This window comes from Rhodococcus sp. YL-1, assembly GCF_001942025.1.
Classification (GTDB): domain Bacteria; phylum Actinomycetota; class Actinomycetes; order Mycobacteriales; family Mycobacteriaceae; genus Rhodococcus_F; species Rhodococcus_F qingshengii.
This window is the reverse complement of the sequence record NZ_CP017299.1, coordinates 3183519-3241189: the sequence shown is the minus strand read 5'-3', so window position 1 is coordinate 3241189 and position 57671 is coordinate 3183519. Positions and strand designations below refer to the sequence as shown.

54 protein-coding genes and 1 riboswitch (2 of these 55 cut by a window edge) are annotated in these 57671 nt (G+C 63.7%); of the genes, 32 read left to right on the top strand and 22 right to left on the bottom strand.

Annotated features, from left to right (window positions below; genetic code table 11):
* From BH682_RS15050 to BH682_RS15020, 6 genes are all read right to left on the bottom strand, one after another.
* A protein-coding gene (locus BH682_RS15050; RefSeq protein WP_075833241.1) for a TIGR02680 family protein crosses the window boundary here: on the bottom strand, positions 1-1525 show its 5' portion. It extends 2651 nt beyond the left edge of the window; 1525 of the gene's 4176 nt are visible here — the first part of the coding sequence; it begins with the start codon at positions 1523-1525; its stop codon lies off the left edge, out of view.
* Positions 1522-2964, bottom strand: coding sequence for a TIGR02678 family protein (locus BH682_RS15045; RefSeq protein WP_054187391.1), 1443 nt, complete (start codon positions 2962-2964; stop codon positions 1522-1524). Before BH682_RS15045 ends, BH682_RS15050 begins: the two co-directional genes overlap by 4 nt.
* Entirely contained in the window at positions 2961-4466 is a 1506-nt protein-coding gene (locus tag BH682_RS15040) for a TIGR02677 family protein (RefSeq protein ID WP_007733760.1), read from the bottom strand. Before BH682_RS15040 ends, BH682_RS15045 begins: the two co-directional genes overlap by 4 nt.
* 33 nt (positions 4467-4499) lie before the next feature.
* A complete protein-coding gene (locus BH682_RS15035) occupies positions 4500-5585 on the bottom strand; it encodes a hypothetical protein (RefSeq protein ID WP_019748530.1) in 1086 nt (361 codons plus the stop codon).
* A 146-nt stretch (positions 5586-5731) separates the two neighbouring features.
* On the bottom strand, positions 5732-6892 hold the full coding sequence (locus tag BH682_RS15025; protein WP_050655280.1) for an MFS transporter: 1161 nt from the start codon (positions 6890-6892) through the stop codon (positions 5732-5734).
* On the bottom strand, positions 6889-7743 hold the full coding sequence (locus BH682_RS15020; RefSeq protein ID WP_223257810.1) for a PAC2 family protein: 855 nt from the start codon (positions 7741-7743) through the stop codon (positions 6889-6891). The genes BH682_RS15025 and BH682_RS15020 overlap by 4 nt, the downstream gene beginning before the upstream one ends.
* A gap of 168 nt (positions 7744-7911) precedes the next feature.
* Between BH682_RS15020 and metH the strand changes: the two genes are divergently transcribed.
* The 6 genes from metH to hisG all read left to right on the top strand — a co-directional run bounded on the left by metH (position 7912) and on the right by hisG (position 15235).
* Entirely contained in the window at positions 7912-11481 is a 3570-nt protein-coding gene (gene metH / locus BH682_RS15015; RefSeq protein WP_075833239.1) for a methionine synthase, read from the top strand.
* Positions 11474-12172 carry an HAD family hydrolase gene (locus BH682_RS15010; protein ID WP_007729900.1) on the top strand — a complete coding sequence of 233 codons (699 nt, stop codon included), beginning with the start codon at positions 11474-11476 and terminating at the stop codon, positions 12170-12172. Before metH ends, BH682_RS15010 begins: the two co-directional genes overlap by 8 nt.
* A gap of 12 nt (positions 12173-12184) precedes the next feature.
* Positions 12185-13045, top strand: coding sequence for an oxygen-dependent tRNA uridine(34) hydroxylase TrhO (trhO, locus tag BH682_RS15005; protein ID WP_042450983.1), 861 nt, complete (start codon positions 12185-12187; stop codon positions 13043-13045).
* 57 nt (positions 13046-13102) lie between these two features.
* Complete coding sequence (locus tag BH682_RS15000; protein WP_075835288.1) at positions 13103-13963, top strand: pseudouridine synthase; 861 nt, start codon at positions 13103-13105, stop codon at positions 13961-13963.
* Between the two features lie 59 nt (positions 13964-14022).
* On the top strand, positions 14023-14286 hold the full coding sequence (locus tag BH682_RS14995; RefSeq protein WP_003944933.1) for a phosphoribosyl-ATP diphosphatase: 264 nt from the start codon (positions 14023-14025) through the stop codon (positions 14284-14286).
* A 97-nt stretch (positions 14287-14383) separates the two neighbouring features.
* Complete coding sequence (gene hisG / locus BH682_RS14990; RefSeq protein WP_003944905.1) at positions 14384-15235, top strand: ATP phosphoribosyltransferase; 852 nt, start codon at positions 14384-14386, stop codon at positions 15233-15235.
* A 46-nt stretch (positions 15236-15281) separates the two neighbouring features.
* Here hisG and BH682_RS14985 read toward each other — a convergent pair whose 3' ends face one another.
* A complete protein-coding gene (locus BH682_RS14985; RefSeq protein ID WP_075833237.1) occupies positions 15282-16091 on the bottom strand; it encodes a thioesterase family protein in 810 nt (269 codons plus the stop codon).
* Between the two features lies 1 nt (position 16092).
* The gene (locus tag BH682_RS14980) at positions 16093-16983 is read right to left on the bottom strand and encodes a RecB family exonuclease (RefSeq protein ID WP_370852750.1); all 891 of its coding nucleotides are present in this window, start codon (positions 16981-16983) and stop codon (positions 16093-16095) included.
* A gap of 87 nt (positions 16984-17070) precedes the next feature.
* Here BH682_RS14980 and BH682_RS14975 point away from each other — a divergent pair, with 87 nt between their 5' ends.
* Positions 17071-18045: a tRNA (adenine-N1)-methyltransferase gene (locus BH682_RS14975; protein WP_223304531.1), complete on the top strand. Its 975-nt coding sequence runs from the start codon at positions 17071-17073 to the stop codon at positions 18043-18045.
* A gap of 64 nt (positions 18046-18109) precedes the next feature.
* Here BH682_RS14975 and BH682_RS14970 read toward each other — a convergent pair whose 3' ends face one another.
* Entirely contained in the window at positions 18110-18634 is a 525-nt protein-coding gene (locus BH682_RS14970; protein ID WP_075833235.1) for a hypothetical protein, read from the bottom strand.
* A gap of 195 nt (positions 18635-18829) precedes the next feature.
* On the opposite strand from BH682_RS14970, the gene arc reads away from it, so the two are divergent.
* Positions 18830-20605: a proteasome ATPase gene (gene arc / locus BH682_RS14965; RefSeq protein ID WP_003944870.1), complete on the top strand. Its 1776-nt coding sequence runs from the start codon at positions 18830-18832 to the stop codon at positions 20603-20605.
* Between the two features lie 118 nt (positions 20606-20723).
* Positions 20724-21401, top strand: coding sequence for a TIGR00266 family protein (locus BH682_RS14960; RefSeq protein WP_003944961.1), 678 nt, complete (start codon positions 20724-20726; stop codon positions 21399-21401).
* 35 nt (positions 21402-21436) lie between these two features.
* On the opposite strand, the gene BH682_RS14955 is transcribed toward BH682_RS14960, so the two are convergent.
* Positions 21437-21994 (bottom strand): NUDIX hydrolase, encoded by a 558-nt coding sequence (locus BH682_RS14955; RefSeq protein WP_075833234.1) that lies wholly within the window; start codon positions 21992-21994, stop codon positions 21437-21439.
* Between the two features lie 58 nt (positions 21995-22052).
* Here BH682_RS14955 and dop point away from each other — a divergent pair, with 58 nt between their 5' ends.
* The 4 genes from dop to prcA all read left to right on the top strand — a co-directional run bounded on the left by dop (position 22053) and on the right by prcA (position 25534).
* Positions 22053-23552: a depupylase/deamidase Dop gene (gene dop, locus BH682_RS14950; protein WP_003944852.1), complete on the top strand. Its 1500-nt coding sequence runs from the start codon at positions 22053-22055 to the stop codon at positions 23550-23552.
* 148 nt (positions 23553-23700) lie between these two features.
* On the top strand, positions 23701-23895 hold the full coding sequence (locus BH682_RS14945; protein WP_003944925.1) for a ubiquitin-like protein Pup: 195 nt from the start codon (positions 23701-23703) through the stop codon (positions 23893-23895).
* Positions 23892-24770 (top strand): proteasome subunit beta, encoded by an 879-nt coding sequence (gene prcB, locus BH682_RS14940; RefSeq protein ID WP_030536341.1) that lies wholly within the window; start codon positions 23892-23894, stop codon positions 24768-24770. Before BH682_RS14945 ends, prcB begins: the two co-directional genes overlap by 4 nt.
* Positions 24767-25534: a proteasome subunit alpha gene (prcA, locus tag BH682_RS14935; protein WP_075833232.1), complete on the top strand. Its 768-nt coding sequence runs from the start codon at positions 24767-24769 to the stop codon at positions 25532-25534. Before prcB ends, prcA begins: the two co-directional genes overlap by 4 nt.
* 37 nt (positions 25535-25571) lie before the next feature.
* Here the strand turns inward: prcA and BH682_RS14930 are convergent, their stop codons facing one another.
* A complete protein-coding gene (locus BH682_RS14930) occupies positions 25572-26990 on the bottom strand; it encodes a bifunctional phosphatase PAP2/diacylglycerol kinase family protein (RefSeq protein ID WP_190287614.1) in 1419 nt (472 codons plus the stop codon).
* Positions 26991-27134: 144 nt separating this feature from the next.
* On the opposite strand from BH682_RS14930, the gene pafA reads away from it, so the two are divergent.
* The 7 genes from pafA to BH682_RS14895 all read left to right on the top strand — a co-directional run bounded on the left by pafA (position 27135) and on the right by BH682_RS14895 (position 35683).
* Positions 27135-28493, top strand: coding sequence for a Pup--protein ligase (pafA, locus tag BH682_RS14925; protein WP_007729869.1), 1359 nt, complete (start codon positions 27135-27137; stop codon positions 28491-28493).
* Between the two features lie 110 nt (positions 28494-28603).
* Positions 28604-29614 carry a helix-turn-helix transcriptional regulator gene (locus tag BH682_RS14920; RefSeq protein WP_075833228.1) on the top strand — a complete coding sequence of 337 codons (1011 nt, stop codon included), beginning with the start codon at positions 28604-28606 and terminating at the stop codon, positions 29612-29614.
* Positions 29614-30591 (top strand): helix-turn-helix transcriptional regulator, encoded by a 978-nt coding sequence (locus BH682_RS14915; RefSeq protein ID WP_030536343.1) that lies wholly within the window; start codon positions 29614-29616, stop codon positions 30589-30591. Before BH682_RS14920 ends, BH682_RS14915 begins: the two co-directional genes overlap by 1 nt.
* 134 nt (positions 30592-30725) lie before the next feature.
* The gene (gene tatA / locus BH682_RS14910; RefSeq protein WP_003944836.1) at positions 30726-31001 is read left to right on the top strand and encodes a Sec-independent protein translocase subunit TatA; all 276 of its coding nucleotides are present in this window, start codon (positions 30726-30728) and stop codon (positions 30999-31001) included.
* A gap of 73 nt (positions 31002-31074) precedes the next feature.
* Positions 31075-32103, top strand: coding sequence for a twin-arginine translocase subunit TatC (tatC, locus tag BH682_RS14905; RefSeq protein WP_003945030.1), 1029 nt, complete (start codon positions 31075-31077; stop codon positions 32101-32103).
* Positions 32104-32151: 48 nt separating this feature from the next.
* The gene (locus BH682_RS14900) at positions 32152-34863 is read left to right on the top strand and encodes a DEAD/DEAH box helicase (protein WP_003944907.1); all 2712 of its coding nucleotides are present in this window, start codon (positions 32152-32154) and stop codon (positions 34861-34863) included.
* Between the two features lie 52 nt (positions 34864-34915).
* A complete protein-coding gene (locus tag BH682_RS14895; RefSeq protein WP_075833226.1) occupies positions 34916-35683 on the top strand; it encodes a DUF4333 domain-containing protein in 768 nt (255 codons plus the stop codon).
* 4 nt (positions 35684-35687) lie between these two features.
* On the opposite strand, the gene BH682_RS14890 is transcribed toward BH682_RS14895, so the two are convergent.
* On the bottom strand, positions 35688-36653 hold the full coding sequence (locus BH682_RS14890; protein ID WP_075835286.1) for a 5'-3' exonuclease: 966 nt from the start codon (positions 36651-36653) through the stop codon (positions 35688-35690).
* A gap of 37 nt (positions 36654-36690) precedes the next feature.
* Between BH682_RS14890 and BH682_RS14885 the strand changes: the two genes are divergently transcribed.
* A complete protein-coding gene (locus tag BH682_RS14885; protein WP_047270523.1) occupies positions 36691-37827 on the top strand; it encodes a M24 family metallopeptidase in 1137 nt (378 codons plus the stop codon).
* Here BH682_RS14885 and BH682_RS14880 read toward each other — a convergent pair whose 3' ends face one another.
* Complete coding sequence (locus tag BH682_RS14880) at positions 37828-38253, bottom strand: PPOX class F420-dependent oxidoreductase (protein WP_007729859.1); 426 nt, start codon at positions 38251-38253, stop codon at positions 37828-37830. It lies immediately after the preceding gene.
* A 30-nt stretch (positions 38254-38283) separates the two neighbouring features.
* Between BH682_RS14880 and BH682_RS14875 the strand changes: the two genes are divergently transcribed.
* The 9 genes from BH682_RS14875 to BH682_RS14835 all read left to right on the top strand — a co-directional run bounded on the left by BH682_RS14875 (position 38284) and on the right by BH682_RS14835 (position 45577).
* Positions 38284-39045 carry an SDR family NAD(P)-dependent oxidoreductase gene (locus BH682_RS14875; protein WP_075833224.1) on the top strand — a complete coding sequence of 254 codons (762 nt, stop codon included), beginning with the start codon at positions 38284-38286 and terminating at the stop codon, positions 39043-39045.
* Positions 39042-40325, top strand: a complete 1284-nt coding sequence (gene cbiE, locus BH682_RS14870) for a precorrin-6y C5,15-methyltransferase (decarboxylating) subunit CbiE (RefSeq protein ID WP_075833222.1) — start codon at positions 39042-39044, stop codon at positions 40323-40325. The genes BH682_RS14875 and cbiE overlap by 4 nt, the downstream gene beginning before the upstream one ends.
* Positions 40322-41071 (top strand): precorrin-4 C(11)-methyltransferase, encoded by a 750-nt coding sequence (gene cobM, locus BH682_RS14865; protein WP_003944967.1) that lies wholly within the window; start codon positions 40322-40324, stop codon positions 41069-41071. Before cbiE ends, cobM begins: the two co-directional genes overlap by 4 nt.
* The gene (locus BH682_RS14860) at positions 41068-41841 is read left to right on the top strand and encodes a cobalt-precorrin-6A reductase (protein WP_037126390.1); all 774 of its coding nucleotides are present in this window, start codon (positions 41068-41070) and stop codon (positions 41839-41841) included. The genes cobM and BH682_RS14860 overlap by 4 nt, the downstream gene beginning before the upstream one ends.
* Before the next feature lie 166 nt (positions 41842-42007).
* Complete coding sequence (locus tag BH682_RS14855; protein ID WP_225320034.1) at positions 42008-42907, top strand: HAMP domain-containing protein; 900 nt, start codon at positions 42008-42010, stop codon at positions 42905-42907.
* A 159-nt stretch (positions 42908-43066) separates the two neighbouring features.
* A complete protein-coding gene (locus BH682_RS14850; protein ID WP_075833220.1) occupies positions 43067-43708 on the top strand; it encodes a ScbR family autoregulator-binding transcription factor in 642 nt (213 codons plus the stop codon).
* A gap of 10 nt (positions 43709-43718) precedes the next feature.
* Positions 43719-44078 carry a VOC family protein gene (locus tag BH682_RS14845; protein WP_075833218.1) on the top strand — a complete coding sequence of 120 codons (360 nt, stop codon included), beginning with the start codon at positions 43719-43721 and terminating at the stop codon, positions 44076-44078.
* Positions 44078-44593: a DUF1990 family protein gene (locus BH682_RS14840; RefSeq protein WP_083954671.1), complete on the top strand. Its 516-nt coding sequence runs from the start codon at positions 44078-44080 to the stop codon at positions 44591-44593. The genes BH682_RS14845 and BH682_RS14840 overlap by 1 nt, the downstream gene beginning before the upstream one ends.
* A gap of 201 nt (positions 44594-44794) precedes the next feature.
* Positions 44795-45577, top strand: coding sequence for an alpha/beta hydrolase (locus BH682_RS14835; protein WP_075833214.1), 783 nt, complete (start codon positions 44795-44797; stop codon positions 45575-45577).
* Positions 45578-45990: 413 nt separating this feature from the next.
* Here the strand turns inward: BH682_RS14835 and BH682_RS14830 are convergent, their stop codons facing one another.
* The 7 genes from BH682_RS14830 to cobG all read right to left on the bottom strand — a co-directional run bounded on the left by BH682_RS14830 (position 45991) and on the right by cobG (position 50954).
* On the bottom strand, positions 45991-46581 hold the full coding sequence (locus tag BH682_RS14830; RefSeq protein ID WP_075833212.1) for a dihydrofolate reductase family protein: 591 nt from the start codon (positions 46579-46581) through the stop codon (positions 45991-45993).
* A 77-nt stretch (positions 46582-46658) separates the two neighbouring features.
* Positions 46659-46898: a PLDc N-terminal domain-containing protein gene (locus tag BH682_RS14825; RefSeq protein ID WP_020907792.1), complete on the bottom strand. Its 240-nt coding sequence runs from the start codon at positions 46896-46898 to the stop codon at positions 46659-46661.
* Entirely contained in the window at positions 46895-47299 is a 405-nt protein-coding gene (locus tag BH682_RS14820) for a nuclear transport factor 2 family protein (protein ID WP_075833210.1), read from the bottom strand. Before BH682_RS14820 ends, BH682_RS14825 begins: the two co-directional genes overlap by 4 nt.
* Positions 47296-47655, bottom strand: a complete 360-nt coding sequence (locus BH682_RS14815) for an HNH endonuclease (RefSeq protein ID WP_075833208.1) — start codon at positions 47653-47655, stop codon at positions 47296-47298. The genes BH682_RS14820 and BH682_RS14815 overlap by 4 nt, the downstream gene beginning before the upstream one ends.
* Before the next feature lie 26 nt (positions 47656-47681).
* Complete coding sequence (cobJ, locus tag BH682_RS14810; protein ID WP_030536355.1) at positions 47682-49169, bottom strand: precorrin-3B C(17)-methyltransferase; 1488 nt, start codon at positions 49167-49169, stop codon at positions 47682-47684.
* Positions 49166-49792: a precorrin-8X methylmutase gene (locus tag BH682_RS14805; protein ID WP_075833206.1), complete on the bottom strand. Its 627-nt coding sequence runs from the start codon at positions 49790-49792 to the stop codon at positions 49166-49168. The genes cobJ and BH682_RS14805 overlap by 4 nt, the downstream gene beginning before the upstream one ends.
* Positions 49793-49811: 19 nt before the next feature.
* The gene (gene cobG, locus BH682_RS14800) at positions 49812-50954 is read right to left on the bottom strand and encodes a precorrin-3B synthase (protein ID WP_075833204.1); all 1143 of its coding nucleotides are present in this window, start codon (positions 50952-50954) and stop codon (positions 49812-49814) included.
* 51 nt (positions 50955-51005) lie between these two features.
* Positions 51006-51138: riboswitch (cobalamin riboswitch) on the top strand.
* A 39-nt stretch (positions 51139-51177) separates the two neighbouring features.
* Here cobG and cobN point away from each other — a divergent pair.
* On the top strand, positions 51178-54798 hold the full coding sequence (gene cobN, locus BH682_RS14795) for a cobaltochelatase subunit CobN (RefSeq protein ID WP_063316391.1): 3621 nt from the start codon (positions 51178-51180) through the stop codon (positions 54796-54798).
* Between the two features lie 39 nt (positions 54799-54837).
* Here cobN and BH682_RS14790 read toward each other — a convergent pair whose 3' ends face one another.
* On the bottom strand, positions 54838-56493 hold the full coding sequence (locus tag BH682_RS14790) for a GMC oxidoreductase (protein ID WP_083954670.1): 1656 nt from the start codon (positions 56491-56493) through the stop codon (positions 54838-54840).
* A 203-nt stretch (positions 56494-56696) separates the two neighbouring features.
* Here BH682_RS14790 and BH682_RS14785 point away from each other — a divergent pair, with 203 nt between their 5' ends.
* Positions 56697-57077: a PPOX class F420-dependent oxidoreductase gene (locus tag BH682_RS14785; RefSeq protein ID WP_054188250.1), complete on the top strand. Its 381-nt coding sequence runs from the start codon at positions 56697-56699 to the stop codon at positions 57075-57077.
* A gap of 7 nt (positions 57078-57084) precedes the next feature.
* On the opposite strand, the gene BH682_RS14780 is transcribed toward BH682_RS14785, so the two are convergent.
* A protein-coding gene (locus tag BH682_RS14780) for a TIGR01777 family oxidoreductase (RefSeq protein ID WP_075833202.1) crosses the window boundary here: on the bottom strand, positions 57085-57671 show its 3' portion. The gene runs 319 nt beyond the window's last position; only the last 587 of its 906 coding nucleotides appear in the window; the start codon falls outside the window, past its right edge; the stop codon is at positions 57085-57087.

Sequence of the window (57671 nt, the reverse complement as noted above, 5' to 3'; positions counted from 1 at the left end):
CGTCGAGAGCTCCGAACAGCGACGTGTCGGCGCCGACAGCCGAAAACAGGGAGGAGTGATCGGTCCACCACGCGCGCAGCCCGCTGGCGCACTGACTGCGTGCGAGTTCCACGGCAGCTTCGCCCTCGAGTACCGCGGCCTTGGACGCTTCGAGCAGCTCTTGTCCACGGCGAGAGCTGTTTTCGGCCCGGGTTCGTTCGGTCGCCGCCTTCTCGACGGTCGCCAGTGCGGTGCGGACGACGCGTACGTCACCGTCACGCTCCTCGGCATGGCCACGGACGGCTGCCGTGATCTGGTCACTGCGTGAGCCGTCGGGCAGGGGAGTCCAGACGATGCCGGCGTCCTCGGCTGCTGCCTGAAGTTCGTCCTCGGCGCGCGAGAGTGCTTCGGCCGCACGCTTGACTGACGATGCAGCCTTGTCGGCTTCGTCGCCGCGTTGAGCGAGTGCCGCCTGCGCTTTCCGGGACTTGTCTGCCTGCTGCTCGGTCGAGAGCTTGAGCGTCGCGACGGCCTGGGCGAGGTCGTCGAGTTGCTGTTTGCCTTCGTACGCGCTCGAGCGTTGCAGTGCTTCGACATTGGCGCGCGCGTTCTCGAGTGCCTGCTCGGCCTGGTTGAAGCGCTCCTCGGCTGCTGCCCGCGCCTCACGGCTGCGGGTCTGGGCGAGCGACGACTCGTCCATGGCGGCAACACCTCTGGTGACCGCTGCGAGGCGGGTGCTGACCTGTTCGATCTCTCCGCGAGACTGCTGACGCAGGTACTTGGTGTAGACCCCGATGAAACTCTGGGCTGCCTGATCGGCGGCCGCGAGCCCCTCGAGCGCGCGGCCGACTTCCTCCATGTCGCTGAACGAACGCGCAGCTTCGAGGACCAACTGATCGTCGAGTGGACGGAGACCGTCGGTGAGTGCCTGCGAAAGGCCCTTCGGGTCGAGGTTCTTCGCGAGCTGGGGACGGCGAAGCGTGAGAATGAGATTGATCAGCTGGTCGTAGCGCTGCACTCCGAGACCGAACATTCGCGCGTCGATGGCTGTGCGGTAGTCGAGGGGACGGTCGGTGATGGAATCGCTGCCGAGTTGTTCGGCCAACTGCTTCTTGGTGAGAGGACGATCGTCGTTGCCGATCAGCGAGAAGTCGACTCCGACGCGGCCGTCGGCGACGAAGTACCAGCGGGTGACCTTGTCGTTGGTTCGGGTTGCCCGCATGCCGATTCCCACGGTCACCGACTCGGGATCTTCGAGGGAGCCGCGGCAGAACTCCATCCACACGTAGGAGTGCGCGCTGTCCTGGCCCCGGTAGAGCAGGTTGGACTTCATCGTGCGCTCTTCACCGGCGAACGGGTTGAGGCGCCGCGGTTCGATGCGGCCGTCGAAGACGAACGGGAACAGGACCTCGAGGGCCTTGGTCTTGCCGGATCCGTTGGGTCCCCGCAGAACCAGTCGACCGTCGGCGAACGAGAACTCTTGGTCTCGGTAATCCCAGAGGTTGATGATTCCAGCCCGAGTAGGTCGGAAGCGGGCGTTGCTCATACGTTCTCTACCTCTGATAGTTCGCCGTTGGGGGAAGGTTCGGGGCCGAATTCGTCGACCGGATCCGGTGCGGAGTTGTCCACCGCGAAGTCGATCTGAGGATCGCGTTCGCGCACGGAGACCACGACGTCGCGGTACCGGGCAAGGACGGGCAACACCAGTACGCCGCCGTCGACCGCATGCGTCAGGCGCAGACGTTGCAGCAACCCGAGCGCCTGCTTGCGCAGCCCGTTGTGATCGGCCTGCCACTGCGCCGCGAAAGTTCGCCCGAACTGGTCCACCAACTCGGTGACCTTGTCAGCGAGCCAGTCGTCGTCGATTTTCGGGTACGTGACGGGTGGCGGTGGCTCGGCCGGTTCGCCGGCGGGCAGCACGAAGTCGTCGTCCTCGTCGGCGAGGTCCTCGAAGATCCCGGCCTCGGGGATGGCGGCATCGAGTTGTTCGATCAGGTGATCGTCCGACACGTGCGGGATCGGAAGTTTCGGCAGTTCGGGAGCGTCGACGTCGAGTACGCGGTCGGCAATCTCGCCGGCCAGGAGAAGTGCCACCTGAGCGATCGTTCCGGTGCTCGGGAAGCGGACGTCGGAGAGTCGGCCGGTGGGATCGATCATCGCGATTCCCTCGGCGCGGCGCTCGGCCACCAACCCCGTCAGTAGTTCGACTTCCGACGCGGTCTTGGGCTGCGCCAACGCGATCAATTCGTGCTGATCGAGTTCACCGGCCAGTACGACCGGGCGCTCGACCAGTGCCCGACGTACTCGGCGTCCGATCTCTTTCGCGTCCACGGGAATTCCGTCGTCCTCGGAGGCGCTCGAGGTCTCGACGGCCAGGAGTCCGCGGATGGAGTGTAGGTGCTGCAGGGCGCGCGGTGGACGGAACAGCGCTACGACGACGGAACGGTCGATGTCGTAGAGCGCTTCTCCCGCTTCGGGATTGGACGCCCAGCCGTTTGCGTCACCGTCGGCGAGGGCGATGGCGCCTCTGACTCCGAGCCAGCCCACTGCGTCGACGAAGGCGTCGCGGTCGGACGCACGATCGGTGGAGAGTTCGACGCCGTCGACTTGTGCAGCATCGGCCGCGACGTGATCCGCCAACTCCGACAACGTGATCTGGTTCCCGGCGCGGCCCAACGCGGCCAGGCACAATGCCAGGTAGGCGTAACGCGTGCGATCGAAGGTTCGCTCGGAGGCAGTTCGGGCCGGTGCCGACGGGTTGAGTCGATCCGACACCGTGAACAGGCGCGCGGTGGTCTCCGTCACCTCGAGGCGGTAGCCGAACAGTTCGAGTAGGTCGTCACGCAGCTCGGTGGCCCAACGGCGCAAGAGCGGCAACGCAATTCGATCCGGGTACGTCGAGGTGATCAGGTGGTTGGACAGGATCACTCGCGCCGCGCGTTGATACGAGTCGAGGGCAAGGGGCGTGATCTCGCGAGCTCTCATCGAACACTGACCTCGATGCCGTCGAGGTGCATACGCCCGCGGGCGGTCTTGATGGTGGTCGAACCGTCCGAGGGACTGAGCGTCAGCTTCACCCCGTTCTCACTACCGGTGGAACTCTTGACGCGTCCCACCACCGGAACACGCGCGGTCAGTGCTGCATTGAGCAGACTCAGCAAAACTTCGGTCTCCTGCTCGTTGAGTTCGCGCTGATAAACACCGTTCGACGCGAGGGATTGCGCCGCGGCACTGCGCGTACGTTGCGCCGCCAACTGCTCTTCGCGCAGGCGGCGGATGCTGCCGTCGTTGCGGGCAACTTTGCTCGGCAAGCCGGGTGAGGGCGGGCGGCCGGTTTCGGCGAGTGTTCGCGCGATCTCGACCGGCGGTGCCTCCCACCACGAACGTGAGTGAGAAATGATGTCGGCGTCCGGATGCACCATCGAGAGGTGGCGTGGACGGCCGAGGTCGAACACTGCCTGGAACAGAGCATGAGCTGCGTCTTCGGACGGCGTGGCGGCGAACCAGCCGGCGAGGTGCCGGAGCTGGCTCTCACGGCTGACACCGCCGCGACGGGTTTCCGTGACGCGGCGAAGTAGCGCGAGAACCGCGGCGATCGCGCTCATCGTGCCCTCACGCAGGCGTTCGGACTCGCTGATTCCCGATTCCGCAGAGACGAACCAGGCGGTCAATCCTCGCCAGCGCGCAGCCCAGTCGTCTTCGCGTTCGGTGATCGGGACGAACACCCGTTCGTCACTGGCGGCGGCGAGGCGGATCATGCGATCGACCCCGGTGGATTCGACGTGCTCGATCGCTTCCTTGAGCTTGGGGGCGTAGCGCGCCAGATCGGAGCTGAACTCCCGCATGTGCGTGAGCAGTGCGTCCTTGTGCGTGAGGAAAGCCTGCGGGGTGATCTCCGTGGTCCGTACGAGGTCCCCGAGGGTCAGATAGAAGTGCGCGGCTCGATCGGCCATGTCGGAGAGTGTCGAGTCGAGGCGCTTGAGCTTGCGGAAGATCAGATCGCCGTCGGAGCTTCGGTTGGCCTCGGCGAGTTCGGACATGTCTGCGAGCAGGTCCGGCAGAGCGAGACGCGAGAGCGACGCCGAGTCCAGGCGTGCGGCGAGAACGTCTTCGACCGATCGATAGACCTGGTATCCGGCCTGACCGAACTGGTAGACGAAGTGGCGATTGCGGTACTCGGCCAGCGTGGCCGCGCGGGTGCCGTCGTAGCTGCGCTCGAGGATCTCCCACACGTGGAGCTGATCCAACAGGGGAGTGACCTCTGCTGCCGACAGATCGGCCGCCGGATCCGATCCACCGATCTTCTCGAGGATGTGCGCGACGGCTCCGGCATGCAGCAGGACGGTGTAGTTGGCGCGAGCATGGTCGAAGGCACGAAGTACCCAGAGGTACTCGGCCCGTTTTTCCGCGATCGTGAACGAAAACAGCTTCAGTCGATTGGTGTCGGCGTACGCGGCGTAATCGGGCGCACTCGTTTCTTCCACCATGACAGGGTAGGCGAGAGACGCCCCCTCTTTTTCCTACGGGCGATCCGTAGCAGGGGATGCGGCGCGTCGCCACTGCGATTCGTTCTCGATCATCCATGTGAGCAGGTGCTCGGCCGCCGCCTCGTCGGAGTCCGGGCCGACCAGCAGATCGGCGAACGCTTGGCTGGGGGCGACGATGCGGATGCCGTCGCGGGTGAGCAATCGGTCGAAGGCAGACGGTGAGAGGGGAGCGGTGATCCACACGTCACCGCCGGATTCCACACGCCGTAGTCCGAGAGCGTCGGCGAACTGATCGACGTTGTCGGCATGGAAGTGGGCACGTCGAGTGGGCGCGTACCGAGCAAAGGGTGCGGCGGCCACCGAGGCGGTACCGGCGTAGATGTGACCGCTGAGCTGACGCAGTTGATCGAAGAGTGCTTCCAACCCGTCCGGCGCGTGAAAGCCGTGAGGCGTCGGCGCTTTGGCCCCGGCCTCAGCCGCCCATTCACGAAGCATCTTCGGCCAGCGGACGTCACCGATCCCACCGCGGGGGAGCCGGGTGACCAGTTCACGATCCGACAGTGTCTGAACCACCCGGTAGGTTGCTCCCGTCGATGCACCGGCCAGGCGCACCAAGGCAGTGATCGCCAGTGGCGCCGCGAAATCGGCAAGCGCACGCACGACGCGAGCTGACGGATCACCCGTCAGCTGTCCGGAAGGACGACCAGGCCCCCGCCACGGATCGGCGTCGGCTCCGCGTCCACGCACCCAGACGGCGGGTCGATCAGCGGTCAACGACACGTTGCCCGTGGCGTCTGCGTACGAAATCGCGTGGGAATCGAGCTGCCGGCGAACCGGCTCGGACAGATATTTTGCGCACACGAAGCCGGGTTGACCGGTGGGGAAGCGATCGGCGATACCGGGAACGTCGCTGCTCAGGACACCGTGAGCGGCGTAGACGCCGAATTTGGCCACCGCGCCGTCAGGGGAGCGGAGGTCGAGTCGGAGTGGCGCCTCGGACAGGTCGGGGGAGCGCTGTGTCGACAAAGACCACGTAGGAGGCAAATTTTCTTCGATGACGGCAACCGATCGCCGAAAAATGTCGATCGGCCGTTCCGGTTCCGACTCAGATTCGCTCATGTTCTAATGGTATCAATATCTGTCGACGACGGAAACACAAGATTTTCCGAATAATGTTCGCCCTGACAGCCTCGCGACAACGGTGGTCCCTTTCGCCGAGAAACTCACTACCTCCACAACTTCAAATTCGAAATTGCCGAGACCGATCAGCGTTGCTTCGGCATGATCAGGGGAGCGACGACGGCGAGCAGTAGTGCCGGGATCAGGAAGCTCGCGGCAGGCGAAGAGTCGTAAATCGGTGTCAGGGCCAGGGGAGCAAGAGCGGCGCCGCCGAAGCGCATCGCTTGGACGACGGACACGGCGCCGCCACGGTTCGGCCCCGCGGATCCGAGGACCGCCGCGTTGACGCCGACCAGCACGAACTGGCTCGCGACGCCTGCGACAAACCATGCGATCGCGATCACCGGCACCAAGCCGGCAAGGCCGACTACGGAGACCAGAACTGCTCCGCCCAGGGCGCCGATCATCACGGAGGAGCGTGCGCCGATGCGATCGATGAGGATTCCGATGCGCCGGGCCGAGAGGATGCCGGCCACGCCGAAGACGGTGAGCAGTAGGCCGCGGACGGTGGGGGACAGCCCGAACTCGTCTTCGAAGCGGAAGGCGAGCAGGAAGCTCAGTCCACCGAGGGCGCCCCAGCCGAGCAATGCAGCGATACCGATGCGGAGCACTTCGGGGCGTAATGCATCGCGGAGACGGGCGGGAGTGGTCGCTGCCGGTGCTTCGGACTTCGGAAGTCCGACGGCTCCCAGAATGCCCGCGACCACTGCGATGACGAGAAAGGCCAGACGCCAGTCGAATTCGGCCGCCAGTCCGCCGATCAACGGAGCCGACGACTGCCCTGCGGCCTGGAAAGCGCCGAAGGCTCCGAGGGCTCGACCCAGCCGTGCCTGCGGTGTTGCGGCCGCCAACGAGGCAAGCAGTAGCGGCGTGGTGAATGCGTTCGCGGAGCCCTGCAGTACCCGGGCGGCAAGGAAGATCTCGAGTGTCGGGGCGAGGAAGCATGCCAACGACGCGAGGACGTAGACGCCGTAAGCGATGCGCACCGTCCGAACCTTGCCCCACCGCGTCCCGAGTGTCCCCGACACCAACATCAGAGCGGCGAAGGGGAGCAGGTACGCGGTGAGGGAAGAGGCGGCCGCCGACGGACCGACCCCTAGATCGTCACCGATCTCGGGAAGGATCGAAGCAACCACGCCGCCGCCGAACGGGCCGAGGAACCCGCCGGCGTACAGCGCGATCAGCTGAAGCCGGAGGCGCAGTGGGCGCTGTGTACTTCCGCCTTCTTCTGGAGTGTTCTTGCTCACAGTCCGAAGCTGCCGGGGCCTCGCCGTCTGAGGTAGCGCTCGAATTCCGCGGCGATGGCATCGCCGTCGATCTTGGAGATTGCTTCGCTGATGTCGGTTTCGGCGTCTCCCCGTTCTTCCAGGGTGCGCACGTATTCGCCGATTTCCTCGTCGTCCGCGGTCATTTCGTTGACCGCTTCCTCCCAATCCTCCGACTGAGCCGGGAGCTCCCCGAGTGGGACCTCGATGTCGAGAACATCCTCGACTCGTTGAAGGAGGGCCACTGTGGCCTTCGGGTTGGGTGGCTGCGAGACGTAGTGCGGAACCGCCGCCCAGAACGAAATAGCGGGTACACCAGCACGAACGCACTCGTCCTGAAGAACCCCGGTGATGCCCGTCGGGCCTTCGTACCGCGTCTGTTCCAGGTTGAATCGGGCGGCGGATTCACTGCTGTAGGCCGTGCCCGTCACCGGGACCGGTCGGGTGTGCGGAGTATCGGCGAGCAGGGCGCCGAGGATGACGACCGTCTTGACGTTCAGTTGGTCGATCAGCTCGAGCAGATCCTCGCAGAAACTGCGCCACCGCATGTTGGGCTCGATCCCGCGAAGCAGGACGATGTCGCTCTCGCTGCCAGGAGGCGAACAGACCGACAAACGTGTTGCCGGCCAAACGATTTCGCGAGTGACACCGTCGACCTGCCGGACTGTGGGGCGGTTGACCTGATAGTCGTAGTAGTCCTCTGAATCGAGTTCGGCGAGCGGCTGGGCATCCCAGATCAGCTCGAGATGTTCGACCGCACCGCTGGCTGCGTCACCGGCGTCGTTCCAGCCCTCGAAAGCTGCAACGAGGATGGGATCACGTAGGACAGGGATGTCGCCCTCGAGGCGGTCGCTGCTGTCGACGGCAAAGCCGTCAGGGCTCTCGAAGGCCGCGGAATCATCGAAATCGACCGGGCCGTCGGGAGTGACGGGGAACTCACTTGGACTCACCCACCCAGCCTACGGCCAGAGCTTGTCGGTGCGCCCACTACTCTGGACGGCATGTCTGCCCCATTTAACTCTGCCCTGCTTGATGCGCTGAAACAGCGCGTTGTCATCGGCGACGGAGCGATGGGCACCATGTTGCAGGCCGCGGACCTCACCCTGGACGACTTCCTCGGCCTCGAGGGGTGCAATGAGATCCTCAACGACACCCGTCCCGACGTGCTCAAAGACATCCACCGCGCGTACTTCGCCGCTGGTGCCGATGCCGTCGAGACCAACACCTTCGGTTGCAACCTGCCCAACCTCGCCGACTACGACATCTCTCACCGGATCCGCGAACTCGCGGAAAAAGGCACTGCTCTCGCCCGTGAAGTAGCGGACGAGATGGGACCAGGCCGCGACGGCATGGCCCGATTCGTACTCGGCTCGATGGGACCGGGAACCAAGCTCCCCAGCCTGGGACACGCACCGTACGCAGTCCTGCGTGACGCGTACACCGAAGCTGCGCTCGGCATGATCGACGGTGGCGCCGACGCCATCCTCGTCGAAACCTGCCAGGACCTGCTTCAGGTGAAAGCTGCAATCCTCGGCAGCCAGCGTGCGATGGAGCAACTCGGACTGCGGTTGCCGATCATCACTCACGTGACGGTCGAGACAACCGGAACGATGCTCCTCGGCAGTGAGATCGGTGCGGCGCTGACGGCACTCGAGCCACTCGGTATCGACATGATCGGTCTGAACTGCGCCACCGGGCCGGCCGAGATGAGTGAACATCTCCGTCATCTGTCCAAGTACTCCACGCTGCCGGTGTCGGTCATGCCCAATGCCGGCCTGCCGCAGCTCGGTCCCAAGGGCGCCGAGTATCCGCTGACTGCCGACGAATTGGCCGAAGCCCTCAGTGGTTTCGTCTCCGAGTTCGGACTCGGCCTCGTCGGTGGCTGCTGCGGTACGACGCCCGAGCACATCAGCGCGGTCGCCGACGCGGTCCGTCAGGTCGAGAAGGCCCAGCGCACGCCGATCCACGAGCCGAGCACCTCTTCGCTGTACTCGGCGGTGCCGTTCGAGCAGGACGCCAGCATCCTGATGATCGGCGAACGCACGAACTCCAACGGCTCCAAGGCTTTCCGCGAGGCGATGCTCTCCGCGGACTACCAGAAGTGCCTGGACATCGCCAAGGACCAGACCCGCGACGGCGCACACATGCTCGACCTCAACGTCGACTACGTGGGCCGCGACGGTGCCGCCGACATGTCGGAACTTGCCAGCCGCCTGGCGACGTCCTCGACGCTGCCGATCATGCTCGACTCCACCGAGCCTGCCGTCCTGCAGGCCGGCCTCGAGCACCTCGGTGGCCGCTGCGCCGTCAACTCCGTCAACTACGAAGACGGCGCCGGCCCCGAATCGCGTTTCCACAAGATCATGACTCTGGTCAAGGAGCACGGCGCGGCGGTCGTCGCCCTGACCATCGACGAAGAGGGCCAGGCTCGCACCGCCGAGACGAAGGTCGCCATCGCCAAGCGTCTGATCGAGGACATCAAGGGAAACTGGGGACTCGCCGAGTCCGACATCATCGTCGACGCCTTGACCTTCCCCATCTCGACCGGTCAGGAAGAGGTACGACGCGACGGCATCGAGACCATCGAAGCGATCCGTCAGCTCAAGGCTGCGTACCCGGAACTCCACTTCACCCTGGGTATCTCGAACATCTCGTTCGGTTTGAACCCGGCAGCTCGTCAGGTCCTCAACTCGGTGTTCCTGCACGAGTGCACCGAGGTAGGTCTGGACACGGCGATCGTTCATGCGTCCAAGATTCTGCCGATGGCCCGAATTCCGGACGAGCAGCGTGAAACTGCACTCGACCTCGTCTACGACCGTCGTAGCGAGGGGTACGACCCGCTGCAGAAGCTGATGGCTCTGTTCGAGGGCGTTTCGGCAGCGTCGGCGCGTGAGTCTCGTGCGCAGGAACTGGCGGGACTTCCGTTGTTCGACCGGCTCGAACGCCGCATCGTCGACGGTGAGCGCAACGGCCTCGACGACGACCTCACCGAGGCGATGACGATCAAGCCTCCGCTGGCCATCATCAACGAGACCTTGCTCTCGGGCATGAAGACCGTCGGCGAGCTGTTCGGCTCCGGACAGATGCAGTTGCCGTTCGTGTTGCAGTCGGCCGAGGTCATGAAGGCTGCCGTGGCATTCCTCGAACCGCACATGGAAGCGAGCGACGAGGACGGCAAGGGTCGCATCGTGATCGCGACCGTCAAGGGCGACGTTCACGACATCGGCAAGAACCTGGTCGACATCATCTTGAGCAACAACGGCTACGAGGTCGTCAACATCGGTATCAAGCAGCCGATCGCGACCATCCTCGACGTCGCGTTGGACAAGAAAGCCGACGTGATCGGCATGTCCGGACTGCTCGTGAAGTCCACTGTCGTGATGAAGGAAAACCTCCAGGAACTCAACGCACGTGGAGTCGCCGAGAAGTTCCCGGTGCTGCTCGGTGGTGCGGCGCTCACGCGCTCCTACGTCGAGAACGACCTGCAGGAGGTGTACGAGGGCGACGTCAGCTATGCCCGCGACGCCTTCGAGGGTCTGAACTTGATGGACCAGATCATGACGACCAAGCGTGGTGGCGGCCCGGCGCCGGACAGCCCGGAGGCCATCGCTGCTCGCGAGAAGGCTGCCGAGCGTAAGGCACGTCACGAGCGTTCCAAGCGCATCGCCGAAAAGCGTAAGGCTGCAGCGGTTCCCGTGGTCCTGCCGGAGCGTTCCGATGTCGCAACCGACATCGCGGTGCCGACACCTCCCTTCTGGGGCTCGCGCATCGTCAAGGGAATCTCGCTGTCCGAGTACTCGGGGCTGCTCGACGAGCGCGCTCTTTTCCTCGGCCAGTGGGGCCTTCGCGGTCAGCGCAAGGGCGACGGTCCGACGTACGAGGAATTGGTCGAGTCGGAAGGCCGTCCGCGACTTCGGTACTGGCTCGATCGGTTGACGTCCGAGGGCATCCTCGCGCATGCCGCGGTCGTGTACGGGTACTTCCCGGCGATCTCGGAGGGCGACGACGTCATCGTGCTCACCGAGCCGAAACCGGATGCACCCGAAAGGTTCCGGTTCACCTACCCGCGCCAGCACCGCGACCGCTTCCTGTGCATCGCGGACTTCGTTCGCTCGCGCAAGGACGCCGAGGCCACCGGGCAGGTCGACGTACTCCCGTTCCAGTTGGTGACGATGGGTCAGCCGATCGCGGACTTCGCCAACGAGTTGTTCGCATCGAACTCGTACCGCGATTACCTCGAGGTTCACGGAATCGGTGTCCAGCTCACGGAGTCTCTGGCCGAGTACTGGCATCGACGCGTCCGTGAAGAGCTAGTGCTTCCCGAGGGTCACACCGTCGCGGAGCAGGATCCCACCGAGGTTGCCGGTTACTTCGATCTCGAGTACCGCGGCGCTCGTTATTCGTTCGGATACGGCGCGTGCCCGGATCTCGAGGATCGAGCCAAGTTGGTTGCGTTGCTCGAACCCGAACGAATCGGCGTCGAATTGTCCGAGGAGCTGCAGCTGCATCCCGAGCAGTCCACGGACGCTTTTGTCCTGCACCACCCGGAAGCAAAGTATTTCAATGTCTGAGTTGTTGACCGAAGTATCCGAATCAACGCTCGGTGGTGTCCTGTGGGACATGGACGGCACCCTGCTCGATTCGGAGAAGCTGTGGGACATCGCGCTTCGTGAGCTGTCCCTACGCCTGGGCGGACCGATGACGGAAGCGACACGCGTTGCCGTCATCGGTGCGTCGAGCCCCTTCGCCCTTGCGACGGTGTTCGACGCTCTCGGCCTGGAGAAGCATCCCGATGCCATCGCCGAGGCGAAGGACTGGATGTACACCCGCGTCGGCGATCTTTTCGAGGACGGCGTGACCTGGCGGCCGGGTGCTCGCGACGCACTGTCGACCGTGCGTGACGGTGGTCTACGTTCGGCACTGGTCACCAACACCGAGCGAGTTCTGGTCGATCGGGCACTCGGCATGCTCGGCCGTGAGTTCTTCGACCATTCGGTGTGTGGCGACGAGGTCCCCAACGGGAAACCGGCAGCGGATCCGTACCTGCGCGGCGCGCATCTGCTCGGACTCGAGCCGGCGCAGTGCCTCGCGATCGAGGACTCGCCGACCGGCACGGCGTCGGCCAGCGCTGCGGGTTGCGCGGTGCTCGTCGTTCCGTGTGAGGTCGACGTCCCCGCCGGCCCTGGACGCGTGTTTCGAGAGTCCCTGTTGGACTTGTCCATTCACGATCTTCACGACGTTCACTCGAGCGCGGCACGTTAGGCTGGATTTGCTGTGGCTATTCCGAAAATTGTTCTCTTCTACCAGTTCACGCCGTTGGCGGACCCGGAAGCGATCAAGCTGTGGCAGCACAGCCTGGCCGAGTCCAACAACCTGACGGGCCGGATCATCGTCTCGCCGCACGGGATCAACGCGACGGTCGGCGGAGACATCGAGGATGTCAAGCGATATGTCCGTGGTACGCGTGGTTACGAACCCTTCCGTACCGCTGACATCAAGTGGTCGGACGGCCTCGGGAACGATTTCCCTCGTCTGAGTGTCAAGGCACGCTCGGAGATCGTGACGTTCGGTGCCCCCGACGAGCTGAAAGTCGACGAGAACGGTGTGGTCGGCGGAGGAGTTCACCTGGTGCCCAAGGAACTACACGAACTCGTCGACACTCGCGGTGACGACGTCGTGTTCTTCGACGGGCGCAATGCCTTCGAAGCCGAGATCGGCCGTTTCCGAGATGCGATAGTTCCGGACGTCGCCACCACTCGGGATTTCGTCAACGAACTCGACAGTGGCAAATACGACCATCTCAAGGGCAAAGCCGTGGTCACGTACTGCACCGGCGGAGTGCGCTGTGAGGTGTTGTCTTCGCTGATGCGCTCACGTGGCTTCGACGAGGTCTATCAGTTGGACGGCGGAATCGTCCGTTACGGCGAGACTTTCGGCGACCGCGGCCTCTGGGACGGTTCCCTGTACGTGTTCGACAAGCGGATGAACATCGAGTTCTCATCCGAAGCCAAGACACTCGGCGTGTGTGTCGATTGTGGTACTCCGACCCCGCGGTACCGCAACCGGATCGACGGCGACGGCCGAACCCTCGAATTGCTCTGCGAGAGTTGTTCACCAGACCTCGAGCAGGACTGAGCTGTGCCCAAGGCTCCGTTGCCGATCCGAAACGGTCTCGGACCTGACCGGCTGCGGATGCCGGCGGAGTCGTCGGCGCGGACCGTCCTCGAGCACCTGGTCGGCGAGCATCCCGGGGAGCGGGACCTGTGGGCGGACCTCGTCAGCGCCGGGGACGTCGTCGACGAGCACGGGCGGAAGATCACGAGCCGAACGCCCTATCAGCCGACCCGGTTCGTGTACTTCTACCGCGAGCCGGCCCCCGAGATTCCGGTTCCGCACGAGATCGAGATCTTGTACCGCGACGACTCGATTCTCGTGATCGACAAACCGCACTTCCTGGCGACCATTCCACGGGGAGCGCACATCGTCGAAAGCGCAGTCGTGCGCCTGCGTCGTGACCTGGACCTTCCGGATCTTGCGCCAGTTCACCGCCTCGACCGGATGACGGCGGGTGTCATCGTGTTCACCGTGACACCGGACCTACGACGGCCGTACCAGGAACTTTTTGCCGAGCAGCGGATCGTCAAGGAGTACGAGGCGATTGCGGGCTTCGATTCGGAACTGACTTTCCCTCGCACGGTGCGCAGCCGCATCAACAAAGTTCACGGCGAGATGACGGCTACCGAAATCGCGGGCGAACCGAACAGTGAGACCTCGATCGAACTGATCGAGGTGATCACCGACTCGGCCGGCCGGACGCTCGGGCGATACAGGTTGCTCCCACGGACCGGCCGGACCCATCAGCTTCGGCTGCACCTCAACTCGCTGGGCGTCCCGATCGTCGGTGACAACTACTATCCGGAGTATCTGCCCGCAGTGCCCGGTGACTTCTCGACTCCGTTGCGATTGTTGGCGCGAGCGTTGGAGTACCCGGATCCGATCACCGGGCAGACCCGCAGGTTCGTGAGTTCGCGCAGCCTCGACGCAGGCCTGTGAACACCGCTGTTCGTGGGCGTGTGAAAACCGCTTCCGTCCTCGTGAAAGAATGGCTACCCGTGAAGACCTTCGAATCCTTGTTCGCCGAATTGACCGAGCGCGCTGCTACTCGCCCCGAGGGGTCCGGCACTGTCGCCGCCCTCGACGCCGGTGTGCATGCTCAGGGCAAAAAGGTCATCGAGGAAGCCGGTGAAGTGTGGATCGCTGCGGAATACCAGAGCGATGAGCAGCTAGCCGAGGAAATTTCCCAGCTGCTGTACTGGACGCAGGTGTTGATGGTCGGTCGCGGACTGACCCTCGAGGACGTGTACCGACATCTGTGATCGGAGCTGACCAGCGAGATGTACTCCGTCTCGCTCGTCCAGGGCTTCCGATTCACGTCGTCTCACGTCACCCACACCTTCCGAAAGGACATCCACCATGCTGCGCGTAGCAGTTCCCAACAAAGGCTCACTGTCCGAGTCCGCCGCCGAGATTCTCAGCGAGGCCGGTTACCGTCGACGCACCGATTCCCGTGATCTGACAGTCCTCGATCCGGCCAATCAGGTCGAGTTTTTCTTCTTGCGCCCCAAGGACATTGCGATCTACGTCGGCTCCGGTGAGCTGGATCTCGGCATCACCGGTCGTGATCTCGCCGGCGACTCGGGTGCTCCCGTATCCGAGCGTCTGTCACTGGGCTTCGGCCGTTCGTCGTTCCGTTACGCAGCACCGGCCGGCAAGGACTGGGCCGTCGAGGATCTGTCCGGCCTGCGCATTGCAACGTCGTACCCGAACCTGGTCCGTAAGGACCTCACAGATCGCGGACTCGACGCCACCGTCATCCGTCTCGACGGAGCAGTGGAAATCTCGATTCAGCTCGGCGTCGCCGACGCGATCGCCGACGTGGTCGGATCGGGTCGTACTCTCCGCCAACACAACCTCGTGGCTTTCGGTGAATCGCTCTGCGATTCCGAAGGTGTCCTGATCGAGCGCACCGGCGCTCCGCAGGACGATCCCGCCCGCAACCAGCTCATCGAACGCGTACGCGGAATTGTCTTCGCGCAGCAGAATCTGATGATCGACTACGACTGCCCGCGCACCATCCTCGACGACGCCATCAAGATGACTCCCGGTATGGAATCGCCGACCCTCTCACCGTTGGCCGATCCCGACTGGGTCGCGGTTCGCGCGATGGTCCCGATCAAGGGACACAACCAGGTGATGGATGCCTTGGCCGAACTCGGTGCCAAGGCCATCCTCGCGTCGAACATCCGCTCGGTACGCGCTTTCTGATCACTGCCTGAATAGATTTACGCGCATTCGCGCCCGTTCCTGGAAATCAGGAACGGGCGCGAATCTGCAAAGTCTGGGCGATACGGCCCACGGCACCCTGCTCGTCGTAGAGCACGCCCGCACACATGCCGACGCCGTCCGGACCCGTTGTGGTTTCGGCGGCGACACCGACCCACTCTCCCTCGGGCACACGGAAGATATGCACCGTGAGATCTGTGTTGAGAAACGTCCAGTGCTCCGGGTCGAGCTTGGCGCCGACCCCGTTTGAGATGTCGGCCACCGCGAACAAACGCTCGAGAGCAGACATCTTCTCACCCTCGACCAGCTCTGGCTTGGGGCGCGCCCATACCTTGCCGGTTCCCACGCACCCGATCGGAGCAATCCAGGACCAGTCGAGGGTCTTGAGATAGCCGACGCTCCACAGACCCTCGAGAACGCCCGGGGTGCCGCTGTCGCGGGGTTCGAGCGGGGGATCGACTACGTGGACGACGTCGCCGGTATCCACCGTCTCCATCCGCCACGCCGTACCGCGCGCAACCGCGCGTGCAGATCCGTCGGCGGTGGTTGCCCACAGTTCGGCGACGATCAATTCGATTCGGCGACCGGGTCGTTCGATCCAGGACCGGACTTCGAGGTCGGCAATCGGAATCGGTCCGAGAATCTCGACGACGACGCGCGTCAGACGGCTTTCGTCGCGCGCACCGCACCGCTCGAGGGCTCGTACCAACAGCGCCGACGGGGGAGCGCCGTGCTGCAGTGTCGGGCCCCAGATGCTGACAGTTGCCTGCGTGCTCGCGAACCGCTCGTGCCCTTCCTCCGTCGTTCCGAGGTAGCGGTAGTACGAACTGTCCGTCATGTTATGAATTCTCCTTTGCGGCAACAGGTTCGGTGCTCAGCAGGTCCGGCCAACCTGGATACGGCGGAGGTGTTCCGCCGAACGAGGGGCACAGTGACTTGTGATCGCACCAGTCGCACAGTTTGCCAGGCTTGGGTCTGAAGTCTCCGGTCGCACCTGCTGCGAGGATCGCTTTCCAGATGGCGGAGAGGGTTCGCTCGAATCGGATGAGCTCGTCGTGATCCGGGGCGTACGTGAGAATCGAGCCGGAGGCCAGATAGATCAGGCGCAGTTGTGCGGGAACGATTCCGCGAGTGCGCAGCAGTACGAGCGCGTAGAACTTCATCTGGAAGAGCGCCTTGGATTCGGTGAACTCGCGAGGCGCTTTTCCGGTCTTGTAGTCGACCACCCGCACCTCACCCGTCGGTGCAACGTCTATCCGGTCGACGAAGCCGCGGAGTCGAACGCCGTTCTCCAATTCGGTCTCGACGTAGACCTCGCACGCCTCGGCATCGAATCGAGTGGGATCTTCGAGCGTGTAGTACGTCGCGACGAGCTTGCCGACTTCGTCGAGGAACGAATCCAGCTCGCCCTCCGGAACAAGGTCAGCGGCCTCGGGAGACTCGGCACTGACACGTTCCCACGCGGGACGGACGAGTTCGGCTGCGCGATCGGGAACCCGGTGACCGGTCGGGAGTGCAAACAGTGCTTCCAGTGCCGCGTGTACGACGGTGCCTCTGACCTGGGCTCTGGTTGGCGTTTCCGGAATTCTGTCGACTGCTCGGAAGCGATAGAGCAGGGGGCATTGTTTGTAGTCACCCGCCCGAGACGGAGAGAGCGCCGGCCGACTACGCGGGCGCTCGTGTGATGTTGCACCCGTTGGAGTGGGGGTTGGCAATTCGACAGAGCTCACACCTGGCAGGCTATGCGGTTGGTCCGACAACTCCGTCGGAGCCGGTGGCGAGGACACCGGAAACAAGCGAACAGGGATCATCTGCGCATGGCGAACGAGCTGCAACCAGAAGAAGGCACGACCGAAGTGGATGAGGTTGCGCAGTCCGCTGTCGCCGAGATTCCCGAACAAGACCTTCCAGAAGCTGATCTCACTGCGCCGGGCAAGCGGCCGTCAGGTCCGTTCCGCGTCGGCGACCGAGTACAGCTGACCGACGGCAAGGGACGCCACTACACGATCGTTCTCGAGGCGAACCGCGAATACCACACCCACAAGGGCGGAATCGTTCACAACGATCTGATCGGTGCCGACGAGGGCAGCGTCGTCAAGTCGGTCAACGGCACGCCCTATCTCGCACTGCGCCCCCTGCTGGTGGACTACGTGCTGTCCATGCCGCGCGGTGCCCAGGTCATCTACCCGAAGGACGCAGCTCAGATCGTCCACGAAGGCGACGTGTTCCCAGGAGCACGCGTGCTCGAGGCCGGAGCCGGCTCCGGCGCACTGACATGCTCGCTGCTGCGTGCCGTCGGACCCGAGGGCAAGGTCATCTCCTACGAGGTCCGCGACGATCATGCCGAACATGCGGTTCGCAACGTCGAGACCTTCTTCGGGGAACGTCCGCCGAACTGGGAACTGACCATCGCCGATCTCGCCGAGTTCGATCCGGAAGCGCACGGAGGCAAGGTCGATCGCGTCGTCCTCGACATGCTGGCCCCGTGGGACGTCCTGCCCGCCGTCTCGAAGGCACTCGTGCCGGGCGGCGTGTTGATCGTCTACGTCGCGACCGTTACTCAGCTCTCGAAGGTCGTCGAGGCGATGCGGGAGCAAGAATGCTGGACCGAGCCCCGCTCGTGGGAATCGATCGTGCGCGGTTGGCACGTCGTCGGATTGGCGGTGCGCCCCGAACATCGGATGCAGGGCCACACCGCGTTCCTCGTGAGCGCTCGTCGTCTCGCCGAAGGAACTGTCACCCCGAAGCCGCAGCGGCGTGCGGGCAAGGGCTCGAACACCGCGGCCAAGTAGTCACACGAAAACAACAAGAGCGGCGATCCGGTATCCGGATCGCCGCTCTTGTAGTAGCTGGAAGTTATGCGGTGCAGGAAGCGCGGCCCATTTCCAGGAGCACGCATGCCGAGGTGTCGGACAGCTTCCAGGAGCCGTCTTCGAGCTCCCAGGTCCACGGGGTGGCCGGGGCGGCGCCGTGCGGGCTGACGACGGCGACGTCTGCGGTTGCGGTCTGACCATCGACCTTGACGTTGTCCACGTTGAACGTGATCGCGTAGGCAGGGTTACCGCCCAGCGCAGCACTCATCGTCTCGATGTTGGCCTGACGCTTGGTTCCGTCGACCACCAGAGCGGTCTTCTCCTCGATCGGCTTGGCCGGATCGATCAGAGCGACGAGCGAAGCGTTGAGCTCCTCGGCCGTCGGAGCCGCTGCGGCAGCGGCAGCTGACGTCGTGGCGGAAGCCGAGGCCTTGGCCGTGGTGCTCGAGGCGGCGGCGGAAGTCGAACTTGCAGCCGTCGAATCCTTGTTGTCGTTCGAGCTGCATGCACCCATGGTCAGGACGGCAGCGACAGCACAAGCGCTGATGAGAGTCTTGCGGATGATCACAGCGTTACCTTTCGTTGTAAAGAGAGACAGGCGCTGTCTCCATCTTGTAGGCAAGGCTAACATGACCAAATTCTGGCTCGAGACCAGTCGGCACGGTCCGCGCGCAAGTGTGAATTCGCACTCGCGCACCGTGTCTGGCGACAGTTGGGGCCTTATGCCGGTAGCGTTGATGGATCGCACTGGGAGGAGACGCACATGAGCTCGACAGAGAACCCGGATTCGGTTGCGGCAGCAGAAGAACTCCACGCGCTACGAGTGGAAGCACAAGTACTGCGCCGACAACTTGCACAATCGCCGGAGCAGGTGCGTGAGCTGGAGTCGAAGGTGGACTCGTTGTCCATCCGAAACAGCAAGTTGATGGACACCCTCAAAGAGGCCCGTCAGCAGCTCATCGCGCTTCGTGAAGAAGTCGACAGACTCGGTCAACCGCCGAGCGGTTACGGAGTCCTTCTCTCGGTACACGAGGACAAGACCGTCGACGTGTTCACGTCGGGTCGCAAGATGCGGTTGACGTGCTCACCGAACATCGACACGGACACCCTCGCCCTCGGGCAGACGGTTCGCCTCAACGAGGCACTCACCATCGTCGAGGCCGGCACCTACGAGCAGGTCGGTGAGATCAGCACGCTCCGTGAGGTACTCGACGACGGCTTGCGCGCACTGGTGGTCGGCCATGCCGACGAAGAGCGCATCGTCTGGCTCGCAGCGCCGTTGGCAGCCGTCTTCGCCGACCCCGAAGCCGACATCATCGCGTACGACGCCGATTCTCCGACCAGGAAACTGCGTCCGGGCGACTCGTTGCTCGTCGACACCAAGGCCGGGTACGCCTTCGAGCGCATCCCGAAGGCCGAGGTCGAAGATCTTGTTCTCGAAGAAGTTCCGGACGTTCACTACGACGACATCGGTGGTCTCGGGCGTCAGATCGAACAGATCCGTGATGCCGTCGAACTCCCGTTCCTCCACAAGGATCTGTTCCACGAGTACTCACTGAGGCCGCCGAAGGGTGTACTGCTCTACGGTCCGCCTGGTTGCGGCAAGACGCTCATCGCCAAGGCCGTCGCCAACTCGTTGGCCAAGAAGATCGCCGAAGCCCGCGGTCAGGACAGCAAGGACGCCAAGTCCTACTTCCTGAACATCAAGGGCCCGGAACTTCTGAACAAGTTCGTCGGCGAAACCGAGCGTCACATCCGGATGATCTTCCAGCGTGCTCGTGAGAAGGCGTCCGAGGGCACTCCGGTGATCGTCTTCTTCGACGAGATGGACTCGATCTTCCGTACCCGTGGTTCGGGAGTCTCCTCCGACGTGGAGACAACGGTCGTTCCGCAGCTGCTCAGCGAGATCGACGGTGTGGAAGGGCTCGAGAACGTCATCGTCATCGGCGCTTCCAACCGTGAGGACATGATCGACCCGGCCATCCTGCGTCCCGGCCGACTGGACGTGAAGATCAAGATCGAGCGCCCCGACGCGGAATCCGCTCAGGACATCTTCTCGAAGTACCTGGTGGACGGTCTGCCGATCAATGCAGACGACCTCGCCGAGTTCGGTGGAGATCGCACTGCATGCTTGAAGGCGATGATCGTTCGCGTCGTCGATCGCATGTACGCGGAGAGCGAAGAGAATCGTTTCCTCGAGGTCACGTACGCCAACGGCGACAAGGAAGTTCTGTTCTTCAAGGACTTCAACTCGGGGGCGATGATCCAGAACATCGTCGACCGCGCCAAGAAGTACGCGATCAAGTCTGTGCTCGACACCGGTGCTCCGGGCTTGCGTGTGCAGCACCTCTTCGATTCCATCGTCGACGAGTTCGCCGAGAACGAGGATCTGCCCAACACCACCAATCCTGATGACTGGGCACGTATTTCGGGCAAGAAGGGTGAGCGGATCGTCTACATCCGCACTCTCGTCACGGGCAAGAACGCCAGTGCGAGCCGCGCGATCGACACGGAGTCGAACACGGGCCAGTACCTGTAACGAAACGAACATCGATCGGGCCGGCCACTCCGCGAGAGTTGTCGGCCCGATCTCTGCGTCGCTGCCGTTGACTTCGTTGCGATTGGACCGGTCGGTCGCGCTGGTTTAGAGTCCCGCCGTGCAGATACATCTTCGACACAATCCGTCGTCCACAGTCGCTCGCTGCTACCTCGCGCCCGGCGAACCGCTGCGCGTGGAGAGCGGGGCGATGCTCGCGCATTCTGCCGGCGTAGTTCTCGAAGCGAAGGCGCAGGGCGGCGTCCTGCAGGGACTCAAGCGGTCGATGCTGAGCGGCGAATCATTTTTCGTCACGACGTATACCGCTCCGCCGCAAGGTGGTTGGGTCGACGTGACTGGTGTGCTTCCCGGAGATCTGATCCCGCTGACCATCACCTCTGATCGCCCGTTCTTCCTCAACCGTGGAACCTGGTTGGCCAACTCCTACGGTGTGACGGTCGAGTCCAAGTGGGGCGGCATGTCCAACCTCTTCGGCGGTGAAGGAGGCTTCGGCCTGCGGGCAAGTGGCGACGGTGAAGTAGTGCTGGCCGTCTACGGCGCGATCGACGTCATCGACTTGCAGCCAGGCGAGACAGTCACGATCGATACCGGTCACGTGGTCGCCTACGACCTCGGCATGAATTTCAACATGCGGCGCGCCGTTCAGGGGCGCACCATTCAGTCGATGAAGTCCGGTGAAGGATTTGTCTTCGACTTCACCGGACCCGGTCGCGTTCTCGCGCAGACCCGCAACCCCAGCGCGTTCGCTGCGTGGCTCTCGGCGATCACCCCGGGCTGATCACAGGTCCCACCAGTGTTCAGTCCCAGCGGTGTTCAGCTCCAGCAATAGTCGGCCAGCAGCGCGCGTGAGTCCGGAACGAACGGCCACGACGGGTCCTGCAGGTGGGCGCCGAGTTCTTTCGGCGTCCACCACCAACCTTCGGCGATCTCGCTGGGCTGATGTGCCATCGGCCCGTCGTATCTGAGTTCGAACGCAAACAGGTGACAGCGCAACGGAGAGTTGTTCCACTCGCCGTCCCAGGATTTTCGAGCGATCTCCGTCAGTCGGAGTGGCTGGTCTGCCGTTCCGAAGATTCCGAGTTCTTCACCGACTTCACGGATCGCAGTTTCCTGCGGCGTCTCACCTGGATCGACGACACCTCCGGCCAGACAGTCGTGATAGCCCCCGAACACCGCTTTCGTGTCGGTTCGGCGATGGACGTAGATGCGGGAGCCGTCCCCGGTACGAACCAGGACGCCCGCACTCGCGTGCCAGAGCGCACCCGAGTAGACGACGGAACGTGGTGCTCGGCCGATCGGATTACCCGTCCGGTCGTACACGGCGACTACCTCGTCCGCGGGATTCAGGTCTGCGGTGAGAGGTTGGTGCATTCCTCCAACTGTGCCACGCCTGTGGGTGCCGCGCCGCAATCACATAGGCTCTTGTGTCATGCAGCGGATCATCGGTGTCGAGGTCGAATACGGAATATCTTCACCCAGTGAGCCGTCGGCGAATCCGATTCTCACTTCAACCCAGGCGGTGCTTGCCTACGCCGCCGCAGCGGGCGTGCCACGGGCCAAGCGCACACGCTGGGATTACGAGGTCGAATCTCCGCTGCGAGATGCCCGAGGCTTCGATCTGGGGCGAATGAGCGGTCCCGCGCCGGTGATCGACGCGGACGAGATCGGCGCCGCGAACATGATTCTCACCAACGGGGCACGGTTGTACGTCGACCACGCACATCCGGAGTATTCGGCGCCCGAGGTCGCCGACCCGCTCGACGCCGTGATCTGGGACAAGGCCGGCGAACGCGTCATGGAAGCGGCTGCGCGGCACGCATCCAGCGTGCCGGGTGCGCCTCGGCTCCAGCTGTACAAGAACAACGTCGACGGCAAGGGCGCCTCGTACGGCACGCACGAGAACTACCTCTGCTCACGTGAGACCCCGTTCGCCTCGATCGTGACAGGATTGACGCCGTTTTTCGCGTCCCGGCAGGTGATCTGCGGTTCCGGTCGTGTGGGTCTCGGTCAGTCCGGCGACGAGGCCGGATTCCAGCTTTCGCAGCGATCCGACTACATCGAGGTCGAAGTAGGCCTCGAGACCACTCTCAAGCGCGGAATCATCAACACCCGCGACGAACCGCACGCGGATGCGGACAAGTATCGCCGCCTGCACGTCATCATCGGTGACGCGAACCTCGCGGAGATGTCGACGTACCTCAAGGTTGGAACAACGGCGCTGGTACTCGACCTGATCGAGGCAGGTGTCGACCTCACCGATCTGCAACTGGCGCGTCCGGTCACGGCCGTCCACCACATCAGTCACGACCCCACTCTGCGCAAGACCGTTGCGCTGGCCGACGGACGTGAACTGACAGGGCTTGCGCTGCAACGCATTTACCTCGAACGTGTCTCGAAGTTCCTCGACCGTGAGACCGATCGTGATCCGCGAGCGGACGATATCGTCGCCAAGTGGGCGATGGTTCTCGATCTCCTCGAGCGCGATCCCATGGAGTGCGCGAACATCCTCGACTGGCCGGCCAAACTGCGTCTGCTCGAAGGGTTCCGCAATCGTGAGGGACTCGCGTGGTCGGCGCCGCGATTGCATCTGGTGGATCTGCAGTACTCCGACGTGCGACTCGACAAGGGCCTGTACAACCGCCTGGTTGCTCGCGGCTCCATGGAGCGGCTTGTCACCGAACAGCAGGTTCTCGACGCGGTCACGAACCCTCCCACCGACACTCGCGCATACTTCCGGGGCGAGTGCCTACGCCGATTCGGGGCCGATATCGCGGCCGCGAGCTGGGATTCGGTCATCTTCGATCTCGGCGGTGAATCGTTGATCCGTATCCCCACCCTCGAGCCGCTTCGAGGTACCAAAGCGCACGTCGGAGCGTTGCTCGACTCCGTGGACAGCGCCGCGGAACTGGTTGATCAGCTCACTCACTGAAATCAGCCGATGCGGCTCGCCGTCGCGTCTCTCCACACCTGACGGTGCCGCTCGGTAGGGTGAAGGTCCGAGCGGGATCAGTTACCGACTCTGCTGGGCCGAACAGGATGCTCGCGAGAGCTCCCTTCACACAAGGAGGTCGACGGCGATGGCTCAAGAACAGACGCAGCGTGCCGGTGGCGGCGAAGACGACGAAACCACTGGTGGCGACGGCAGTGCCGGCCAGGAACGTCGCGAGAAGCTCGCTGCAGAAACCGACGACCTGCTCGACGAGATCGACGACGTGTTGGAAGAGAACGCCGAGGACTTCGTCCGTGCCTACGTCCAGAAGGGCGGCCAGTGACGGTGGATCGCGCGCCCCGGATCACAGACGGGGACACACGGTTGAGCTTCGGCTCGAATCTGTCGTCATTCTCGGAATACCTTCGGGTGCATGCACCGGAGCATCTTCCGCAGAACCGCTTCGCCGACACAGGAGGTGTTGTCATGGGCGGGGGAGACGTAGCTCCGCACGGCACCACCATCGTCGCGATCAGCTATGCGGGTGGTGTTCTGCTCGCGGGTGATCGCCGAGCGACGATGGGCAATCTCATCGCCAGCCGTGACGTGCAGAAGGTGTACGTCACGGACGACTACTCGGCTGCGGGTATTGCCGGTACGGCCGGGATCGCAATCGAACTGGTCCGGCTCTTCGCGGTCGAGCTCGAACATTACGAGAAGATCGAAGGCGTCCCACTCACGTTCGACGGCAAGGCCAATCGACTTTCGTCGATGGTTCGAGGAAATCTCGGAGCAGCGATGCAAGGTTTGGCGGTTGTGCCACTGCTCGTGGGTTACGACCTGGACGCGGTCGATCCGTCCACCGCCGGTCGCATCGTCTCCTACGACGTCGTCGGTGGGCGATACGAGGAGCGCGCGGGCTATCACGCAGTCGGATCCGGCTCCCTGTTCGCGAAATCGGCGCTCAAGAAGCTGTATTCACCGGGAATCGACGAGGACACCGCGCTTCGGTTCGCCGTCGAGGCGCTCTACGACGCGGCAGATGACGATTCGGCTACCGGTGGTCCTGATCTGACACGAGGGATCTATCCGACGGCGGTCACCATCACCTCGGCCGGCGCTGTGGAGTTGTCGCCCAGCAGGGCTGCCGAGATCGCCCGGGAGATCGTCGCGGCTCGCACGGCGACCGCGAGTCCGGAAGGGGAGTCTGCGCTATGACGATGCCGTACTACGCATCAGCCGAACAGATCATGCGCGATCGTTCGGAATTGGCGCGCAAGGGAATTGCCCGCGGGCGCAGCGTCGTCGTTCTCACCTACTGCGACGGAGTGCTCTTTGTCGCCGAGAATCCGTCGCGTGCTCTGCACAAGGTCAGCGAACTGTACGACCGTCTCGGATTCGCGGCAGTGGGCAAGTACAACGAGTTCGAGAATCTGCGCCGCGCGGGCATCGTCCACGCAGACATGCGTGGGTACTCGTACGACCGTCGGGACGTCACCGGGCGTTCGCTCGCCAATGCGTACGCACAAACCCTGGGAACGATCTTCACCGAGCAGCCCAAGCCGTACGAGGTCGAGATCTGTGTTGCCGAGATCGGTCGCTTCGGAAGCAGTACGCCGGCTCAGCTCTACCGGATCACGTACGACGGATCCATCGCGGACGAGCAGGAATTCGTGGTCATGGGCGGCACGACCGAACCGATCGTGACGGCGATGCGCGAGTCGTACCAGCGAGACCTCGACCTCGAATCCGCAGTGCGGATTGCAGTCGGGGCGCTCCAAAAGGGCGGCCCGGCACCGGCCGGAACCACTGAGGCGGAACCACGAACTCTCGATGTGAGTGCACTCGAGGTTGCCGTACTCGACAGCAATCGTCCACGCCGTGCGTTCAAACGGATCGCTGGAACGGTTTTGGAAGAGATGCTTCCAGCTCCGGCAGCAGTCGAGGATGCGCCGCCGGCAAACGGCGACGCACCCTCGTAGATACTCCGTAGGTCTGGGAGTTACTGCAGGTCTGGAGTTACTGAGTGACTCGGTAGACGGCCACCGCGCCCGGTTCGGTGTCGAAATCGAACCGGCGCGCGTCTGCCACCACTTCACCGTCGGTGGCGATGGCTACGGGTGAATCGGCGACTCGGACCGACATCGACGAGACGAGTTCGCGAACGTAGACCCGCGAGCTGCCCAATGTTCCTGTGGCAGCCGCAAACAGCAGACGTGAGCGCGAGAATTTCTTGTCCGCGCGCAGATAGCGGACGTCGAGTAGTCCACGGTTCATCTCCGGACGCGACATCGGCACCTGATCGGCGGGGGAGTATCGCCCGTTTCCGACGAACAGCATCCAGATTGTGGTCCGCTTCCCGTCGATGGTGACCGTCATCGGCTCCGCCGCTGCGAGAACCCGGATCATCGCGGCTCCTGCGGCCGGCCACTTACCGAAACGCGGTTCCCATTTTTCCCTTAGGCGCACAGCATCCGGGTATCCACCGAGGCTGGCTGTGTTGAGAAACCGTGCAGTCACTCCGGAATCCGTGCGCACCACCGCGTGGTCGACGAATGCCGCCTGACCGGACTCGACTGCGTGTGCGGTCTCCTCGACATTCACCGCCCCGACGTCGCGGGCGAAATGGTTCAATGTTCCGCCGGGAAAAACCGCAAGTGGTAGCTCGTGCTTTGTCGCCGCGGTCGCGACCGTGACCACTGTTCCGTCGCCGCCGCATACACCCAACGCTCTCGGCGAGAGCTCGGGGATCTTGGCATCGATCTGCATGTCGAAGTCGATGTCCGCGTCGAACTCGTAGACGATCGCTTCCGGTAGTAGTTCTCGAATCGATTCCACGATCCCGTCGTCCTCGGAGCCTGAACCAGGATTGGTGAAGACCAACAAGCCTTCTCCGCGCGGGAGCGCGGGAACCACGCACTCGGGTCCGAGTTCGGCGGGTTCTTCGTCGCGCACCGCCCACCAACGACGCGTGCCGGCAGCGATAGCACCGCCGACCGCGAGGCCTGCGAAGACGTCGGACGGCCAGTGGACTCCGTTATGAACGCGTGAGTACGCCACTGCTGCGGCCAGTGGTGCGAGAGCAGCTCCAGCAACCGGGGACTCCATGGCCACTGCCGCGGTGAATGCCGCGGCCGAAGACGAATGTCCGGAGGGGAACGAGGACGACGTCGGAATGTCGACGCCTCGCTTCGGGCTCAGCCAGACGCGTGCCGGTGGGCGTCGGCGTGGAAAGAGGGGCTTGAGTATGCCGTTGGCCAGCGCGCTGGAACCGGCCAGTGCGAGCAGCCCGCGTGCTGCTGCCCTACGGGGCCGCCCGCCGATCATCGCGAGCAAGGCGGCGACAACCATCCACAAAACGCCGTGATCGGCGGCTCTGGAGAGAAACCGCATGGTCGGGTCGAGCACGGAAGGGCGCAGTGCTCCAGTGCTTTCCATGACTTTGACGTCGCTTCGGACAACTTTTCGGCGAATAAGGCTCACACCGTCACACTATGCTGCCGCCCGACGTTGTCGAGTCGTGACTTACGACGCGATCGAAGTACACGGGTGAACCTCGCATTCTGGTTGTACTGTCGAAGTGTGCAGAGACGAATCATGGGTATCGAGACGGAATTCGGCGTTACCTGCACCTTTCACGGGCACAGGAGACTGAGCCCCGACGAGGTTGCTCGTTACCTCTTCCGTCGTGTCGTGTCGTGGGGTCGCAGCTCCAACGTCTTCCTCCGTAACGGAGCTCGCTTGTACCTGGATGTGGGTTCGCACCCGGAGTACGCGACGGCCGAGTGCGACAGCCTCATCCAGCTGGTCAATCACGACCGTGCCGGTGAGCGTGTGCTCGAAGAACTGCTGATCGACGCCGAGGCGAGACTCGCCGAGGAGGGTATTGGTGGCGACATCTATCTCTTCAAGAACAACACCGACTCGGCCGGAAACTCGTACGGCTGCCACGAGAACTTTCTCGTCGCGCGCGCCGGTGAGTTCTCCCGCATTTCGGATGTCTTGTTGCCGTTCCTCGTCACGCGCCAGTTGATCTGCGGCGCCGGAAAGGTACTGCAGACTCCGAAGGCCGCGACGTTCTGCCTCTCGCAGCGCGCGGAACACATCTGGGAGGGCGTCTCGTCGGCTACCACTCGCTCGCGTCCGATCATCAACACCCGCGACGAACCGCACGCGGACGCCGAGAAGTACCGCCGCCTGCACGTGATCGTCGGCGATTCGAACATGGCCGAAACGACGACGATGCTCAAGGTCGGTTCTGCCGCACTGGTGCTCGAGATGATCGAAGCCGGGGTGTCGTTCCGCGATTTCGCGCTGGACAACCCGATTCGTGCCATCCGCGAGGTCAGTCACGACGTGACCGGTAAAAAGCCGGTTCGCCTTGCTGGTGGACGTCAGGCCAGTGCCCTCGATATTCAACGCGAATACCACGCCAAGGCAGTCGAACATCTGCGTAACCGCGAACCGGACCCGCAGGTGGAGCAGGTAGTCGACCTGTGGGGTCGCACCCTCGACGCCGTCGAAGCTCAGGATTTTGCGAAGGTCGACACGGAGATCGACTGGGTCATCAAGCGCAAGCTGTTCCAGCGCTACCAGGACCGTCACGGTTTCGACCTGTCCGATCCCAAGATCGCGCAGCTCGACTTGGCGTACCACGACATCAAACGCGGCCGGGGTGTCTTCGACGTTCTCCAGCGCAAGGGCTTGGTCAAGCGGGTCACCGAGGACGAAACGATCGACGACGCCGTCGAGAATCCGCCGCAGACCACGCGCGCCAAATTGCGGGGCGACTTCATCACCGCAGCCCAGGCAGCAGGCCGGGACTTCACAGTCGACTGGGTTCACCTCAAGCTCAACGATCAGGCGCAGAGAACGGTGCTGTGCAAGGACCCGTTCCGCTCCGTCGACGAGCGTGTCGAGCGTTTGATCGCTTCGATGTAGGTCACTCAATTTCGAGATGTACAAGACGGCAGGTCTGTTTTGCGGCGACGCGCCGGGCACGAAAGTGTCCGGCGCGCGTTCGGTTATCGGATAGCCACTAGGATTTCGGCGTGGCGACATCAAAAATCGAGCGGTTGATGAACCTGGTGATCGCATTGCTGTCCACCAGACAGTTCCTCACGGCGGAGAAAATCCGTGACAGTGTGGCCGGGTACAACGATTCCGCGAACTACGAAGCGTTCAGTCGGATGTTCGAGCGCGACAAGAACGAACTTCGTGACCTGGGTGTCCCGTTGGAAACCGGTCTGGCAGGACGGTTCTCGACCGTCGAGGGGTATCGGATCAATCGCGATGCCTACGAGCTTCCGGACGTGGACCTCACCAGCGAGGAATCTGCTGCAGTCGCCGTCGCGGTGCAGTTGTGGGAGTCGCCGGAACTGATTTCGGCAGCCCAGAGTGCACTACTCAAACTCCGAGCGGCCGGCGTCCAGGTCGACTCAGAAGTCAGTGCCGCCCCGGTCACCGCGATTCCCGCGCGCACCCGCGGTTCGGAGCCCGCGCTCGGCAAGCTTCTTGCAGCGGTCGACGCCGGCCGAGCAGTTCATTTTCAGCACCGCGGCGCATTGAACGAACCGTTCACCGAGCGCACCGTCGAGCCGTGGGGCGTCGTCACGCACAACGGCAAGTGGTACCTGGTCGGGCACGACGTCGACCGTGATGCGGTGAGGACCTTCCGGCTCTCACGGATCGGTGACGACGTCAGGGAGTTCGGCCCGGCCGGTTCGGTTCACAAACCTGAAGGTGTCGACCTTCGCGAGGTCGTCGATCGCGTGACCGGTGCGGGCGTCGTGACCGGGACGGCTACGGTGTGGGTCGCAGACGGCCGCGCCCATGAGCTTCGGCGGCTTGCGACGTCGTCGTCCGAACGGCGGTTGACCGATCGCGACGGCAGCGTGCTGGCCATCCCCGTCCGATCCTGGGAATGGACCGCTCGGTTGATCGCCGGTCACGGGTTGGACGCATTGGTGCTGGACCCACCGGATTTGCGTGCTGAGGTCGTCGCGAAGCTGCGCGCCGCCGCGGCGAGCCCGATCACCGGCAATGGACAGGGGGACCACTGATGAGCAATCGACTGTCGTCGCGGTTGGCACGGCTGCTCAACCTCGTGCCGTACTTCATCGCAAATCCTGGCATCAGTCCCGCCGAGGCCGCCGAGGAGCTCGGTGTCAGCACCACTCAACTGATGACCGACCTCAATCAACTGTGGGTGTGCGGACTGCCCGGTTACGGTCCCGGTGATCTCATCGACCTGTCCTTCTCCGAGGAAAGTATCGAGGTCACGTTCTCGGCCGGGATCGATCGCCCGTTGCGCCTCACCTCGACGGAGGCGACGGCGTTGCTGATCGCCCTGCGGTCCTTGGTGGAAATGCCCGGCATGGTCGATCCGTCCTCGGCGCAGCGTGCCATCGCGAAGATCGAGGACGCAGCAGGCTCGGCCGCGGCACGAGCCATCGGTCAGGACCGGGACACATCGCCGGCGCCGGACATCGCCGAAGACCCGATAGCAGCGACGGTCAGAGCCGCGCTCGCAGACAAGACCGCCCTGCGATTGACGTATTACTCGGCCTCGCGCGACGCGGTCTCCGAGCGCATCGTCGACCCCGTTCGTATCGTGTTGGTCGACAACTACAGCTACCTCCAGGCGTGGTGCCGTCAAGCCGAGGGCGTGCGGTTGTTCAGATTCGATCGGATCGACGCCGCCGTCCAACTCGACGAGCCCGCCGACCCGCCGCCGCAGGCCCTCGAGGAGGATTCGAATCTCGAATTGTTCAGCGGCGACGGTTCCCTTCCGGAAGCGCGGTTGTTCATCACCAAAGAGTGGGTGTGGATGCTCGACTACTACCCGTTGGACGTCGAGCACGTGAACGACGACGGGTCGGTCGAGGCGACGATGAGTTTCGGAACACTTGAATGGATGGCAAGGCTGGTGTTGGGATTCGGTGAGGGCGTTCGGGTCCTTCATCCGCCGGAACTGGTCTCCGAAGTCCATGATCGAGCCGTTGCGGCGCTCGACGCCTATGACGTAATCGGTTCGTAAAACTTCGGGAAACTTCACGTTCAGTGAGTTCGCAGGAAACAAACAGGTAAAAGGTAGCTGAAGTAAGTGCTTTGGCACCTCCGAGCGCCGGTTGTGTCCGGTAGCATCGAGGAATCTGATCATGGGAGGTCGTTATGGGTGCAATGCAGCCGATGCATTGGCTGATTGTCGCTGTTGTCGTCGTAATTCTGTTCGGGTCGAAGAAGCTTCCCGATGCAGCACGCGGTCTGGGTCGTTCCCTCCGCATCTTCAAGAGCGAAGTCAAGGAAATGCAGAACGACGATGCGGCGCCCGCAAGCGCGCCGGTCGCACAGCCTGCTCCGGCACAGTTGCCGACGGCCAACACCGCGGTGGTCGCAAACGGTGCAGCAGCACCTGTTGCGCAGCCGACCGAAGTCAAGCCGCTCTAGTACACACTGCGTTCTAGCCGGGGTGAAATATTCGTTCACCCCGGTTGTCTGCTGACCAAGACCAGGATGCACAGTGCGTATTCCGTTAGACCCGCGTAACCGCAAGCGGAAGGTCAACCCAGACGGCACCATGTCGTTGGTCGACCACCTGTACGAATTGCGGACTCGTTTGTTGTTCGCATTCCTCGGCGTGATCATCACCACGGCGTTCGGCTTCTTCTGGTATTCACACTCGATACTCGGTCTCGAAAGTCTGGGCGATCTGCTTCGCGGACCGTACTGTGAGCTTCCGTCCGAGAGTCGCGCCAACCTCAGCACCGACGACGCGTGCCGATTGCTGGCGACCGGGCCGTTCGAGCAGTTCATGCTGCGATTCAAAGTGGCGCTCACCGCCGGCATCGTTCTTGCCTGCCCGGTGTGGCTTTACCAATTGTGGGCATTCATCACCCCGGGCCTCTACGCCAAAGAGCGTCGCTACGCGGTCGGATTCGTCACCGCAGGTGCCGCTCTCTTCATTCTCGGCGCAATCCTGGCGTACCTCGTCGTGGCGAAGGCTTTGCACTTCCTCCTGACCATCGGTGACAACGTCCAGATCACCGCGCTCAGTGGTTCGGAGTACTTCGGCTTCATCATCAATCTGCTGCTCATCTTCGGCGTCAGCTTCGAAATTCCACTGCTCGTCGTCGTGTTGAACTTTGCCGGCATTCTGACGTACGAGCGTTTGAAGGCCTGGCGTCGAGGATTGATCTTCGGGCTCTTCGTATTCGCTGCAGTTGCCACGCCAGGGTCGGATCCGTTCTCGATGTTGGCGCTCGCGCTGGCTCTGACGCTTCTCTTCGAGGTCGCGGTCCAGATCGCTCGCCTCAACGATAAACGTAAGGCCAAGCGAGCCGGTGAAGACTGGGGCGCACTGTCCGACGAGGAAGCTTCCTCCATCTCGGCTCCGTCCGATCTGAACGAGGCTTTCGACAATCCGACCAAACCCAAGGCCGAATCGAGTGGATTGTTCGGACGTAAGTCCAAGTCCAAGGCTCCGGTCGCGGAGAAATCCGACACCGCCGGCGACAACGCGCCCGGCCAGGATTTCACTGACACTCTCTGAGCGCCGTGCCACCACGTCGGCGGCGTGTGAAACCCTGACGAGGTGGTTATGAACAAGAGTGAACTGAGCACGTTCGCGTCCAGCCTGAAGTTCGAACTCGATCCATTCCAGGTGAAGGCATGCGTTGCGCTCGAAGCGGGCCACGGCGTCCTTGTCTGCGCGCCGACCGGTGCAGGCAAGACCGTGGTCGGCGAGTTCGCTGTCCACCTGGCTCTGGCGGCGGGCCGCAAGTGTTTCTACACGACGCCGATCAAAGCGTTGAGCAATCAGAAGTACGCCGAACTCGTCGAGCGGTACGGCCCCGGCGAAGTCGGTCTGCTGACGGGTGATTCGAGTATCAACTCCGACGCACCGGTGGTCGTCATGACCACCGAAGTCCTGCGGAACATGCTCTACGCCAACTCCGAGGCACTGCGCGGGCTTTCGCACGTCGTCATGGACGAAGTGCATTACCTGGCCGACCGGTTCCGTGGGGCGGTGTGGGAGGAAGTGATCCTGCACTTGTCCGAGGACGTACGCCTGGTGAGTTTGTCGGCGACCGTGAGCAATGCCGAAGAATTCGGTGCCTGGATGGAAACCGTCCGCGGCGACACCACTGTGGTCGTGGACGAGACTCGGCCGATCCCGCTGTGGCAGCACATCATGGTCGGTAGGCGAATCTTCGATCTCTTCGACAGTCGTAGTCATCCTGCTGCCGGGCCGAAGACCGTGCTCGTCGATCAGGATCTGGTTCGCCACGTCAAGCAGCGTCAGGCTCTCGAACGCGTCGAGAGCTGGCAGCCGCGTGGCCGCGGACGACGCGGCAGCTACCAGAGTTCCAACGATTTCCGGCCCTTGCCACGACCTGACGTCATCGCTCAGCTCGATCAGTCCGGACTGCTCCCGGCCATCACTTTCATCTTCAGCCGCGCCGGTTGTGATGCGGCTCTTGCACAGTGCCTGCGGTCCAGACTGGATCTCACTTCGCCGGAGCAGGTCCGCGAGATCGACACCATCATCGAGAAACACACCGGGGAACTACCCGAAGAGGATCTCGAAGTTCTCGGATATCGGGACTGGTGCAAGGCACTACGACGCGGACTGGCATCTCACCATGCCGGCATGCTGCCGGCATTCCGCCAGACAGTCGAGGAACTGTTCGTCAAGGGTCTCGTGCGGGCGGTCTTCGCGACCGAGACGCTGGCCCTCGGCATCAACATGCCGGCACGCACGGTGGTGCTCGAACGTCTGGTCAAGTACAACGGTGAATCGCACGCCGAACTGACGCCGGGGGAGTACACGCAGCTGACGGGTCGGGCCGGCCGACGCGGCATCGACGTCGAAGGCCACGCTGTGGTCCTGTGGCAGCCCGGGGTCGAGCCGACGGATGTCGCCGGCTTGGCGTCGACACGGACGTTCCCGCTCCGCAGTTCGTTCCGCCCCTCGTACAACATGTCGATCAATCTCGTCGAGCGCATGGGCGCGGCGGATTCACGGAAGCTGCTCGAACGTTCCTTCGCGCAGTTCCAAGCGGATCGCTCGGTGGTCGGCCTGGTGCGTGGCATCGAGCGGAACGAAGAAGCACTGAAGGGTTTGCAGGAGAAACTCGGCGGTGCGGACGGCGAATACTTCGAATACGCGTCGTTGCGTGAGCGGCTCAGTGCGCGCGAGCGCGCGCTCGAACGTAAGGGCCGCGAAGACCGACGCGGAGATGCGGTGGAGTCCCTTCGTGCACTCGCCCGCGGTGACGTGATCGCAATTCCCATCGGTCGTCATTCCGGGGTGGCGGTGGTCCTCGTCCCGGACAACGATCCGAAGGACCCGCGTCCGCTGGTTCTGACGGCCGATCAGTGGGCCGGCCGACTCTCCTCGGGTGATTTCCCGGAAGCAGCCGACGTTCTGGGAAAGATGCGACTGCCCAAGCATGTCGATCACCACACCGCCCGGATCCGGCGCGATCTGGCCTCGGCGTTGCGTAGTACCGGGATCAGTGCCCCCCGGCGAAAGAAGCGCCACAAGGCCGGCGCGTCCGAAGATGCCGAGGTCGCTACTTTGCGACGTGCTATTCGCTCGCATCCGTGCCACAGCTGGCCCGATCGTGAACATCTGAGCCGGATCGGTGAGCGCTACAACCGGCTGGCCAGGGAAACGCAGTCGATGAGGGAAAAGGCTGCGGCCACCACCAACTCGTTGGCGCGGACGTTCGACCGCATCATTGCGCTACTCAAAGAGCGTGAGTACATGACTGCCGAAGCAGCGCCCGAAGTCACCGAATCCGGACGACGACTCAGCCGCATCTACTCGGAAAGCGACCTTCTGGTCGCCGAATGCCTGCGGACTGGGGCGTGGACAGGTCTCAGCCCGGCCGAGTTGGCGGCCGTCGTGTCCTCGGTGGTCTACGAATCACGTCGGGACGGGGACACCGTGGATCGAGTGCCGACAGCGGCGCTTCGTCACGCCCTCAACGACACTCAACGATTGTGGAGCGAACTGCGGTCGGACGAGATTCGCCACAAGCTGCCGCCGACGCGGGAACCGGATCTCGGATTCGTCACTGCCGTTTATCACTGGGCGAGCGAAAACTCGCTTGTCGACGCACTGATCGCGGCCGGAGTGCAGGGTCGTGCGCTGTCTGCGGGTGATTTTGTACGTTGGTGTCGTCAGGTGATCGATCTCCTCGATCAGGTCCGCCTGACTTCGACGGATGCCGACGTCGCGAAGACTGCGGCGCGGGCGGTAGCTGCAATTCGTCGCGGGGTAGTTGCTGTCGACGCAGCATGACCGCAACTATGTGGTTTGATTCGCAGACTGGTATTTCGAGTGGGAGGCGAACATGAGCGGGCCTTACGGACCGAACGATCCGAATCGGCAATGGGGTCCTGGTGATCAGCAGCAGCCGAACGAGCAGCAGTGGGGGCAGAATCCTCAGCAGCCGGGCGGACAACAGCAGCCTGGTCAGCAGCCCGGCCAGCAACAGCCGTGGGGACAACCTGCCTACGGCCAGCCGGGTGGTCAGCCTGCGTACGGTCAGCCGCAGCAGCCTGGACAAGGACAACCCGGCCAGCAACAGCCGTGGGGACAACCCCAGCAACAACCTCCCGCACAGCCGTGGGGTCAGCCCGGGCAACAGCAGTCACCTGACGCAACCCAGGCGTGGGGTCATCCTCCGGCTGCCGCACCGCAGCAGGCGTGGGGCGCCACGGCCCCCGGGCAGACTCCGGGACAGCAGAACCAGTGGAACCAGGCTCAGCCGTTCCCGAGTCCCGGTGCGCCCGGAAACCAGTCGGGTAAGTCGAAGAAGCCCCTGATCTTCGGTGCGATCGGCGTTCTCGTCGTTCTTGCCGCTGTCGTGGTGGCCCTGGTGTTCGGAGTCTTCGGCAAGAACACACTCGATCAGAGCGCGGCTCAGGCCGGCGTCGAGAAGATCGTCACCGAGTCCTACGGGGCGAAGAACGTGAGCAACGTTCAGTGCCCCGCGGACCAGGAAGTCAAGTCAGGCAACAAGTTCACCTGCACGCTTTCGATCGCGGGTGTGAAGTCGAACGTGACCGTGACGTTTGTCGACGACAACGGCACGTACGAGGTCAGCCGCCCGAGCTGACGCCCTATTGGTTGGAACGGCCTGCCGCCGCAGCCTCGAGCGCGGCGGCAAGCCGGCCGGCCGAGCGCTCGATGTTCAGCGAGGCCGCCACTTCCTCGAGGCGTGCGGGATCGACGGGGGTCGCCGGGAGTCGGTCGTCCTTCGAGAACTGAACGTCCGCGTCGCGAACCACTCGTACGACCGGCAACGCAGCATCAAGGTAAGCCATTGCCTCAGGTGAGGTCAGTTTTGCGCGAATCCCCTTGGCCATATCCGATTCAGGATCAGCTGCGGCCGCCCGAAGTCCGGCCAACGAGCCGTAACGGAGCATCAGTGTCGACGCAGTCTTCTCACCGACACCCTTGATGCCGGGTAGACCGTCGGAGGCGTCTCCGCGCAGTACCGCGAGTTCGGCGTAAGCCTCGCCCGCACGGTCACCGGGGACTCCGTATTTCTCCGCAACCTCGACCGGTCCGAAGAGTTCCGCCTTGGACAGGCCACGGCCCACGTACAGGACACGGACGGGCACGTACTCGTCGGTGACGACCTGCAGTAGGTCTCGGTCACCACTGACGACGACGGTGAGATCTTCGCGCTCGGTGGCGGCAAGCGTTCCCAGTACGTCGTCGGCTTCGAGTCCGACTGCACCCGCCGTCGCGATACCCGCTGCAGCGAGCACGTCCATGATCATGTCGACCTGAGGCGTCAACGTGTCCGGAACTTCTTCGGACGCACCGTCAGAGCCTTCCTCGACGCGATGCGCTTTGTACGTCGGGACTGCATCGACGCGGAACTGCGGTCGCCAGTCCAAGTCCAGGCACACGGCGAGACGACTCGGCTGGTGTTTGGTGATCAGGGAAGCAACCATGTCGGTGAAACCGCGCACGGCGTTGACAGGTCTTCCGTCGGGATCGACGAATGACTCGGGCAGCGCGTAGAACGCACGAAACCACAGGCTGGCACCGTCGAGGAGAAGCAATGGCCCACTCATGGTCACCATCCTGCCAGTCGGCACTAACCTGTAAGCCATGACGTCTCCAGCCGAACAGGATTCCCGATTCTCCAGCGCCGTGTACGGCGCACGTATCGCTCGCGCCGCGGAGTTGGCTCGATCAGCAGGACTCGACGGTCTGGTGGTGACTCCAGGTCCGGATCTGCGGTACCTGACGGGTTCTCGGGCTGACTCGTTCGAGCGCTTGACCGCGTTGGTCATCGCCGCGGACACGGCGAAGGCGTCCGTCGTACTTCCTCGGTTGGAGTTGGCGTCGCTGAAGGAATCGGCAGTGGGCGATCTCGGGTTGACCGTCCTCGACTGGGTCGACGGTGTCGACCCGTATGCGATTGTGGCGGCGCAACTCCCGACCGGCGCGAAGGTTGCGGTGACGGATGCGATGCCTGCGCTGCATCTGATCCCGCTCGCAGACACCTTGGGCGCGTTGCCGATTCTCGCCACCGGTGTCTTGCGCGAATTGCGGATGGTCAAGGACGGCGCCGAGATCGAGGCATTGCGGCGAGCCGGTGCGGCCATCGACCGTGTTCACGCCCGCATGGCCGAGTTCTTGGTCGTCGGACGTACGGAAGCTGAAGTAGGCGAAGCGATTTCGGTGGCGATTCTCGAAGAGGGGCATACCGAGGCCGCGTTCGTGATTGTCGGTTCGGGCCCGCACGGCGCCGATCCTCATCACGAGGTTTCGGACCGGGTGATCGAGAGCGGCGATATCGTGGTCATCGACATCGGCGGACCGGTCGAGCCCGGATACAACTCGGACTCCACTCGCACGTACAGCATGGGGCAGCCTTCCGCGGAGGTTGCCGCACAGTTCGCGGTACTCGAGGCGGCGCAGCAGGCTGCGGTCGATTCGGTGCGGCCAGGAGTCTCCGCAGAATCCGTGGACGTTGCAGCCCGCGAAGTGCTTGCCGCACAAGGGCTTGCAGAGGTATTCGTTCACCGCACCGGTCACGGTATCGGGCTGTCCGTGCACGAGGAGCCGTACATCGTCGAGGGCAACACCATCGAACTCGTCGAAGGTATGGCCTTCAGCATCGAACCGGGAATCTACTTCCGCGGCAGTTGGGGTGCCCGTATCGAGGACATCGTCGTCGTGACCGCCGACGGTTGCGAGTCGTTCAACAACCGTCCGCACGGCCTGACTGTCCTCGCCTGATCAGCTTTTCTTGAACGCAGCGGACCCGAGTATGCGTGTGACGTCGATTTCGATGACCACGCGCGCGGGATTGACCCGTGGCTGGCGGTACCGCTCGGCATAGCGCCGAACGGCGTCGGCCACGGAGTCCGCGTCGGTGAGCACGCGTGCCGGCCCCTCGAGCGTGAGCCAACGGCCACCGTCGACCGAACTGACGGCGGCGTATCCGCCACGCGCTGCGTTGATCGCCTTCTGTGAGCCACCGCTGGTGATCACGCGCGCCTTTCCGGCTTCCTGGTCCCAGGTGAACCCGACGGCAACGACGTGTGGGGTGCCGTTCGGACGCAACGTCGTGAGTGTCGCGAGGTGGTATTCACCGACGAACTTCAGCCCGTCTTCGGTGAGAGTCTGCTGTGACGATGGCGTGGTGGAGGGGGTGAGCGTCATGCCACGACGGTAATCCAGGACACTGGAGCGGTGACTGCGGGTGCGAACGTGAATGACATCGAGACGGTACTGCTCCTCGGCGGACGAAGTGAGATCGGCCTCGAGATCGCGGTCAGGCTCGCGCCGGGCCGCAACATCGTTCTGGCTGCCAGACGCAGCGGAGAGCTGTCGGAGCAGGAGCAGATGCTCAAAAACGCCGGCGCTGTCGACGTCTCCACCGTCGAGTTCGACGCCGACGCCGTGGACACTCACGGAGAGCTCCTGGGCGCCGTCGTCGCCGAGCACGGCCGGATTTCGATTGCAGTGCTGGCCTTCGGAATTCTCGGCGATCAGGCGCGTGCCGAAACCGACTCGGCGCACGCGGTCGCGGTGGTGCACACCGACTACGTGGCACAGGTCAGCATCCTCACCCACCTCGCAGAGATCATGCGCCGACAGGGAACCGGAAAGATCGTGGTGTTCTCGTCCGTCGCCGGCGTCCGGGTTCGCCGCGCCAACTACGTCTACGGGAGCGCAAAGGCCGGCTTGGACGGTTTTGCCAGCGGTCTCGGCGACGCGCTGCACGGTTCGGGCGTCCAGTTGATGCTGGTACGGCCAGGGTTCGTCATCGGGAAGATGACCGAGGGAATGTCGCCTGCCCCGATGTCGAGCACTCCGTCGCAGGTCGCCGACGCCGTCGTACGGGGACTGAAATCCGGGGCGACGCGTGTGTGGGTTCCGCGAATTCTGCAGCCGGTGTTCTTCGTCATGCGGCTTCTGCCTCAGACGATCTGGCGCCGGATGCCGCGATGACCACACACCCGGTGGTGATCGTCGGCATCGGCGCCGACGGCTGGGACGGGCTGTCCGAGAGCGCAAAGGGCGCAATCCTCGGTGCGGAGGTCCTGATGGGGTCGCCGCGCCAATTGGACTTGGTCACGGCGACACATCTCGGGGCACGGCGTGCGCCCACCAGGCTGACCTGGCCGTCTCCGATGATTCCGGCGTTGCCGTCGATGTTCGCCGGGAACGCGGACCGCAGAGTATGCGTGCTCGCCAGCGGTGACCCGATGTTCCACGGTCTCGGTGTCACATTGGTCAGGCTGCTCGGCGCGGACAACGTGCGAGTGATCTCCCACCCGTCGTCGGCGGCGTTGGCGAGCGCGCGAATGGGATGGGCATCGGCCGAGATCGACGTCGTGAGCCTGGTCAACCGAGACTCGGCGACAGTATTGGCTTCCGTGACTGACGGTGCGCGACTGCTGGTGTTGAGCAACGGGCGCTCGACACCGGGGGAGGTGGCACGTCTGTTGTCCGGCGCGGGCTTCGGTCGATCGATCGTGACCGTGCTGGCCCAGCTGGGCGGGGCCGGGGAATCGCGGACCGTCACGGTCGCAGACGAGTGGGATCACGCGGACGAGGACGTGGACGCGTTGAACGTTCTGGCCGTCGAGTGCATCGCGGCCGATCCTCTCTTGCGGCTGACTCGAATCCCGGGGCTACCGGATGCTGCTTTTGTCGGCGACGGTCAGATGACGAAGCAGGAGATCCGTGCGTTGACGTTGTGCGCGCTTGCCCCGGCGCCGGGAGAACACCTCTGGGACGTGGGCGGTGGGTCGGGAACCGTCGCCATCGAGTGGATGCGAACTCACCCACGTTGCACTGCAACAACATTCGAGAAGGTGGCGAGCCGCGTGTCGCAGATCGGTGCCAATGCACTCAATCTCGGCGTGCCCGCGTTGAACGTGAAAGGGGCCGCGCCGGAGGCGTTTGCGGACGAAACTCGACGTCCCGATGCGGTGTTCGTCGGCGGCGGCGTCACGCAACCGGGAATGCTCGAAGCGTGCTGGGAGCAGTTGAGCGTGGGTGGTCGTCTGGTCGCGAACGCCGTGACCGCCGAGTCCGAATCGTTGCTGCTCGGCTGGATGAGTCGCCATGGTGGGACGCTTCGACGCTTTCAGGTGCAGCGCGCCGAGCCGTTGGGAACGTTCAACGTTTGGCGACCGCAACTTCCGGTGGTCCAATGGTCCGTCACAAAACGTCAGCCGTCTGCAGGCGCAGACACAGATACGCCGGAGGAATCCACACAATGACCGTTCATTTCATCGGTGCGGGTCCCGGTGCGGCAGATTTGATCACTGTCCGCGCGCAACGGATCATCGCTGCGAGCCCTGTGTGCTTGTACGCAGGCAGCCTTGTTCCAGCGGAGTTGCTCGAGTGGTGCCCGGTCGGAGCTCAGGTCGTGGACACTGCTCGGCTGAGCCTGGACGAGATCACCGCGATTCTTGTCGAAGCGGATTCCGCTGGGCTGGACGTCGCGCGTTTGCATTCCGGTGATCCGTCGATCTTCAGTGCAGTGGCAGAGCAAGCTCGTCGCCTGGACGCCGCAGGAGTCGATTTCGACATGATTCCCGGTGTTCCTGCATTTACCGCGGCTGCAGCCGCGCTGGGGCGCGAGCTGACTGTCCCAGGCGTCTCGCAGACCATTGTTCTCACCCGAGTCTCCACCTTGTCGACGGCGATGCCGGAGGGCGAGGATCTGCGGTCCCTCGGCCGCAGCGGCGCGACGATGGTGATTCACCTCGGCGCTCATCGCATCGAACAGATCGCATCCGAGTTGGCCGACAATTACGGCGAGGACTGCCCGGTCGCGGTGGTCGCCTTCGCCTCACGGCCCGAGGAGATCGTTGTTCGAGGCACTTTGAAGACGATCGTCGAACTTGTTCATGCGGCCGGCATCACGAAGACGGCCGTCGTGATCGTCGGCCGAGTGTTGACTGCGGAGGGGTTTCCGGACAGCTACCTCTACTCGGCAGCGCGCGAGAGAAGCACACACTGACCTCGACAGGTACTCGTCGCCGCGTACTCCTGCTCGGCGGCACAGGCGAAGGTCGAGTGATCGCTTCTCGCTTGGCCGGTTCAGCCGACCTCGAGGTTGTCACATCGCTGGCCGGCCGGGTTCGTGATCCTCGATGGCCGGAGGGGGAAGTGCGTATCGGCGGGTTCGGGGGAGCCGAAGGGCTGTCGGAGTGGTTGTCGGCCAATGATATTCGTGCAGTGCTCGACGCCACGCATCCGTTTGCCGCTCGCATCACCCAGAATGCGTTCGAAGCGTGCCTTGCGAATTCCGTGCCGTACGCCATGTACCGACGCCCGCCCTGGCGCGAGCAACTCGGTGACACTTGGCTTCCGGCACACGATCTCGATCACGCCGCAGAGTTGGTGCCGACGGTCGGCTCACGCGCTTTTCTGACGATCGGGAGGCAAGGAGTTTCGGCGTTCGACCGCGTGAAGAGCGTCTCGTTTCTCGTGCGCTCGATCGATCCGCCTTCGGGGACATTGCCGCCTCACTCGCAATTGCTGCTCGCACGTGGTCCATTCGACATCGAAGCGGAGGTCGATCTGATGCGAACTCACAGCATCGACGTCGTGATCACCAAGAACAGTGGCGGCGAGCAGACGTACGCAAAGATCGCCGCAGCCAGGCAATTGTCGATCCCGGTGATCGTCGTCGAACGACCACCGATCCCGGCGACCGTCCCGGCATTCGATACCGAAGCCGAGGCGATGGACTGGCTCACGGCTTTCGGTCGTGGAACGGCGCTGTGAGGCCGACATCGCGTTCGCTTCAGGTTCGTCTAAGGTTCCGTGACCATACTGGAGGGATGTTGGGATTTTTCGACGCCGCACTGCGGGACCGCGCATGAGAGTGTCGGTTCCCGGAATGAGCCGTCGAAAACCATCGGGAATTCACGTGCGGACGCTCCATGCTCGCGTGAAATTGCTGACTGCAGGCCTGGTGGCGATCGCGGTGATCGTGTCGGCGTCGGCGGTGTACATAGTGTTCAACGCGTATTTGCAAGGCAACGTCGATCGACAACTCGAGCGCACGAGTGACGCGATCACCGACACCGTCAATTTCGGCGGTGTCACACCGGTTCTGGGATTGACGGCCGGCGCGGATACAGCGGTCATCCAGGCGGTGGGGCTTCTTACTGCCGACGGCGCCTTGGTGACGGCGACTCCCGGTCTGCCGCCGTTCAGCACGAGCGCAGACGCCATCAGGTCGATCGCAGACGGCAATTCGTCGCAGACAATCGCGACGGTTGATGCGTATCGAATTCTTGTCGAGCCCTCGGTTGCGGGCCAGACTTTGGTTGTCGCGCAATCCCTGGGGCCGACGCGTTCGGTACTCAAGCGACTGGCAGTGGTGTTGGCGGCACTCGGGGCGGCCGGAATCGCCCTAGCTTACGCGGCCGGAGATGCTGTGGCACGCACAGGATTACGGCCGATTGCGCGACTTACTGCGGCGACGCGGCGGGTCGCCGAAACGGATGATCTTGCGCCGATCCCGGTGACCGGTGACGACGAGTTGGCGTCGTTGACAGTCAGTTTCAATCGGATGCTCGGGACGTTGTCGGAATCGCGGGCACGCCAGAGAAGTCTGATCACCGAAGCGGGCCAGGACCTTCTGGCTCCTTTGACTGCACTTCGCACCAATATCGAGTTGTTGATGTCTTTCGATACCAAGTCCGGCGCGATTTCCGAGGCGGATGCAACGCAGCTGCGTGAGGAAATCACCGACCAGATGATGGAGTTGACGCTCCTCGTCGGAGAGTTGGTGGACCGTGCGCGGGTTGACGAAAGCACGTTGGGGAGAGGAGATTCCCTCTAAATCGGACGTCTGACCAGCGACTTTGTTGCATTCGTAATTGAAGCAATGGAAGGAGCGCTGGTAATGTGGGGCAATTGTGAAGTTTTTGGGTATAGCTGGAATGTGGCGCGAACCGTGGGGTTTGCTGGGCGGGGGCCTTTGGAGGACGAGAGGGATTCAGTGGTCAAGCAAGCACGCGCCGAGCTGACTCGGCAGCAAATCGTTGCCGGCGCGGCCGCGCAGTTCGAGAAGACTGGTTACGGCAGCACCAGCATGGCCGACATAGTCTCGGGGGCCGGTACTACCAAGGGCGCGTTGTATTTCCATTTCGCGTCGAAGGACGAGCTCGCGCAATTCATCATTGCCGAACAGCATCGGCTCTCGATCGAGTCGGTGCAGGCGATTTCCGCGACGGGCAAGGACCCGTTGGAACAGATGATCATGCTCACGCACGAAATGGCACGCCAGATTGTCGACGAGCCGATCGTTCGCGCGGGCATTCGCCTCACGCTGGAACTGAGCACGTACGAGGGGCCGGTGGAACCGTACGCCGAATGGATCTCGGCAATCACCGATCTCACCGCCAGGGCTCAGGCGGAAGGTGAAATCCGAAAATCGGTCAGTGCAGAATCGTTCGGCAGGTTCATGCCCTCGGCATTCACGGGGGTACAGCTGGTTTCGAACGTTCTCACCCGACGCTCGGATCTTCCGGATCGTGTCGACGAGATGTGGCAGATCGTGCTTCCGGGAATCGTCAGCGACGAACTTTCCGGTGACATCGAGCGCCTCGTCAAGTCGCGGTGGACTCCGGCGGCGGCGTAGCCTGCGGGACATGGCCGTCACGCGGATAGTTTCGGATCTGTCGAGTAGCTCGCTCGAGGCCGCGCAGCGCTTCTACGCCGAAGTGCTGGGCCTCGAAGTTGTCATGGATCACGGGTGGATCGTGACGTTGGCTTCGCCGACGGATCCGTCTTTGCAGATCAGCGTCATGACGCACGACGCTCATGCCCCCGTCGTGCCGGACGTCTCCGTCGAGGTGGATGATCTCGATGCGGCGTACGAGGCCGCGGTGCAGCGCGGCGATACCATCGTCTATCCCGTCACCGAGGAGCCGTGGGGGGTCCGCAGGTTCTTCGCTTCTGACCCGGACGGCCACGTGATCAACATCCTCAGCCACCGACGCGAGCAATGATGGCGTCCCGCCCGGGCGGGCTGACGTACCTCGAGGTGGGCGCAACGTCAGGCGTTCTCCCCGCCGGCTATCACCACGTTCACGAGAGCGCGACGGTCGGATCCGGACGGGAGGATTTCGAGGTTGCCGCTCGAACCGTCGCGAATTGGGGAATGCACCGCGGAGCCGGACTGGCCGTACGGACGGCAGCCCCGATCGCCGTGGCGGGTCAGGATGCGACCTTCGGACTCGGTCCGGTAACTATCCCCGTTCGGATCGTCTATGTCGTAGACGAACCCAATCGCAAGGGCTTCGCGTACGGAACCCGCGCGGGCCACCCCGAATGCGGGGAGGAATTGTTTGTCGTCCAGTTCGACGAGGCCAGCCAAGCGGTTCGTATCGAGATCGTTGCGTTCTCCAAGCCCGGAACGTGGTGGGTGCGTCTCGGCGCTCCGATCGGACGTCGAGTACAGGCGTTTGTCACGCGCCGCTACATCCGTGCCGTCCGCCAGAGCGTCGCCCGATCGCGGGTATGACCGCTGCCGGGCGCGCTGGAAAAATGATTGGACGAGCTTCGGTTCGGGTTGATAGCTTGTGCGAGACCGTGACAACACGCCAGGAGGTGAGACCCATGAACGCTGTAACCATGTGGGTGCTCCCACTCGTGTTCACGGATCGGCGATTGACGTAGGTGTCGCCGGGAGCGCCTCGAGTAGGCAATCCCGAAAGGTAACACCATGCAATCCAATTCTCAGACCATCGAATTCACCTCCGAGACAACGTCGAACGGTGTCATCGAACGCCATTTCGTTGTAGACGACATCACCGGCGTGCTCTGGTCACCGCCATCCGGATCCGTCGGATCACCACTTCTGCTGTCCGGGCACTCCGGCGGCATGCACAAGAAGGCGCCGGGACTGGTTGCCAGCGCACTCCACAGTGTGAGCTCCCACGGGTTCGCAGTCGCCGCGATCGACGCGCCCGGACATGGCGATCGGCCGCGGAACACACAGGACGAACAGTGGGTCGAGGCGATCCACCAGGCTAGGGCGGCCCACGAGCCGATCGCTCCGATCGTCGTCGAGTACAACCGATCGCTGGCGGAGCGTGCAGTGCCGGAATGGCAGGCGACCATCGACGCTCTGCAAACGCTGCCCGACGTCGACGCCGACGCTCCGATCGGCTTTGGCGGCGTGTCGCTAGGGGTCGTGACCGGGCTGATGTTGGCCCCGGTCGAATCCAGGATCGCTGCCGTGAGCTTCGGTGGAGTTTTTGTGGACGACTCCCTCATCGAAGCGGCACGAAAGCTCACGGTCCCGGTCGAGTACCGGATCCCTTGGGACGACAAGGATTACGACCGCACGTCAGGGGTGGCGTTGTTCGATGCCTTCGGCTCGAAGGAGAAGACGCTGCACGCCTACTCGGGCAGGCACTATCCGGTGCCCGACTACGAGCGAGACAGTTCGGCTCGGTTCTTCGCCCGCCACCTCGGCGGGAGCGGTGGCGCTCCTGTGAGCTGACGTGAACTCGTATCGGCGTCCGGCCTGTGTCGGACGCCGATACGATCTCGATCCTTCGCTCGCTAGTAGCCGTCCAGCTTGGCCATTTTTGCTGAGGCGCGCGAGGGTGCGCGCAAGCATGGCCCTCGACCGGGGGTGCTTACAGCTCGAGGTGCAGTGCCCGTGGAATAAGGGGCCAGAGTGTTCGATAGCGACAAGTGGTCCTTACGGTCCGCCGGGCGGAAAGAACTTGTTCGTGATCCAGTTCGATGCTTCGATCTCGTCGAGGGTTGTCCGGAGACTTCGGTGGCTAATGCTCGTGCTGTGCCGAGTGTCCGGTCAATACCGAACATCGAACAAGACTGGAAACTTTCTCGTGTCCGACCTGAGGCGACGACATGTCTTTCAACCGCGCATGTCCAGCCATGCGTCGACTAACCGTCCGATACCTGACCTGGGGGCGGTACTTGAGTGGGCCGATATCGCACGGCGACTGCACCCGACTGGAACTCGTGGCGATCGACGAGTTCGAGTTGGATGCGCTCGTGCAGACCGGCGAGCAACGTCGGTCCGTGTCCGGCAAGGACCGGTTGCACAACGAACTCGTACTCGTCGATCAGTCCCAGGTCTGCCAATGCCAGGGGGAGTGTCACGCCGCCAACCCACAGACCTTCGCCGGGCTGCTCCTTGAGCCGTTGAATCGCTGACCCCAAGTCGCCTTGCACGAGTTCGGCATTCCAATCGACACCGCTCAGCGTGCTCGACACGACGTACTTCTTAGCCCGGTCCATTGCCTCGGCGAACGGGATCTCCCACTCGTCCATCCAGTCAGGCCACGCCCCCGTTGCGGGCCGCCGCCACGCCGACTCCATCATCTCGTAGGTCACCCGGCCCAACAGCAAAGCATCGGCTCGTTCCATCTGAGCGGTCCAGTAGCGCATCGACTCCTCGTCGGGTGGAAGCCCCGCCTCGTGATGGCAGCAGCCGTCGAGAGTGACGTTGATCGAGTATCGAAGTGGTCTCATCTCGTTGTTCTCCCCTGATACGCGCAGAGTGACAGCACCGGACCGTACTCAGACTACTGCCGGGCCGTCGGTGTAGATCAGGTTCGGGACCTGGAGTCACGCGGGGGTCGACCGAACAGCAACCAGACGAGCGCACCGAGTACAGGCACCGCGATCACCAGTGCCGACCACCAGAATTTGCCGCCCGAGCGGTCGAAGTCGGTGCGCACGATCGCCACGAGCGCGCTAATCGTGATGAAGATCCAGGCAAGAACGAAGACGGTGAAGGTGATGTCCACCCAAAGCGGAATGGTGGGGTTGTGGATCGATTCGTTCACGCTTCCAGACCACTTTCGACGACTGTGCCTTGATGAAACAACACGCTCCATCGATTCTCGGTGAACCGCCAGATGGATGATCGCTCGGTGACACGATGCGCCTGCGCCAGACGGTACGTCACCAGATACGTGTCAGGCGCGATCCTGCTCAGCGCCGGCCGGTCAACCGTCCACCCGAGTTCGGCGGCGTCGTTCACTTCGCCGCGGAGGCGTCGGCGCTCAACTACCGACTGCACGTAGTCGCGGGTGTATCGAGCGCCGGAGGCTCCGATCTCCCGGAACTCCGGGTCGACGACCGCATCGAACTCGTCTCGTGACATCGCTACTCGAGTTCGGTGAAACAGAGGTTCGAACTCCATCAACTCGTCGAGGATCGGGCGCAACTCGTGCGGGGTCGTCACGACTGCTCCGAGAACTGCGCCTTCATCTCGATACCTATCTCCGCGTGTCGCAGGAGGAAGGCCTTCTCGTCATACCCCTTGCGCCGCAACCAGAGAGTGACCTCGCTGTTGCATTTGCTTGCATTGCACGAGCGGCACGCCGGTGCGATGTTGTCGAGCGTGTAGCGCCCACCGCGGGAGATCGCCAGCACACAGTCACGCTGCGGCGACTCGTCCGGCACGCCGCAGTATGCGCAGCCACCCCAGGCCGCTTTAAGCGCGGACCACTGCTCGACGGACAGGTCGTGCTCCACCAGATCCATTCGGCGTTTGCGTTTGCGCGCGTATCTGGCTTTCCGGGTCCGGTTGACGGGCATGACGCCATGTTATCGCCGAGTGGTGGTTACTCCGGGTACCGCCGCGGGGTGAACACCTGACGGCCCGAACCGGTTTCGACGACCGTCGTCATCGAGGAGCCGACGATCAGCAGAGTTCGCATGTCGATCTCGGAAGGCTCGAGCTCGCCGAGGGTCACGACGCGAACTGATTCCTCGGCACCGGCAACATCGCGGCCGATGACGACGGGAGTCTCGGGGGAGCGGTGCTCGAGCACGAGGTCCTTCATGGCTTGGACCTGCCACGTCCGGGACTTCGACGCCGGGTTGTAGACCGCAAATGCCATGTCTGCGGCTGCAACTGCCGAGATACGGCGCGCGACGACATCCCACGGCTTGAGGCGATCAGACAACGAGAGCACCGCGTAGTCGTGCCCGAGGGGAGCGCCGACGCGACTGGCGACAGCGTTTGCCGCCGTCATGCCGGGAAGGATGCGGACCGGCACCCCGCGCCACTGGTCTTCGGCGGCAACTTCGAGAACTGCTGCAGCCATGGCGAATACGCCGGGATCACCCGAGGAGACGACAGCTACACGGGCGCCGTTCTTCGCCAGGTCCAACGCCATCGCGGCGCGTTCCGCTTCGACGCGGTTGTCGCTGGAATGGCGACGCTGGCCCGGACGCGTCGGCACGCGATCGACGTACGGGCCGTAGCCGACGAGGTCGGTTGCCAACGAAAGCTCATGCGCCACTTCGGGTGTGGTCCAGGCGGTATCGCCCGGCCCGAGTCCGACCACGACCACCTCGCCGCGAGACTCGGTCGCAGGTCGAGGGTTGTTCGACGGGCTCGGAACGATGGCGATCGAGAAGTACGGAACTCCGTCCGGGTCGACCTCCGCAGCGGATTCGACGCGTTGACGTGTGGTGCTCGCGCGCTCGACGTAGTGGGCCTCGCCGAGGCGACCGGAATCCTCGAGCGATTGGAGGACCGGTGGGAAGGTACGTCCGAGCTTGAGGATGGCCGCGGCGTCGGTTTCCTTGAGCCGCCTGGTCAGCTCGGCCTGCGGCAACGTTCCGGGCAGGATCGTGAGGATCTCTTCACCCTCGACCAGCGGCTTTCCGAGTGCAGCAGATGCCGCGCTGACGGAGGTGACGCCGGGAATCACTTCGGCGTCGAAGCGATCGGCCAGTCTCTTGTGCATGTGCATGTAGGAGCTGTAGAAGAGCGGATCGCCGGCGGCGAGCAACGCGACGGTTCGACCGGCCGCGAGGTGAACTGCCAGCCGTTCGGCAGCTGCTTCGTAGAACTCGTCCATCGCGCCCTGGTATCCGCCGGGATGATCAACGGTCTCGGTGGTCACGGGGTAGACGAGGTGTTCTTCGATCTGTCCTTCGCGCATGTACGGCGCTGCAACTCCGCGGGAGATGCTCTTGCCGTGCCGCGCGGAGTGGAACGCAACCACATCGGCCTCGCCGATGACGCGGGCAGCCTTGACGGTCACCAATTCGGGATCGCCGGGGCCGATACCGACACCCCAGAGCTTGCCTGCACTCATTCGACTTCGCTCGCAATCGCATTGACGACGGCGGCGGTGATCGCGCTGCCGCCGCGTCGGCCGCGGAGAACGAGATGATCGATCCCGCTGGCGTGTTCGATGAGGGCTTGCTTCGACTCGGCAGCGCCGATGAAGCCGACCGGACCTCCGACGATGGCGGCCGGACGGGGTGCGCCGGCTTCGATGAGGTTCAGGAGATGGAACAGTGCGGTGGGTGCGTTTCCGATCGCGACAACAGCGCCCTCGAGCTTGGCTCCCCACAGTTCGAGAGCAGCCGCCGAGCGAGTGTTGTCGATGGTCGACGCCAGCACGGGAACCCGCGGATCGCCGAGGGTGCAGATGACGTCGTTGCCGGCGGGCAGACGCTTGCGCGTGATGCCGGCAGCCACCATCTGGGCGTCGCAGAAGATCGGCGCGCCGTCGCGCAGAGCTGCGCGCGCAGCCGAGACGACACCGGGTGTGAAGGCGACGTCGTCGACGAGATCGACCTGGCCACTTGCATGAATCATGCGCACTACAGCTTGCGAGACATCCGCCGGGAAACGGCTCAGGTCGGCTTCGGCCCGAATGGTGGCAAAGGACTGGCGATAGATTTCCGCGCCGTCACGGATGTACTCGATCATGTGCCACACGATAGAGGCATCACCGATCGGGCGGATTCACCCGGTAACCGTCACCCGTCGCGATCACATCCGCTACGTCCCCGCGGGGACGTCCGCAGCTGCGGTCGCACCCGGCCCAGTGCTGGCGCCCGACAACCGGAAGTTCTGCCTGCTCGACCGCGGTGATCGCGTCGGCGCGCACATCGGCGAGCGACTTCTCGCATCCCGGACTTCCGGTGCAGGCGGTGACCTCGAGCCACGGTGAGTTCTCGTCGAAGATCAACCCCATGGGTGCCAGCACCCGGACTACCTGCTCGGCTGCCCATTCGTCGAGGTCGAAGATATGCACCGATCGCCACGGCGTCACGACGACGGGCTTGTCGACGGCGGCGAGGAACTCGGCCAGCCGAGCGTCGAGCAGCCCGAATCGCAGGCCGCCGCCCAGAGCTACGGTCCCGTCGCGCTGCTCGAGCCAGCCGATAGTGGGCCGTGCATCCGGCGTGAGGTCCGCCGCAACGGTGGACTCGGCGCTCAGACCCAGCTGCTCGAGGGTGCGTTCGATTCCGTCCGGAACCTCGGCCAGGCGCCAGTGCTTGTCGCGGACGTCGAGGAATGATCGAGCCGCCTCGAGGAGCAATTCGACGGCGTCGTCCGCCTGGACGAGATGAGTGGTGTGGTGACCGGCGAGCACCAGTGAATGCTCGGTGGCGCTGCGCGCATGGAGTCCGAAATCGCCCCGTAGCCCGGTGATGTCTCCGCGGCCGTCGTCGAGGGTGAACAGGGTTCGCCCTGGCAGATCCGCCAATGCTTGATCTGCTTGGATCGCCGAATCGAGACGGTGGACCAGTTCACGAATGTCGGCGACGCCCCCGATACGGCCGGACAGTGGGGACGCGAGGATGTTGCGCACTCGCTCGTGCGTCGCTGACGGCAGCAGACCGGCCGACGCGATTCGCGCTGCGAAGGCTTCGGGGTCCGAGACCGAGCGCAGTTGTACGTTGCCCCTCGAGGTGAGTTCCATCTGCCCGTTGCCGAGATCGCGCGCCGCGTCGGCGAGCGTCTGCAATTGGACCGGGGTGAGGAGTCCGCCGGGTAGGCGCACGCGTGCCAGTGCGCCGTCGGCGGCGTGGTGAACTTGCAGTGCACCCGGGCACGCGTCTGGCTGTGAACGGTCCGTGGGCATGGCTCCAGGGTACGACCTGTCATGAGTGCCTTCTGCGGACCGGTAGCATCACCACCACCAGTGACGGCAGTTGAGGAAACCGGTGGAAGTCCGGTGCGGTCGCGCCACTGTGAGTGTTGCTCGAGCGGGACGTGTTTCCGCTCGGAAACACGAGTCAGACCCTCAACCGCCGTCGATGTCAGATCTGTGCCACGGGGCGCGAAACCCCAGGAAGGCTTCACCCGTGATTCTTCTGCTCTCCACGTCCGACACCGATCTGCTGAGCGCCCGCGCCAGCCAGGAAGCCGGCGACGGAGTCTCCTATCGCTGGGCCAACCCCTCACGCTTGCTGGTCTCGGAGGACTTGCCGCCCTTGCTCGATGGCGTCGACCTCGTGATCGTTCGTATCCTCGGCAGCCGTCGCAGCTGGGAAGACGGCCTGGACATGGTCCTCGCCTCCGGACTCCCCGTAGTCGTTCTCGGCGGCGAGCACGCGCCGGACGCCGACCTCATGGAGTGCTCGACGGTTTCCGCCGGTGTTGCTGCCGAGGCGCACAACTACCTGGCCGAGGGTGGCGCACAGAATCTGGCACAGCTGCACCACTTCCTGTCCGACACCGTCCTGCTCACCGGCCACGGGTTCGAACCGCCGGCCCACCTGCCTTCCTGGGGCATCGCTGATTTCGCGCCCGATCTCGACTCGGCGAGCGGTCCGGTCATCGCAGTTCTGTACTACCGCGCCCAGCATTTGGCCGGAAACACCCGGTACATCCAGGCGTTGTGCGACGCGGTCGCCGAGGCCGGTGGCACCGCGCTGCCGATCTACTGCGCATCTCTGCGAACCGCAGAAGCCGAACTTCTGAGCACGCTCCGCCGCGCCGACGCCATGGTCGTGACAGTTCTTGCTGCCGGTGGCACGAAGCCCGCGACCGCGTCCGCCGGTGGCGACGACGAAGCCTGGGATGTCGCCGCACTCGCTGCGCTCGACGTCCCCATCCTGCAGGGCCTGTGCCTGACCAGTAGCCGCGCCACCTGGGACGAGAACGACGACGGACTGTCGCCTCTCGACGTCGCGACCCAGGTCGCGGTGCCGGAATTCGACGGCCGCATCATTACCGTCCCGTTCTCCTTCAAGGAAATCGACTCCGACGGACTGTCCACGTACGTCCCCGACGTCGAGCGCGCCGCCCGTGTCGCCGGGATCGCGGTCCGTCACGGCAAGCTGCGCCACATTCCCACCACCGAGCGTCGCGTTGCTCTGATGCTCTCGGCGTACCCGACCAAGCACGCCCGCATCGGCAACGCCGTCGGTCTCGATACTCCGGCGAGCGCAATCGACCTGCTCACCGAAATGCGTTCTGCCGGTTACGATCTCGGTCCGGTCGACGGTCCGGACGCAGTTCCCGGCCTGGCGGCGAAGGACGGCGACGCGCTGATCCATGCCCTGATCGCGGCCGGCGGCCAGGATCCTGACTGGCTCACTGCCGAGCAGCTCGAGGGCAATCCGATCCGCATCTCGGCAGCAAAGTACCGCGAATGGTTCGCCACCCTGCCCGAGGAACTGCGCAGCGGCGTCGAAGAGCACTGGGGCGCAGCGCCCGGAGAGCTGTACGTCGACCGCTCGCAGGATCCGGACGGCGAAATCGTCATCGCGGCACTGCGATTCAACAACATCGTGCTCATGGTCCAGCCGCCGCGGGGATTCGGTGAAAAGCCCGTCGCGATCTACCACGACCCGGATCTGCCGCCGAGCCACCACTACCTCGCGGCCTACCGCTGGATCGCTGCAACACCGGACAACGGCGGATTCGGCGCCGACGCCGTTGTGCACCTCGGCAAGCACGGCAACCTCGAATGGTTGCCGGGCAAGACGCTCGGCATGTCCAGCAACTGCGGCACCGACGCAGCCCTCGGCGACCTGCCGCTGATCTACCCCTTCCTGGTCAACGACCCGGGTGAAGGAACACAGGCAAAGCGTCGTGCCCACGCGACACTCGTCGATCACCTGATCCCACCGATGGCCCGCGCCGAAAGCTACGGCGACATCTCCCGTCTCGAGCAACTGCTCGACGAGCACTCCAACATCTCCGCACTGGACCCGTCCAAGCTGCCGGCCATTCGCCAGCAGATCTGGACGCTGATGCGGGCAGCCAAGATGGACCACGACCTCGGCCTCGCGGAGCGTCCCGAAGAAGACGTGTTCGACGACATGCTCCTGCACGTCGACGGGTGGCTGTGTGAGATCAAGGACGTCCAGATCCGCGACGGCCTGCACATTCTCGGCCGCGCACCCGAGGGCGACGCCGAAATCGAACTGGTCCTGGCTATGCTCCGTGCCCGTCAGATGTGGGGCGGCGAACAGAGCGTCCCTGGTCTGCGCGAAGCTCTCGGGCTCAGCGAAGACGGCGACGAGTCCCGCAACCGTGTCGACGACGTCGAGGAAAAGGCGCACGCACTGGTTCGCGGCATGTACGACGCCGATTGGAACCCCGCTGCGGCAGAACAACTCAGCGACGACGAGACCGTCGTGAAGATCCTGCAGTTCGCGGCCACCGAAGTGGTTCCGCGTCTTCGGCAGACCGACAACGAGATCAAGCAGGTCCTGCACGCGCTCGACGGCGGATTCATCGCCGCGGGTCCGAGCGGTTCGCCGCTGCGCGGCCTGATCAACGTTCTTCCCACTGGTCGTAACTTCTACTCCGTCGATCCCAAGGCAGTTCCCTCACGACTTGCGTGGGAGACCGGTCAGGCGATGGCCGAGTCGCTCGCCGCTCGATATCTCGCCGATCACGGCGAGTACCCGCGCTCGGTGGGTTTGTCCGTGTGGGGTACCGCCGCCATGCGTACCTCCGGCGACGACATCGCCGAAGTGTTCGCGCTCCTCGGTGTTCGCCCTGTCTGGGACGAAGCAAGCCGACGCGTGGTCAACCTCGAAGTCATCGATCTCGAAGAGCTCGGCCGCCCGCGCATCGACGTCACCGTCCGCATCTCCGGATTCTTCCGTGATGCGTTCCCGCACGTGCTCGCACTGCTCGACGACGCTGTTCAGTTGGTCGCCGCATTGGACGAGACGGACGAGCAGAACTACGTGCGCGCCCACGCGCAGGCCGACCTTGCCGAGCACGGCGATGCCAGGCGTGCGACCACCCGCATCTTCGGTTCGAAGCCCGGAACTTACGGCGCCGGCCTGCTGCAACTCATCGACTCCAAGACCTGGCGCGGTGACGACGACCTCGCCGAGGTGTACACCAACTGGGGCGGCTTCGCGTACGGCCGTGGGCTCGACGGAATCCCGGCAGCCGACGACATGCGCAGTGCATACCGTCGAATCAACGTGGCGGCCAAGAACACCGACACGCGTGAGCACGACATCGCCGATTCGGACGACTACTTCCAGTACCACGGCGGCATGGTTGCGACCGTGCGCGCGCTGACCGGAAAGTCGCCCGAGGCGTACATCGGCGACAGCACTCGGCCGGAATCGGTTCGCACACGCACACTTTCGGAAGAGACCGCACGTGTCTTCCGGGCGCGCGTGGTCAATCCCCGCTGGCTCGACGCGATGCGCCGTCACGGGTACAAGGGTGCGTTCGAGATGGCGGCCACGGTCGACTACCTCTTCGGGTACGACGCCACCACAAACGTGGTCGCGGACTGGATGTACGAAAAGCTCGCCGAGACCTACGTTCTGGACGAGCAGAACCAGAAGTTCATGACGCAGTCCAACCCGTGGGCCTTGCACGGAATCGCCGAGCGGCTCCTCGAAGCCGCCGAGCGCAACATGTGGGAGCACCCCGAGCAGAAGACACTCGACGGCTTGCGTCAGGTGTACCTCGAAACCGAAGGCGAACTCGAGGGGGAGTAAACCTCGAGAATCACCGGCAGGTCCGGGCGCTGAAGTGTGTCAGCGTCCGGACTTGATGATCTGAGCGATGTTCCGCTCCGCCAGAGCAGTGATGGTCAGTGACGGATTGACGGTGCCGGTGCTGCCCGGAATGGCAGCGCCGTCCATCACGTACAGGCCGTCGTAGCCCTTGACTCGCCCGTAACCGTCGGTGGCCTTGCCCAGAACCGCACCGCCGAGGGGATGCGCGGTGAATGAGGAATTGACGTCCTTCGCGAACGGCAATGCCGACGGCAGCGTGGTGCCGGCGAAGGCCATCTTGTTCTGGACGGCGCGTAGTGCCTCGACGGTGGCGTCGTTGCCGTTCTTCGGCCAGTTCAGCACCACCCGATCGGAGCCGTCGTCGTAGGCGAAGTCGGCGCGCTGCGAGTCGAGGGTCATCCCCAATGTTCCGAGCATGCCGATGTTGACGGGCAAGCCGGGGACATACCAATTCTCGAGGGAGAGCGGCATTCCCGACTCGTCGACGATGCGTGATGCCGACGGTGCGGCTTGCGCAGTGCCGTCACTGAAGCCGAACGAGCGCACCATCCCGGCGTCGCCGTTCGTTCCCCAGCCCTTACCGACGTGTTCGTTGAGGTTGGGCAGCGCGCCCGTCGCCTGGGCGCGTACCAGCAGTTCGGAGGTGCCGATCGAGCCGGCGCCGAGGAACAGACGGTCACAGGTAAGAGTCTTCCGGGCCAGAACGCCACCCGTCGGATCCGTCGATTCGACGTCGACGACGTAGCGTCCATCACGTTCGCGACTGATCGCGAGCACCTGATGTCCGTAACAGACGGTGGCTCGTCCGGTGGCTTCGGCGGCGGGAATGTAGTTCTGTGTGAGGTCGAACTTCGCGCCGTTGGAGTTACCCATGTTGCTGTCACCGACAGTGGCCGAGGCTCGGGTTCGTCCGTCGAGTTCTGAGCGCACCACGTCCCAGTTCCAGATCCCGTCGATCCGCTGCGGATCGAATCCGGCACGACGAGCGTCCTGATCCCAACGACGCGAGTGGCCGAAATTCGGGGTTTGGTAAATGTCTTCGGGCAACGGGCTCAGACGCAGCATCTGGCGCACCTTGGGGTACCAGGTGGACGCCATCTCGTCGTAGTCGAGGGAGTTGCCGAAGACTGCGTCGAAGAATCGGCGCTCGGGCGCGATCATCACGCCGGTGAAGATGATGGAACCACCGCCGACTGCAGCGCCGCGCCAGACCGAGATGTGTTGGTAGTCGGTGGCATCGAGGACGCCGCTGAAGTAGTCGCACGCCACGGGGAGTCCGGTGAGGTTGGTGAACGATGTTCGCCGGAAGACTCCGCGGCCGTCGGCCAGCATGTCGGAGGTGTGAATCTCCCGTTGCGGATCATGCGGCCACCGAAGTCCGCGTTCGAGGATGGTGATCTGGGTGCCGCTCTGCGCCAACCGGAGGGCGGTGGCGCTTGCGCCGAATCCGGACCCGATGACGATGGCTTCGGAATGCTCCGGGGGAGTAGGAGAGGGTGCGAACAACTCGGGGACGAGCGCGCGGTAGTGATCAGCACCCATCGGGAGCGCCCGCAGTGGTGCGGGGGTGGCGTGGCTGGTCGACGTCGACATGAGCGGCGCCGCGGCTGCAACTGCCGCCCCCGCCCCGGCGGCTTTGAAAAAGTCACGACGCTGCATGTCACGGCGCTGCATGTGTAAGTTCGACTCCCCAGTTCGACGGTTTGCCTCAGAATAACTCGAGATGGAGTTCGGGGACGAAACGGCGTGTCTGACGTCATGAAGAACCGGATAAAACGTGCATAAGTGGCACTTCCTGGGTGGTACTGATCGGTCACCAGATAGTCGCGGAATCTTGTCGGTGTTCAGCGAGAGGCGCTCGCACCTATCCTCGAGGAGTGAACCCCGACTTCAAGCGCGTCTCCGAGGCCAAGTACGTCCTACTCACGACCTTCCGCAAGGATGGAACTCCGGTGGCGACTCCACTCTGGGCCGCGCCGGACGGCGACAAGCTCCTCATGTGGACCGTCACCGATTCCTACAAGGTCAAGCGCATCAGGCGAAACCCGTCGGTCACCGTCGCTGCGTGTGACGCTCGGGGAAATCCCAAGGGTGAACCGGTGGCCGCCGTCGCCGAGATCCTCGACGGACCGGGCACCGATCATGCTCGCGACGCGATAGCACGTCGGTACGGAATCCTCGGCTGGATCACCATGAAAGGCAGTCTCCTGCGCCGCGGCAAGACCGGAACGATCGGACTTGCCATCACTGCAGCCTGACCGCGCGTCAGTTGCCGAGCAGATCGTCCAACGCTGAATCGAACCGCGGATACGTGAAGGGGAAGCCTTTGTCCGCCAACACTTTCGATACGGCATGACGACCCGTCAGGCCCAGGGCAGCGTCGCTGCGAAGAAGGAACGCGCCGAATCTGACCATGAAAGCGGGCGTCGGCGGCGCAGGTGGCCGGTGAAGGTGCTTGCGCAGCCCGGCCATCAGTTCTGAGTTTCGGACGGGATCCGGAGCCGTCGCGATGACCACCCCCGAGGCAGCCGAAACGGGTTCGAGTGCCCAACGAACGATCGACAGCCAGTCCTCGATGTGAATCCAACTGGTCCACTGCCTACCCGAGGCGACGCGTCCGCCCAGTCCGAGACGCACGAGCAACAGCAATCGCTCGAGCGCCGGTGTGCCCTTCTCCAACACGACACTGGTTCGCAGGATCACCACTCGTGACGCGTTTGCTCCCTCGACCGCGGCCTCCCAGTCCTTTGCGACGTCGGTCATCTGAGGTGGTCCGTCAGCGAGTGGGGAAGCCTCGTCGAGTCGGGTCTCTCCGGCGTCGCCGTAGATTGCGAGCGTGCTCGCCTGGATCC

Coding starts and splice junctions, on each gene's coding strand:
- BH682_RS15045 (WP_054187391.1), bottom strand. CDS start 2,964: ATGAGAGCTCGCGAGATCACGCCCCTTGCCCTCGACTCGTATCAACGC.
- BH682_RS15040 (WP_007733760.1), bottom strand. CDS start 4,466: ATGGTGGAAGAAACGAGTGCGCCCGATTACGCCGCGTACGCCGACACC.
- BH682_RS15035 (WP_019748530.1), bottom strand. CDS start 5,585: ATGAGCGAATCTGAGTCGGAACCGGAACGGCCGATCGACATTTTTCGG.
- metH (WP_075833239.1), top strand. CDS start 7,912: ATGTCTGCCCCATTTAACTCTGCCCTGCTTGATGCGCTGAAACAGCGC.
- BH682_RS15010 (WP_007729900.1), top strand. CDS start 11,474: ATGTCTGAGTTGTTGACCGAAGTATCCGAATCAACGCTCGGTGGTGTC.
- BH682_RS15000 (WP_075835288.1), top strand. CDS start 13,103: ATGCCGGCGGAGTCGTCGGCGCGGACCGTCCTCGAGCACCTGGTCGGC.
- hisG (WP_003944905.1), top strand. CDS start 14,384: ATGCTGCGCGTAGCAGTTCCCAACAAAGGCTCACTGTCCGAGTCCGCC.
- BH682_RS14985 (WP_075833237.1), bottom strand. CDS start 16,091: ATGACGGACAGTTCGTACTACCGCTACCTCGGAACGACGGAGGAAGGG.
- BH682_RS14975 (WP_223304531.1), top strand. CDS start 17,071: ATGGCGAACGAGCTGCAACCAGAAGAAGGCACGACCGAAGTGGATGAG.
- arc (WP_003944870.1), top strand. CDS start 18,830: ATGAGCTCGACAGAGAACCCGGATTCGGTTGCGGCAGCAGAAGAACTC.
- BH682_RS14955 (WP_075833234.1), bottom strand. CDS start 21,994: ATGCACCAACCTCTCACCGCAGACCTGAATCCCGCGGACGAGGTAGTC.
- dop (WP_003944852.1), top strand. CDS start 22,053: ATGCAGCGGATCATCGGTGTCGAGGTCGAATACGGAATATCTTCACCC.
- BH682_RS14945 (WP_003944925.1), top strand. CDS start 23,701: ATGGCTCAAGAACAGACGCAGCGTGCCGGTGGCGGCGAAGACGACGAA.
- prcA (WP_075833232.1), top strand. CDS start 24,767: ATGACGATGCCGTACTACGCATCAGCCGAACAGATCATGCGCGATCGT.
- BH682_RS14930 (WP_190287614.1), bottom strand. CDS start 26,990: ATGGAAAGCACTGGAGCACTGCGCCCTTCCGTGCTCGACCCGACCATG.
- BH682_RS14915 (WP_030536343.1), top strand. CDS start 29,614: ATGAGCAATCGACTGTCGTCGCGGTTGGCACGGCTGCTCAACCTCGTG.
- tatA (WP_003944836.1), top strand. CDS start 30,726: ATGGGTGCAATGCAGCCGATGCATTGGCTGATTGTCGCTGTTGTCGTC.
- BH682_RS14900 (WP_003944907.1), top strand. CDS start 32,152: ATGAACAAGAGTGAACTGAGCACGTTCGCGTCCAGCCTGAAGTTCGAA.
- BH682_RS14895 (WP_075833226.1), top strand. CDS start 34,916: ATGAGCGGGCCTTACGGACCGAACGATCCGAATCGGCAATGGGGTCCT.
- BH682_RS14890 (WP_075835286.1), bottom strand. CDS start 36,653: ATGAGTGGGCCATTGCTTCTCCTCGACGGTGCCAGCCTGTGGTTTCGT.
- BH682_RS14885 (WP_047270523.1), top strand. CDS start 36,691: ATGACGTCTCCAGCCGAACAGGATTCCCGATTCTCCAGCGCCGTGTAC.
- BH682_RS14880 (WP_007729859.1), bottom strand. CDS start 38,253: ATGACGCTCACCCCCTCCACCACGCCATCGTCACAGCAGACTCTCACC.
- cbiE (WP_075833222.1), top strand. CDS start 39,042: ATGACCACACACCCGGTGGTGATCGTCGGCATCGGCGCCGACGGCTGG.
- cobM (WP_003944967.1), top strand. CDS start 40,322: ATGACCGTTCATTTCATCGGTGCGGGTCCCGGTGCGGCAGATTTGATC.
- BH682_RS14845 (WP_075833218.1), top strand. CDS start 43,719: ATGGCCGTCACGCGGATAGTTTCGGATCTGTCGAGTAGCTCGCTCGAG.
- BH682_RS14840 (WP_083954671.1), top strand. CDS start 44,078: ATGGCGTCCCGCCCGGGCGGGCTGACGTACCTCGAGGTGGGCGCAACG.
- BH682_RS14835 (WP_075833214.1), top strand. CDS start 44,795: ATGCAATCCAATTCTCAGACCATCGAATTCACCTCCGAGACAACGTCG.
- BH682_RS14830 (WP_075833212.1), bottom strand. CDS start 46,581: ATGAGACCACTTCGATACTCGATCAACGTCACTCTCGACGGCTGCTGC.
- BH682_RS14815 (WP_075833208.1), bottom strand. CDS start 47,655: ATGCCCGTCAACCGGACCCGGAAAGCCAGATACGCGCGCAAACGCAAA.
- cobJ (WP_030536355.1), bottom strand. CDS start 49,169: ATGAGTGCAGGCAAGCTCTGGGGTGTCGGTATCGGCCCCGGCGATCCC.
- BH682_RS14805 (WP_075833206.1), bottom strand. CDS start 49,792: ATGATCGAGTACATCCGTGACGGCGCGGAAATCTATCGCCAGTCCTTT.
- cobG (WP_075833204.1), bottom strand. CDS start 50,954: ATGCCCACGGACCGTTCACAGCCAGACGCGTGCCCGGGTGCACTGCAA.
- BH682_RS14790 (WP_083954670.1), bottom strand. CDS start 56,493: ATGCAGCGCCGTGACATGCAGCGTCGTGACTTTTTCAAAGCCGCCGGG.